The 55,678-nt window shown below is 70.3% G+C and carries 51 protein-coding genes and 2 pseudogenes (1 of these 53 cut by a window edge); 22 read left to right on the forward strand and 31 right to left on the reverse strand.

Going from position 1 to position 55,678, the window contains the following annotated elements; all coding sequences use genetic code 11:
- Nucleotides 1-268 precede the first annotated feature (268 nt).
- From ACVCAH_RS21645 to ACVCAH_RS21675, 7 genes and pseudogenes are all read right to left on the reverse strand, one after another.
- A pseudogene (locus tag ACVCAH_RS21645) lies at nt 269-364 on the reverse strand (GntR family transcriptional regulator); the annotation flags it as partial.
- Between the two features lie 116 nt (nt 365-480).
- Nucleotides 481-723, reverse strand: coding sequence for a hypothetical protein (locus ACVCAH_RS21650; protein ID WP_447137997.1), 243 nt, complete (start codon nt 721-723; stop codon nt 481-483).
- A 353-nt stretch (nt 724-1,076) separates the two neighbouring features.
- Nucleotides 1,077-1,283, reverse strand: a complete 207-nt coding sequence (locus ACVCAH_RS21655; RefSeq protein ID WP_447137998.1) for a hypothetical protein — start codon at nt 1,281-1,283, stop codon at nt 1,077-1,079.
- Between the two features lie 56 nt (nt 1,284-1,339).
- Nucleotides 1,340-2,815, reverse strand: a complete 1,476-nt coding sequence (locus ACVCAH_RS21660; RefSeq protein WP_447137999.1) for a hypothetical protein — start codon at nt 2,813-2,815, stop codon at nt 1,340-1,342.
- Nucleotides 2,816-2,991: 176 nt separating this feature from the next.
- Entirely contained in the window at nt 2,992-3,873 is an 882-nt protein-coding gene (locus ACVCAH_RS21665) for a fructosamine kinase family protein (protein WP_447138000.1), read from the reverse strand.
- Nucleotides 3,874-4,093: 220 nt separating this feature from the next.
- A complete protein-coding gene (locus tag ACVCAH_RS21670) occupies nt 4,094-4,771 on the reverse strand; it encodes a response regulator (protein WP_447138001.1) in 678 nt (225 codons plus the stop codon).
- The gene (locus ACVCAH_RS21675; protein WP_447138002.1) at nt 4,768-5,757 is read right to left on the reverse strand and encodes a sensor histidine kinase; all 990 of its coding nucleotides are present in this window, start codon (nt 5,755-5,757) and stop codon (nt 4,768-4,770) included. Before ACVCAH_RS21675 ends, ACVCAH_RS21670 begins: the two co-directional genes overlap by 4 nt.
- Nucleotides 5,758-5,895: 138 nt before the next feature.
- On the opposite strand from ACVCAH_RS21675, the gene ACVCAH_RS21680 reads away from it, so the two are divergent.
- From ACVCAH_RS21680 to ACVCAH_RS21690, 3 genes are all read left to right on the forward strand, one after another.
- The gene (locus tag ACVCAH_RS21680) at nt 5,896-6,819 is read left to right on the forward strand and encodes an ABC transporter ATP-binding protein (RefSeq protein WP_447138003.1); all 924 of its coding nucleotides are present in this window, start codon (nt 5,896-5,898) and stop codon (nt 6,817-6,819) included.
- Entirely contained in the window at nt 6,816-8,240 is a 1,425-nt protein-coding gene (locus tag ACVCAH_RS21685; RefSeq protein WP_447138004.1) for an ABC transporter permease subunit, read from the forward strand. Before ACVCAH_RS21680 ends, ACVCAH_RS21685 begins: the two co-directional genes overlap by 4 nt.
- A gap of 68 nt (nt 8,241-8,308) precedes the next feature.
- Entirely contained in the window at nt 8,309-9,004 is a 696-nt protein-coding gene (locus tag ACVCAH_RS21690; protein WP_447138005.1) for an ABC transporter permease, read from the forward strand.
- Nucleotides 9,005-9,025: 21 nt separating this feature from the next.
- Here ACVCAH_RS21690 and sigJ read toward each other — a convergent pair whose 3' ends face one another.
- On the reverse strand, nt 9,026-9,961 hold the full coding sequence (gene sigJ, locus ACVCAH_RS21695; protein WP_447138006.1) for an RNA polymerase sigma factor SigJ: 936 nt from the start codon (nt 9,959-9,961) through the stop codon (nt 9,026-9,028).
- Between the two features lie 137 nt (nt 9,962-10,098).
- On the opposite strand from sigJ, the gene wrbA reads away from it, so the two are divergent.
- Nucleotides 10,099-10,710, forward strand: coding sequence for an NAD(P)H:quinone oxidoreductase (wrbA, locus tag ACVCAH_RS21700; protein WP_447138107.1), 612 nt, complete (start codon nt 10,099-10,101; stop codon nt 10,708-10,710).
- Between the two features lie 179 nt (nt 10,711-10,889).
- Here wrbA and ACVCAH_RS21705 read toward each other — a convergent pair whose 3' ends face one another.
- Nucleotides 10,890-12,056 carry an NAD(P)/FAD-dependent oxidoreductase gene (locus ACVCAH_RS21705; protein WP_447138007.1) on the reverse strand — a complete coding sequence of 389 codons (1,167 nt, stop codon included), beginning with the start codon at nt 12,054-12,056 and terminating at the stop codon, nt 10,890-10,892.
- Nucleotides 12,057-12,239: 183 nt separating this feature from the next.
- Nucleotides 12,240-12,656 (reverse strand): DUF4259 domain-containing protein, encoded by a 417-nt coding sequence (locus ACVCAH_RS21710; RefSeq protein WP_447138008.1) that lies wholly within the window; start codon nt 12,654-12,656, stop codon nt 12,240-12,242.
- A gap of 87 nt (nt 12,657-12,743) precedes the next feature.
- Here ACVCAH_RS21710 and ACVCAH_RS21715 point away from each other — a divergent pair, with 87 nt between their 5' ends.
- Together ACVCAH_RS21715 and ACVCAH_RS21720 are read left to right on the forward strand one after the other, a co-directional pair.
- Nucleotides 12,744-13,181 (forward strand): hypothetical protein, encoded by a 438-nt coding sequence (locus ACVCAH_RS21715; RefSeq protein ID WP_447138009.1) that lies wholly within the window; start codon nt 12,744-12,746, stop codon nt 13,179-13,181.
- Nucleotides 13,182-13,193: 12 nt separating this feature from the next.
- Entirely contained in the window at nt 13,194-13,739 is a 546-nt protein-coding gene (locus ACVCAH_RS21720) for a CbrC family protein (RefSeq protein ID WP_447138010.1), read from the forward strand.
- Between the two features lie 124 nt (nt 13,740-13,863).
- Here ACVCAH_RS21720 and ACVCAH_RS21725 read toward each other — a convergent pair whose 3' ends face one another.
- Nucleotides 13,864-14,427, reverse strand: coding sequence for a TetR/AcrR family transcriptional regulator (locus ACVCAH_RS21725; RefSeq protein ID WP_447138011.1), 564 nt, complete (start codon nt 14,425-14,427; stop codon nt 13,864-13,866).
- 396 nt (nt 14,428-14,823) lie between these two features.
- Here ACVCAH_RS21725 and ACVCAH_RS21730 point away from each other — a divergent pair, with 396 nt between their 5' ends.
- On the forward strand, nt 14,824-15,381 hold the full coding sequence (locus ACVCAH_RS21730; RefSeq protein WP_447138012.1) for a DUF2269 domain-containing protein: 558 nt from the start codon (nt 14,824-14,826) through the stop codon (nt 15,379-15,381).
- Between the two features lie 439 nt (nt 15,382-15,820).
- Nucleotides 15,821-16,516, forward strand: coding sequence for a C39 family peptidase (locus ACVCAH_RS21735; RefSeq protein WP_447138013.1), 696 nt, complete (start codon nt 15,821-15,823; stop codon nt 16,514-16,516).
- A gap of 214 nt (nt 16,517-16,730) precedes the next feature.
- On the opposite strand, the gene ACVCAH_RS21740 is transcribed toward ACVCAH_RS21735, so the two are convergent.
- The gene (locus ACVCAH_RS21740; protein WP_447138014.1) at nt 16,731-17,687 is read right to left on the reverse strand and encodes a helix-turn-helix domain-containing protein; all 957 of its coding nucleotides are present in this window, start codon (nt 17,685-17,687) and stop codon (nt 16,731-16,733) included.
- On the opposite strand from ACVCAH_RS21740, the gene ACVCAH_RS21745 reads away from it, so the two are divergent.
- Nucleotides 17,662-18,846 carry a saccharopine dehydrogenase family protein gene (locus ACVCAH_RS21745; RefSeq protein WP_447138015.1) on the forward strand — a complete coding sequence of 395 codons (1,185 nt, stop codon included), beginning with the start codon at nt 17,662-17,664 and terminating at the stop codon, nt 18,844-18,846. The genes ACVCAH_RS21740 and ACVCAH_RS21745 overlap by 26 nt on opposite strands.
- A gap of 572 nt (nt 18,847-19,418) precedes the next feature.
- Here ACVCAH_RS21745 and ACVCAH_RS21750 read toward each other — a convergent pair.
- The gene (locus ACVCAH_RS21750) at nt 19,419-20,174 is read right to left on the reverse strand and encodes a PIG-L deacetylase family protein (RefSeq protein ID WP_447138016.1); all 756 of its coding nucleotides are present in this window, start codon (nt 20,172-20,174) and stop codon (nt 19,419-19,421) included.
- Between the two features lie 85 nt (nt 20,175-20,259).
- Here ACVCAH_RS21750 and ACVCAH_RS21755 point away from each other — a divergent pair, with 85 nt between their 5' ends.
- Together ACVCAH_RS21755 and ACVCAH_RS21760 are read left to right on the forward strand one after the other, a co-directional pair.
- Complete coding sequence (locus tag ACVCAH_RS21755) at nt 20,260-21,159, forward strand: alpha/beta hydrolase (RefSeq protein WP_447138017.1); 900 nt, start codon at nt 20,260-20,262, stop codon at nt 21,157-21,159.
- 62 nt (nt 21,160-21,221) lie between these two features.
- Nucleotides 21,222-21,989 carry a class I SAM-dependent methyltransferase gene (locus tag ACVCAH_RS21760; RefSeq protein ID WP_447138018.1) on the forward strand — a complete coding sequence of 256 codons (768 nt, stop codon included), beginning with the start codon at nt 21,222-21,224 and terminating at the stop codon, nt 21,987-21,989.
- 83 nt (nt 21,990-22,072) lie between these two features.
- Here the strand turns inward: ACVCAH_RS21760 and ACVCAH_RS21765 are convergent, their stop codons facing one another.
- Nucleotides 22,073-22,993, reverse strand: a complete 921-nt coding sequence (locus tag ACVCAH_RS21765) for a DUF5937 family protein (RefSeq protein ID WP_447138019.1) — start codon at nt 22,991-22,993, stop codon at nt 22,073-22,075.
- Between ACVCAH_RS21765 and ACVCAH_RS21770 the strand changes: the two genes are divergently transcribed.
- Nucleotides 22,959-23,633 (forward strand): tetratricopeptide repeat protein, encoded by a 675-nt coding sequence (locus tag ACVCAH_RS21770; RefSeq protein ID WP_447138020.1) that lies wholly within the window; start codon nt 22,959-22,961, stop codon nt 23,631-23,633. The two genes, ACVCAH_RS21765 and ACVCAH_RS21770, sit on opposite strands and share 35 nt — an antisense overlap.
- A gap of 158 nt (nt 23,634-23,791) precedes the next feature.
- On the opposite strand, the gene ACVCAH_RS21775 is transcribed toward ACVCAH_RS21770, so the two are convergent.
- From ACVCAH_RS21775 to ACVCAH_RS21795, 5 genes and pseudogenes are all read right to left on the reverse strand, one after another.
- Nucleotides 23,792-24,382 carry a TIGR03086 family metal-binding protein gene (locus ACVCAH_RS21775; protein ID WP_447138021.1) on the reverse strand — a complete coding sequence of 197 codons (591 nt, stop codon included), beginning with the start codon at nt 24,380-24,382 and terminating at the stop codon, nt 23,792-23,794.
- Nucleotides 24,383-24,516: 134 nt separating this feature from the next.
- Nucleotides 24,517-24,647, reverse strand: a pseudogene (locus ACVCAH_RS21780) (FAD-dependent monooxygenase); the annotation flags it as partial.
- Between the two features lie 228 nt (nt 24,648-24,875).
- The gene (locus ACVCAH_RS21785; protein WP_447138022.1) at nt 24,876-27,035 is read right to left on the reverse strand and encodes an amylo-alpha-1,6-glucosidase; all 2,160 of its coding nucleotides are present in this window, start codon (nt 27,033-27,035) and stop codon (nt 24,876-24,878) included.
- Nucleotides 27,036-27,368: 333 nt separating this feature from the next.
- Nucleotides 27,369-28,103 (reverse strand): SDR family oxidoreductase, encoded by a 735-nt coding sequence (locus ACVCAH_RS21790; protein WP_447138023.1) that lies wholly within the window; start codon nt 28,101-28,103, stop codon nt 27,369-27,371.
- A gap of 252 nt (nt 28,104-28,355) precedes the next feature.
- Nucleotides 28,356-29,570, reverse strand: a complete 1,215-nt coding sequence (locus tag ACVCAH_RS21795) for an epoxide hydrolase family protein (RefSeq protein ID WP_447138024.1) — start codon at nt 29,568-29,570, stop codon at nt 28,356-28,358.
- A gap of 425 nt (nt 29,571-29,995) precedes the next feature.
- Here ACVCAH_RS21795 and ACVCAH_RS21800 point away from each other — a divergent pair, with 425 nt between their 5' ends.
- Entirely contained in the window at nt 29,996-32,785 is a 2,790-nt protein-coding gene (locus ACVCAH_RS21800; RefSeq protein WP_447138025.1) for an ATP-binding protein, read from the forward strand.
- 64 nt (nt 32,786-32,849) lie between these two features.
- On the opposite strand, the gene ACVCAH_RS21805 is transcribed toward ACVCAH_RS21800, so the two are convergent.
- The 3 genes from ACVCAH_RS21805 to ACVCAH_RS21815 form a co-directional block, all read right to left on the reverse strand.
- Nucleotides 32,850-38,312 carry an ATP-binding protein gene (locus ACVCAH_RS21805; protein WP_447138026.1) on the reverse strand — a complete coding sequence of 1,821 codons (5,463 nt, stop codon included), beginning with the start codon at nt 38,310-38,312 and terminating at the stop codon, nt 32,850-32,852.
- Between the two features lie 435 nt (nt 38,313-38,747).
- Nucleotides 38,748-38,924 (reverse strand): hypothetical protein, encoded by a 177-nt coding sequence (locus ACVCAH_RS21810; RefSeq protein WP_447138027.1) that lies wholly within the window; start codon nt 38,922-38,924, stop codon nt 38,748-38,750.
- A gap of 68 nt (nt 38,925-38,992) precedes the next feature.
- Nucleotides 38,993-40,042: a hypothetical protein gene (locus ACVCAH_RS21815; protein ID WP_447138028.1), complete on the reverse strand. Its 1,050-nt coding sequence runs from the start codon at nt 40,040-40,042 to the stop codon at nt 38,993-38,995.
- An 8-nt stretch (nt 40,043-40,050) separates the two neighbouring features.
- Between ACVCAH_RS21815 and ACVCAH_RS21820 the strand changes: the two genes are divergently transcribed.
- Entirely contained in the window at nt 40,051-40,695 is a 645-nt protein-coding gene (locus tag ACVCAH_RS21820) for a MarR family winged helix-turn-helix transcriptional regulator (RefSeq protein WP_447138029.1), read from the forward strand.
- 52 nt (nt 40,696-40,747) lie between these two features.
- Here ACVCAH_RS21820 and ACVCAH_RS21825 read toward each other — a convergent pair whose 3' ends face one another.
- Nucleotides 40,748-41,500 (reverse strand): GAF and ANTAR domain-containing protein, encoded by a 753-nt coding sequence (locus ACVCAH_RS21825; protein ID WP_447138030.1) that lies wholly within the window; start codon nt 41,498-41,500, stop codon nt 40,748-40,750.
- Between the two features lie 255 nt (nt 41,501-41,755).
- On the opposite strand from ACVCAH_RS21825, the gene ACVCAH_RS21830 reads away from it, so the two are divergent.
- Entirely contained in the window at nt 41,756-42,118 is a 363-nt protein-coding gene (locus tag ACVCAH_RS21830; protein ID WP_447138031.1) for an STAS domain-containing protein, read from the forward strand.
- A gap of 193 nt (nt 42,119-42,311) precedes the next feature.
- A complete protein-coding gene (locus ACVCAH_RS21835) occupies nt 42,312-43,553 on the forward strand; it encodes a phospholipase D-like domain-containing protein (protein WP_447138032.1) in 1,242 nt (413 codons plus the stop codon).
- 39 nt (nt 43,554-43,592) lie between these two features.
- On the opposite strand, the gene ACVCAH_RS21840 is transcribed toward ACVCAH_RS21835, so the two are convergent.
- The 5 genes from ACVCAH_RS21840 to ACVCAH_RS21860 form a co-directional block, all read right to left on the reverse strand.
- The gene (locus tag ACVCAH_RS21840; RefSeq protein ID WP_447138033.1) at nt 43,593-44,060 is read right to left on the reverse strand and encodes a hypothetical protein; all 468 of its coding nucleotides are present in this window, start codon (nt 44,058-44,060) and stop codon (nt 43,593-43,595) included.
- A 332-nt stretch (nt 44,061-44,392) separates the two neighbouring features.
- Nucleotides 44,393-45,163, reverse strand: coding sequence for a DUF1223 domain-containing protein (locus tag ACVCAH_RS21845; protein ID WP_447138034.1), 771 nt, complete (start codon nt 45,161-45,163; stop codon nt 44,393-44,395).
- A 125-nt stretch (nt 45,164-45,288) separates the two neighbouring features.
- The gene (locus tag ACVCAH_RS21850) at nt 45,289-46,653 is read right to left on the reverse strand and encodes a permease prefix domain 1-containing protein (protein WP_447138035.1); all 1,365 of its coding nucleotides are present in this window, start codon (nt 46,651-46,653) and stop codon (nt 45,289-45,291) included.
- Nucleotides 46,650-47,024 carry a PadR family transcriptional regulator gene (locus ACVCAH_RS21855; RefSeq protein WP_447138036.1) on the reverse strand — a complete coding sequence of 125 codons (375 nt, stop codon included), beginning with the start codon at nt 47,022-47,024 and terminating at the stop codon, nt 46,650-46,652. Before ACVCAH_RS21855 ends, ACVCAH_RS21850 begins: the two co-directional genes overlap by 4 nt.
- Before the next feature lie 84 nt (nt 47,025-47,108).
- On the reverse strand, nt 47,109-47,612 hold the full coding sequence (locus ACVCAH_RS21860; protein WP_447138037.1) for a MarR family winged helix-turn-helix transcriptional regulator: 504 nt from the start codon (nt 47,610-47,612) through the stop codon (nt 47,109-47,111).
- A gap of 100 nt (nt 47,613-47,712) precedes the next feature.
- Here ACVCAH_RS21860 and ACVCAH_RS21865 point away from each other — a divergent pair, with 100 nt between their 5' ends.
- The 3 genes from ACVCAH_RS21865 (at nt 47,713) to ACVCAH_RS21875 (ending at nt 49,574) form a co-directional block, all read left to right on the forward strand.
- Nucleotides 47,713-48,273: an NADPH-dependent FMN reductase gene (locus ACVCAH_RS21865; RefSeq protein WP_447138038.1), complete on the forward strand. Its 561-nt coding sequence runs from the start codon at nt 47,713-47,715 to the stop codon at nt 48,271-48,273.
- Nucleotides 48,274-48,317: 44 nt separating this feature from the next.
- Entirely contained in the window at nt 48,318-49,088 is a 771-nt protein-coding gene (locus ACVCAH_RS21870) for an SDR family NAD(P)-dependent oxidoreductase (protein ID WP_447138039.1), read from the forward strand.
- Between the two features lie 69 nt (nt 49,089-49,157).
- Entirely contained in the window at nt 49,158-49,574 is a 417-nt protein-coding gene (locus tag ACVCAH_RS21875; RefSeq protein ID WP_447138040.1) for a nuclear transport factor 2 family protein, read from the forward strand.
- Nucleotides 49,575-49,661: 87 nt separating this feature from the next.
- Here ACVCAH_RS21875 and ACVCAH_RS21880 read toward each other — a convergent pair whose 3' ends face one another.
- On the reverse strand, nt 49,662-50,852 hold the full coding sequence (locus ACVCAH_RS21880; RefSeq protein WP_447138041.1) for an MFS transporter: 1,191 nt from the start codon (nt 50,850-50,852) through the stop codon (nt 49,662-49,664).
- A gap of 235 nt (nt 50,853-51,087) precedes the next feature.
- Between ACVCAH_RS21880 and ACVCAH_RS21885 the strand changes: the two genes are divergently transcribed.
- Nucleotides 51,088-52,734 (forward strand): glycoside hydrolase family 10 protein, encoded by a 1,647-nt coding sequence (locus tag ACVCAH_RS21885; RefSeq protein ID WP_447138042.1) that lies wholly within the window; start codon nt 51,088-51,090, stop codon nt 52,732-52,734.
- A 79-nt stretch (nt 52,735-52,813) separates the two neighbouring features.
- On the opposite strand, the gene ACVCAH_RS21890 is transcribed toward ACVCAH_RS21885, so the two are convergent.
- Both ACVCAH_RS21890 and ACVCAH_RS21895 read right to left on the reverse strand, forming a co-directional pair.
- Complete coding sequence (locus ACVCAH_RS21890; protein WP_447138043.1) at nt 52,814-53,047, reverse strand: tautomerase family protein; 234 nt, start codon at nt 53,045-53,047, stop codon at nt 52,814-52,816.
- Nucleotides 53,048-53,078: 31 nt separating this feature from the next.
- Nucleotides 53,079-53,795 (reverse strand): SDR family NAD(P)-dependent oxidoreductase, encoded by a 717-nt coding sequence (locus ACVCAH_RS21895; protein ID WP_447138044.1) that lies wholly within the window; start codon nt 53,793-53,795, stop codon nt 53,079-53,081.
- Nucleotides 53,796-53,889: 94 nt separating this feature from the next.
- On the opposite strand from ACVCAH_RS21895, the gene ACVCAH_RS21900 reads away from it, so the two are divergent.
- Together ACVCAH_RS21900 and ACVCAH_RS21905 are read left to right on the forward strand one after the other, a co-directional pair.
- Nucleotides 53,890-54,510 (forward strand): TetR family transcriptional regulator C-terminal domain-containing protein, encoded by a 621-nt coding sequence (locus tag ACVCAH_RS21900; protein WP_447138045.1) that lies wholly within the window; start codon nt 53,890-53,892, stop codon nt 54,508-54,510.
- A gap of 132 nt (nt 54,511-54,642) precedes the next feature.
- On the forward strand, nt 54,643-55,678 hold the 5' portion of the coding sequence (locus ACVCAH_RS21905) for an LLM class flavin-dependent oxidoreductase (protein WP_447138046.1). It continues 62 nt past the right edge of the window; the window shows 1,036 of its 1,098 coding nt (coding positions 1-1,036); its start codon is at nt 54,643-54,645; its stop codon lies beyond the right edge, outside the window.

Below are 55,678 nucleotides of genomic sequence, written 5' to 3' on the forward strand. Positions count from 1 at the left end.
TGCAGCGACTCCCATGGGACGTCGTCGAGCCCGGCCAGCGGGTCGGTCACTTGATCCATCCAGCGGTTCTACCAGCAGCGGGCAGGGAGCCGGAAGTTGCTGCTGACATCAGTCGTTGACATCAACGGTGGTGGCCGAAGCCGGATGAGTGCGAACGGATGTCGACTCCGACCCGAACCCAGTGGACGTCAGCGGACACTACGACTCTCGCCGAAAGCGCCTTACAAGCGAGGGGTCGAGGTCCCGGCGGGCTGGCCTTCAGTGGGATCTACTCGGCGACGAAAACGCCCACGCCTGGCAGCGTCTCGGTCATCCCTTTGATCCGCAGGACCTGCATAGCCCGGTCGATCACCGGCTCGGTGACCGGTTCGAGACTCGGCGAGACGCCGGCCGCTGGCGGGTGTGGGCAGCCGAGCTGCCACCGTGGTGCGGGGTGCATGTCCGAGCAGACGCCTGCCGTTAACGAATGGCTATGCCTGATCACCGAGTCAGGAACCAGCCGCGAGCAAGCGCACGAGCAACCTCGTCCGATGTCATCTCGGGGAACCGCTCCTTGATGGCGGCGCGAGCCTGCTCTTCCGTCATCTTCCGATCTCGAACGAGATCGGCTTGCTCGGAGGCGAAATCATCCACGAGCCGTTGCCGGGCGTGGGACGTTTGAGTCTCGACCAGGCCCTGCGCGCGTCCGAAGATCACACGCCAGAGGTACGCGAGCAGGCTCACAGCTCGATCGTCTCAGCCAGCATCCGGCGTGACAGTGCCGCCGAGCCCTCGTCTGCTGCGGCTACTTGGCATGCCTCCGGTCGGCCTCGCGCCATACAGCCTCCGTGATGTCCCGCCACGTACCGGCTGAGGTCTTCATCACGGGCCGGCCATCGACCGGGCGGACGCTTCATCGGTGAAGTCGTACGAGACCTCCTGCCCTCCGTCACCGCCGAAGCCCGGTGCCCTCACCCCACCCCAGCCCGGTGCCACCAGCGAGCGCGACCAGGGCGCGATACCGGTCCGGAACAGCCGGCAGGAGCCGATTGACCAGATCCGCGCGGGACAGGACATCCTCGTCAGTGTCCTCTGAGCTAAGGACACTCGATGCCGAACACGTTCGCGGCCCGGCGGTAAGCGGCGAGCCCAGCCCGTAGGATCCGTGCGAGGACATCATCGGCGGGCCGGGGGCTGTCGAGCCCGAGTCGGAACCAGCCGCTGTCACCCGCATCGGCATAGAGGACGGCGGCCTCGGCGTCCAGGATCCCGTAGATCCAGCCGTCGAAGTCGTTCCAATCCACACCGTACGTCCAGGCCTCGTGCTAGATGGCCCGGTACTGCGTTGGCAGTCGGGCGGTCAGCCGGCGTAGCGGGGTTCGCTGAGCCGACGGCGGAATTCCGCGTGAGCGGTCTGGAAGACGCCGTTGAGCCGCTCGAGCTCGGAGTCGGTCGGTTCTCGCCGCAGCCCGACTTCGATCTGGAAGTCGCCGTCTACGATCGCCACGTCGAGGCGGTCGAGCAGGTCCGCGGGAACCCTGGTAATCACGAACTCGCGGAACGCGTCGGCGATCGTGCCCGCCATGTCGCCGCACCCGCAGGTGCGGCCATCCAGGGCCGCACCGAGGTGGCTGCGGCCGATGATCGCGTCCGGGTGTACGGGATCGATGACGGCCAAGCCCTCCTCCAGGACCGTGCGGGCCTCAGACAGCCGTGCCTCATGCTGGAGGAACAGACCGAGCGCGATACCGGCCCGCCCGAGCGTGTCATAGTCGGTGCCGCGGCGCGCCTGTTTCACGGCCTCGGTCAGCCGTTGCTCCGCCAGGCCCGCCTGGCCGGCCTCCTTCAGCGCGAGACCCCAGTTGCGCAGCACCTGACTCCGCAGCTCCGGACGACCGATGCGCTCCGCCCTCGCGTGCGCCGACGCGTACGTGCCCAGCGCCGCCTCGGCATCGCCGGCTTCGTCCTGGGCCATCGCCAAGCCGAGCGTTGCCATCAGCGCCTCCTCCTGCCGGTCCTGGCGGTCGTACGAAGCGAGCACGCGCTCGATCGCATCAATCCGCCCCGCCTGGTCACCGAGATCACGGCCGAGGTTCGCCAGCGCGGACAAGGCGTTGAGCGTCGCCTGGTGGTCGATGCCGAATCGCTCCTCCAAGGCGGCGACCAGGGAGGTGAGCAGAGGCTTGGACGCCGGATCGTCGTGGTCCAGCATCTGAATGACGATCTGCCCGACCTGCTCGACGACCTCGTCCGGCAGTTGGTGCAGGCCGACGAAGAGCGGCTCGCGGGTGCCACCGGCGTGCACAATCGCTGCTCGCAGCGCCAACGCCGAGGCCACCCGCTCGTGCCCGTTGCGCCACAGGTTGGCCACCGCCTCCTCGACGACCTGCCGGGCACCTACCACGTCGCCACGCTGCCGCAGCAGGTCCGCCAGCGGTTCGAGGCCGAACGCGTACCCGGCATGGCCGCGACCGTAGAAGGCGAGCCGCTCCTGCACGCCCTGGCGTAACTCCGCCTCGGCCTCGTCGAGTCGTCCTGCCATGCGCAGCGCCAAGCCCAGATTGAGTCGGTAGGTCAAGTGGTCCTTGCGGGACTCGTGATCGCGCGGCGTCGCGGAGACGGCGTGGCGGTAACACTCGATCGCGCGGTCGCGTTGATCGGCGTTGAGCAGCACATTGCCGAGGTCGCACTGGGCCGAGGCCCATTCCGGGCTGCCGTGGCCGTGTTTGTCCGCGGTGGCCTGCAGCTCGCGCGCCATGAGGTTCTCGGCGTCGCCCATGCGGCCCTCCCGCAACAGCGCGAAGGCCACCTCGACCGGAGTGAGGGGTGTCGTCACGAACCGCGAGTTTAGGGCCAACCTACTGAAGTTCGCGCACCCCCGGTGAGTGAGACTGATCTAGCGAATGCCGGCTCAGGGTTGCGTCGAGGCGGCGGAAGGGCCGCGCCTATCGCCGGACATCAGTCCGAAGCCAACCCTCGTGAGGTAGCCGCGGTCAACCGTCGGGCCGATGGTCAGGTTCGTGTCCGGAACGGGGCAAGGGTGGCACGGATCTGGTCGCCCGCGCCCCAGTCGTCGTCGAACTGGGCCAGCACGGCGAGGTGTTGTCGCAGCTGGACAATCGGCATGCGGGTCCGCCAGTCGCTATCGAGGGAGGCCAGCTCTGCATAGACCTCGAAGAACCGTTGCGCCTCGGGCGGGGGCGAGGTGGACCACACATGGGCGAGGTCGACCTCAGCCCACATATAGGACACCGCCGGGTCGATCAGCGCGGGCTGCCCATCCGGAGTGGCCAGGACGTTCTGTGCCCACAGGTCGCCGTGCGTCAGGCACGCCGGCCGGTCCGGCAGCAGGTCGGGCAGCCGGTGACACAGCCGCTCCAGCGCCGCCCGGTCTCCGCGGTCGAGTGCCGCCTCAACGCGGGGCTGCCCGAGCCACCGAAGCAGCCGGTGCTGTGCGAAGAATGCAAAGCCGTCGTCATCCCAAGTATTGATCTGCCGGCGGCGGCTCAGCCAGTTGTCGCGGTGCCATCCGAAGCGAGGATGGGTCGTGCTCATATGCAGGCGGGCGAGCGCATGCGCGAACTGCTCCCAGAAGGTCTCGCTGCGCGGCCTCGGCCGCAGCACCGACAACACAAGCAGTTCCCGGTCCGCCAGGATCACCTCGGGTGTCGCCACGCCGCCGAGCTCGCGCAGGGCGGCCAGCCCTTCGGCCTCCGCGACGAAGACATCGTCGGCCGGCGCGTCGACGAAGGCCTTGACGAACACCGACGGCGCGTCCCGGCGGGTGGCTATCCCCGCGAGCGCCGCGACCCCACCCGTCGCCGGCTCCACCGCGACGACATCGCGCATCCCGGCCCGGAGCAAGCACTCCAGCACGATCGTTGCCGAACGCACGCAGGCTCCTCCTTGGCCGGCTGCTTGTTCGCAAGATCTTATGTGATGCGTCCTGCTTCACACCGAAGCGGTCACAGGCGCTCCGGCCTGGACCGTGGGTATGCGTCGTCCAGCGACGAGGCCGCTAGCGGATACTCGCTGGCCGCCCGCAGCACTCGGCTCGCTCTACACCGCCCTGCGGAAGGACGGTGACCGTCACCGGCCTGCGGCTGGGCTGAACTCATCGGCGACCGCGCGGAACGACCAAGCCCGACTCGTACGCCGCCACGACGGCCTGCGTCCGGTCGCGCAGGCCGAGCTTCGCCAATATCCGGCTCACGTGGGTCTTCACGGTCTCCTCGCCGAGCACCAGCCGGGCGGCGATCTCCGGGTTGGACAGGCCCTCGGCGATCAGCCGGAGCACCTCGGTCTCGCGGGGCGTCAGCGCCGGGAACGCCGGCGCGGACGCGTCGTGCGGCCGGGGGCGCTGGCGAGCGAACTCGGCGATCAGCCGGCGGGTGACGCTCGGTGCAAGCAGCGCCTGGCCCTCGGCGACCACCCGCACCGCGTCGAAGAGGTGCTCGGCGGTGGTGTCCTTGAGTAGGAAGCCACTCGCGCCCGCGCCCAGCGCGTCGTAGACGTGCTCGTCGAGGTCGAAGGTCGTGAGCATCACGATCCGCGGGCACGCCTCTGGCTCGAACGAGGCGACGATCCGCCGGGTCGCCTCGATCCCGTCCATCGCCGGCATCCGCACGTCCATGAGGACGACGTCCGGCCGTACCCGGCGGCACAGCTCGACCGCCGCCACGCCGTCGGCCGCCGCGCCGACGACCGCGAAGTCGGGCTGGGTGGCGAGCAGCGCGCCGAATGCCACGCGGACGACCTCCTGGTCGTCCACCACCGCCACCCGGATGGTCACGGCGCGCCGCCGCCGTCGCGCGGCAGGACCCCATCGACCACGAACCCGCCCGCGGGTCCGACGCCCGTGGTGACCTTGCCGCCGACCGCGGCGGCCCGCTCCCGCATGCCGGCCAGGCCGTGGCCGCCGTCCGGCGCGCCGGACGGCCCCGGCCCGTTGTCGCGGACGCGCACGTGCAGGGCGTCCTCGCGGTAGTCCAGCTGGACGTCCACCGCCGCGCCGGGCGCGTGCCGGCGGGCGTTGGTGAGCGCCTCCTGGACGATCCGGTACGCGGTCAGCTCGACGCCGGGATCCAGCGGCGCCACCCGGCCGCGCACGATCAGCCGGGTGCTCACCCCGGCCAGCCCGCGGGCCTCGTCGAGCAGCTCGGCGAGCTGCCCCAGGCCGGGTTGCGGCCGGCGCGGGTCGTCGTCGCCGGCGTCCTCGCGCAACACGCCCAGCAGCCGCCGCATCTCGGTCAGCGCCGCCCGGGCGGTGTCGCCGATGCCGACCAGCCGCTTCGCGCCCTCCGGCGGCATGCCGGGCACGGTCAGCCGGGCCGCCTCCGCCTGCACCGCGATCATCGAGATGTGGTGGGCGACGACGTCGTGCAGCTCGTGGGCGATGCGGGCGCGCTCGCCTCGCGCCACGTGGTCCAGCAGCGACGCCCGGAGCTGCCGGTCCTCCACGTCACGCCGGACCGCCCGGTCCCGCGCACCGCGCACGAGCCGGACGGTCAGGTAGGCGAGCATGACGGCCACGGTGACCACGCCGGTGAACGTCGGCCGGACGCCGGTCATCCACCCGAACGTGAGAGCCAGGACCGGCAGCGCGAGCGCCGCGACCGGCTGCACCCGCATCAGCGCCACGGGCAGCGTCGCGCCGAGCGCGACCAGCATCGCCAACGGCACGGGTGCCGGTTGTTCCGGCCGCGACGCGATCTCGCCCAGGCCGCCGAGAGCGAGCACGACCGCCAGCGCGGACGGCCACGCCGCCCGCCCGGTCACGCCTGCACCACGCCACACGTAGGCCATTGTCGGCCAGGCCCCGGAACCTGGCGTCCCTCACGTCGGGGATCCCGGGACCGCCGGAACCGCACGCCAGGGTGACGACCGTGGACCGGCCGGACCGTAGCGTCGAGCACCATGAACGCCTCTATCGAGGTACGCGACCTCCGCAAACGGTACGGAACCACCACCGCTGTCGACGGCCTCTCCTTCACGGTCGCGCCCGGCGAGGTCACCGGCTTCGTCGGCCCCAACGGCGCCGGCAAGTCGACCACCATGCGGGTGATCCTCGGACTGGACGCCCCGGACGCCGGCCACGCGCACGTCGGGGGCCGGCCGTACCGGGCGTTGCGCCGGCCGCTCAACGAGGTCGGCGCCCTGCTCGACGCCGGGGCGATGCACCCCGGCCGGCGCGCCAAGGACCACCTGCTCTGGATGGCACACAGCAACGGCATCCCGGCGCGCCGGGTCGGCGAGGTGCTCGAGCAGGTCGGGCTCGCCTCGGTCGCACGCCGGCGCGCGGGCGGCTTCTCGCTGGGCATGCGTCAGCGCCTGGGCATCGCGGCCGCGCTGCTCGGCGATCCCCCGGTGCTGATGTTCGACGAGCCGGTCAACGGCCTCGACCCCGAGGGCATCGTGTGGATCCGCGGCCTGCTGCGCGGGCTCGCCGCCGAGGGCAGGGCCGTTCTGGTGTCCAGCCACCTCATGGGTGAGCTCGAGGGCACGGCCGATCATCTCGTCGTCGTCGGCCGCGGACGGCTGGTCGTCGACACGACGGTGAGCGACCTGCTCGCCGCCGCGTCGGGCGGACGGGTCGAGGTTCGCACCACCCGGCGCACCGAGGCGATGACCGTCCTCGCCAACGCCGGCGGCACCGTGACGCTCACCGACGCCGACGCGCTGACCGTGACCGAGTTGGCCGCCGAGGACATCGCGGCGGCGCTCACCGCGGCCGGGGTGCCGTTTTCGCAGCTAAGCCCGCACCGTGCGACCCTCGAGGCCGCCTACATGGAGCTGACCCGCGAATCGGTCGAGTTCGGCGTGGCGCAGGTGAACCCATGAGCTTCCGCCACCTGCTGCGAGCCGAGTGGACCAAGCTGCTCTCGGTAAGCCGATGGCTGCTCTCGCTCGCCGCGGCCGCCGTCTTCACCGTGGCCTTCAGCGTGCTCGCCGCCTCCGGCGGTTCCACCGACCGCTCGTCGGACGTCGCCGTCGGCCCGGGCGGCAAGCCGGTCGCCGACGATTTCCACTTCGTGCACAGGACGCTCACCGGCGACGGCTCGATCGTGGTCCGCGTCACCGACCAGCAGAACAGCCACCCGCAGTCGATGGCCGGGGTCATGATCAAGAACGGCGTGACGCGGGGATCGTCGTACGTCTCGCTCGCCGTGACGCCCGACGGGAGCGTCCGCATGATGGCGGACTTCCGGGACGTCGAGAAGCGTGCCGGCGCCGCACCGCGCTGGCTGCGGCTGACCAGGACGGGCGCGCACGTTGCGACGTACGACTCGACGGACGGGTCGACCTGGCGCGAGATCGGGGCGGTCGACCTGCGGGCGCTGCCGGCGACGGCGGAGATCGGCATGTACGTCAGCTCGCCCGGCGAGATCCGTCTGGAGCGGTCGGCCGGGGCCACGTCGGTCGGCCAGCGGCCGACGACCGGGCAGGCGACGTTCGCGGATGTGCGCGTCGACGGCTCCACCGGATCGTCCTGGAAGAGTGAGGATCTGATCCAGCCGGGCCTGGAGAGGAAGGGCGGGCCCGCACCGGGCGGCACGACCGAGGGCGCCGGGACGTTCACCCTGACCGGAGCCGGCGACATCGGGGTCAACGAGCCGCCGGACGACACCGTCCAGATCGGACTGTTCGGGACGCTGGCCGGCCTGCTGGTGCTGGTACCGCTCGGCGTGGTGTTCGTCACCTCCGAGTACCGGCGCGGGATGATCCGTACCACCTTCGCGGCGGCGCCGGCCCGGGCGCCGGTGCTGGCCGCCAAGGCGGTCGTGCTGGCCGGCGTGACGTTCGCGGTCGGACTCGCGGCGGCGCTCGTGGCATTCTTCGTCACCCAGCCGATCCTGCGCGACCACGGGTTCGCGCCGCCGATGTTCCCGACACCGTCGCTCACCGAGCCGCGGGTGCTGCGCGCCGTGATCGGCGCCGCCGTCTTCCTCACCCTGCTGGCCCTGCTCGGCCTCGGCGCCGGCGCAATCATGCGTCGCGGGGCGCCGGCCATCGCCACCGTCATCACGCTGACGCTCGTGCCGATGTTCGTGGGCACCGTCGTGCCGGTCGCCGCCGCGCGGACACTGATGCTGATCACCCCGGCCGGCGGGTTCGCGATGCAGCGGGCGAAGCCGGCCACCGACTGGCTGGTGGAGCCCTGGTCGATGATCGGGCCGTGGGCCGGGCTGGCCGTGCTCGGGACGTACGCCGTGGCCGCGCTGGTGGCGGGTGGCTGGCTGATGCGTCGGCGGGACGTGTGAACGTCGTGCGAGCCGAGTGGACCAAGGCGCGGACGCTGCCGAGCACGCCGTGGCTGCTGGTGGGGCTAATGGCGCTCACCGTCGGGGTGGCCGCGCTGGCCGCCGGGACGCTGCACGTTCGCGAGTGCGCCGACCCGGCCAACTGTGGCGAGGACTTCGCGAAGCTGTCGCTTTCCGGTCTGTGGCTGAGCCAGGCCGTCGCGGCGGTGCTCGGGGTGCTGGCGCTCGGCAACGAGTACGGCACCCGGATGATCACTGTGACGGTCGCCGCGGTACCCGGCCGGCTGCGCGTGCTGGCCGGCAAGGCCGGCGTCGTCCTGGCGCTGGTGCTGATCCCGGCCGTGCCGGGCGTCGTCGCGGCATTCGCGCTCGCGCGAATGATCTTCGCGCACAGCGGTTTTGCGCTGCCCGATGCGGTCACCGGCGCCTCGTTGCGCGCGGCCGGCGGGACGGTTCTCTACCTGGGGCTGATCGCGCTGATCGCCCTTGGTGTGACGGCTGTCGTGCGGGATACGGCGGGTTCGCTCAGTGTCGTGCTGGTCCTGCTCTACGCAACGCCCGCGCTGGCCCTGGTCGTGAGCGATCCGATCTGGCACGCGCGGCTGCAGAAGTTCTCCCCGCTCACGTCCGGGATGGCGATCCAAGCGACGACCAACCTCGACGCGCTGCCGATCGGCCCGTGGCACGGGCTCGGCGTCCTCGCCTCCTGGACGGCGGCCGCTCTCATCGCCGGCGCCGTCTCGTTCCTGGTCCGCGACGCATGACCGACCCTCGGCGGCCTACCGTCAGCCGGTCGTCCAGGAGCGGAGCTTGTCCGGGTTGAGTACTGCCCAGATGTGATCGATCCGGTTGTCGGTGATGTCGAACGCCATCACCGATACGGTGACGCCGTCCAGCTGGGCCACCAGGCCCGGGTGGCCGTTGACCGTACGCTCCAGGAGCGTCACGTCGGGCGCCGCACCGGGTCGGTCAGCGAAGAAGCGTGCGACCTGCTCGGCGCCTTCGAGCGGGTGGAGCGCGGCTGTGACGAACCCGCCGCCGTCGCCGGTCGCCGTGGCGTCGGGCGCCAGCAGGCCGACGAGGGCGTCGATGTCCTTGGCCTCCCATGCCTGCTTGAAGGCTCTGACGACGTCGGCGCGGTGGGCTGCCGAGACCGCGTCAGGCCGCGGGGCGCGAATGCGCCGGCGGGCGGAAGAGGCCAGCTGGCGGCATGCCGCCGGGGTCCGGCCGACGATCGCGGCCACTTCGGCGAAGGGGTAGCGGAAGACGTCGTGCAGGATGAATGCGACGCGCTCGGCCGGCGTCATCGCCTCGAGCACGACGAGGAAGGCCATGCTGACCGACTCGTCGAGGGTGACCCGGTCGGCCGGGTCGACGACGCCGGCGTCTGGCCGCCCGCTGATCCACTCCGCACGGTCGGGCAGCGGCTCCGGTAGCCATTCGCCCACGTAACGCTCGCGCCTGGCCCGCGCCGAGCCGAGCAGGTCGAGGCAGATACGGCTGGCGACGGTCGTCAGCCAGGCACCGGGGGAGTGGATGCCGTTCTGCTGCTGGGGAGACATGGCGTACCAGCGGGCGTAGGTCTCCTGTACGACATCCTCTGCATCGGCCAGGGAGCCCAGCAGCCGGTACGCGAGGTTGGTCAGCTGACGCCGCTCGCTCATGATCGCGCTCAGGCCCGGATCGGGCCGGCCGTGTCCCGGCTCGGACGGATTGGTCATGGTGTCACCGGCTTCCTTGGACGACCTGCTCACCCCTTACGACGAGCCGTCGTATCGAACTGTGAGGTCGGCGCGTCGCCTCACATCCAGCAGGGCTGTCTCGTCGGACGGATCAGACCCGTACAGGAAGGAAACCGATCGTGGAACCTGTGAACGTCGCGATCATCTACTACAGCGCCACCGGCACGATACATACCTTGGCGCAAGCCGCCGTCGAGGGTGCTGAGAAGGCCGGCGCCAACGTGCGACTGCGCAAGGTTGCCGAGACGGCCCCACCGGAGGCGGTCCGCGCCAGGCCCGAGTGGGACCGGCACCTGAAGGACACCGCCGACGTCGCCGAGGCCGGCCACGACGACCTGGAGTGGGCCGACGCGGTGCTGTTCGGCACTCCCACCCGCTACGGCAACCCGGCCAGCCAGCTCAGGGCGTTCATCGACACCACCGGACCCCTGTGGTTCCACGGCAAGCTCGCGGACAAGGTGTACTCGGCCTTCACCGCCTCCAACACCGCCCACGGCGGGCAGGAGTCCACCCTGCTGGCGCTGGCGAACACGTTCTACCACTGGGGCGGCATCATCGTGCCCCCCGGCTACACCGACCCCATCCAGTTCCAGTCGGGCAACCCCTACGGCACCTCCCACATCGCCGGCGACGGCCCGCCCGATGAGGTGACCCTGCAGGCGGCCCGCTACCAGGCCCGCCGCGTCGTCGACACTACGGCCGCCCTCAAGGCCGGCCGCGCCGCCTGATCCGGCGGGAACTCAGAAGCCAGCTCTACGTCTTCACGTGCAGAGGCCGCCGCCTCCACCTGCCTCCGGCGGGCGGAGACGGCGGCCTCATTTCGTTCGAGGGCGACGAGATGCTCGCCGTAGTGCGGTCCAAGGCGCTACCGCTGGGCCGGAACCACGCGCGCGCCAGGCCTGCCCGTTCAGCGGTGGACCACGGCCGGCCCGTGTTGGGCCTGCAGCAGTTGCTGCCGATGGTCGTTCTTGAGCCACTTGTGCGAACCGGGCTTGCGTGCCTCGTTCGCCAGGTGCTTGACGCTGAAGTTGCAGGAAAGCTCCTTGAGCTTCGCGCCGGGGCGGCTGCCGACGTACAGCCTCATCGCGGTGTCGTCCTTGTGGGCGAGCTGGTAGATCCCGGCGTGACGGCCCAGGCTGATGCACATGGCGGTGAAGAGCACACTGACGGGCGCGGGCTGCTCACCCGCGATCCGGTTGAGCACCGTGTCGGCGGCGTGTGCGCCCAGACAACTCGAGGCGTAGGCGCTCATCCGGAACGGCAGGTCCGACGGTGCCGTCGAATCTCCGGCCGCGACGATGCGCTCGTTGTCGATGCTGGTCAGCGTCTCGTCCGTGAGCAGGCGCCCCACCGCGTCGGTGCGCAGCCCGCTGCGCGCGGCAAGATCGGGCACAGCGAAGCCGGCGGCCCAGATGGTGACCTCGCTGGGGAGTTCGCGGCCGTCACCGAGGTGCACGGCGTCGCGTGTCACCGCCGTGGCCTTCGTGTCGGGGCCGTCGAGCACGGTCACCCCGAGCTTGGCGAGCCGCTTGGAAGCCGTACGTCGAGCCCGAGGGTGCAGGTACGGACCAAGCATGCCTCCGCAGACCAGCGTCACCCGGCGGCCCTGCTCCGCCAGCTCCGCGGCGGTCTCGATGCCGGTCGGACCGGCTCCGACGACCGTCAGTGGCGCCGTTGCCGGCTTGGCGTCGATGACCGACCGCAGCCGCTGCGCCGCCTCCAGGGTGGCGATCGGGTAGGCGAAATCGGCCGCGCCTGGCACCCGCAGGTCAATGTCTCCGCTGCCCACCGCGTAGATCAGGTAGTCGTAACCGACCGTGCCGCCCTCGACCAGCGCCACGCTGCGATCGGCCGCGTCAATCCGGGCCACGGTGTCGACGACCAGCCGGACACGCTCGGCCAGGATCTCCCGGTAGTCGACGACCGCCGCGTGGGACCCGCCCACCAGCTGGTGCAGGCGAAGACGCGCGACGAACGTCGGACGTGGATTGATCAAGGTCACGGTCACGTCGTCGCGCTGCATCAGACGGTTGGCCGCCATCACGCCGGCGTAACCGCCGCCGATCACGACCACCTCGGTGTTTCCCGCCATGGTGTCTCCTCCGGTGCAGGGGGTTCGGCCACAAGACACCGCGTGATGGATCGCTGTGACATACGTGAGTCAGCTCACCCCCTGCATGGGGTCGGCATGAGCCGCACGGTCGGGCTGATGCATCCGCGGATGCGTGTCGGATGGCCGTCGCGGAGGTGACCCCCATTACGCCGTCAGGACCCCGCGTAGGCTGCGGACGGCGTCGAAGGCCGGGTTGACGTTCCCGGCGGCGTCCTGCCACAGGTCGTGCCATTCGGAGTCCGTGGCCATGATCCGGTCGAGGGCCCTCACCGCCAGCACCGCCAGGTTGTCGGGTACATCGAGCCGGCCGCCGTCGCGCAGGAAGTCCGGTGCGTACGGAGAGGTGATCGGCTGTCCGCCGGGCAGCTGCGCGGCCACGATCGCGGCGGCGGCGATCGCCTCGCAGGCGATGTCGGCGTCGAGGTAGCCGTCCTCGCCGGCGGCCCGGGTCAGCGCCTCGCGGACCAGCGCCGGACGCTGGGCTGTGTCGGCGTCGTCGAGGTCACCACACCAGTCGGCGGCGGTGTCGTTGTCGAACGGCCCGCTGTCCCAGCTCCCCACTGCGCCTCCCATGGTCGGTTGCGCGGGCATTCTCGCAGCGGACACCGACAGGACCCCGCCGATCACGAAGGCGGCTATGGTGCCCGGATGGCGATCGACGGGCCAGGACGGTGGCGGGCGGGGACGGCATCGGCCGAGCTCGACACGTACCTGCGCCAGTTTGCGGCGGGCGGCTATCCGGTGGCCCGGGTCGTCCACGCGGCGTGCGTCCGGTGCGGCGGGTCGGATTTCGGGGTGCGGGTCGACGACGACCCTGGCTATGCCGAACGCACCTGCCACGCGTGCGGTGACCGATCGCTCCTGCTCGATGCCGCCGACGTCGCCGAGGACGCCGATCCCGGTGACGCCGCCTGCCCCTGCGGCGGTGAGCGGTTCGACGTTGCAGTCGGGTTCGCGCTGCGCGAAGACGGTGAGGTCCGGTGGGTGTCGGTGGGGTTGCGCTGCACCGCAGACGGCGTGCTCGGTGTCTACGCCGACTGGAAGATCGACTACTCGCCCAGCGGCCACCTCCTGGCACGGGTCTGACAGGGCGATCGGGTGACGCCGCCGCAATTTCGTTACCACCCGGATCCGGTCGCGACCGGATCGGCCGTTCCCACCGTCGAGGCGTGCGTTCTGTGCGGGGTTCCGCGCGGCTGGCGGTACGCCGGGCCGATCTACGGCCGCCAGATCGATGTGCTGTGCCTGCACTGCATCGCCTCAGGTGAGGCATCGCGGATGTTGACCGGCGCCGCCGAGTGGCCCTGCATGTTCACCGACGCGAGCGACGTGCCGCAGGACGTTCCGATCGCCGTCGTTGAGGAGGTCACCCAGCGCACGCCGGGGTTCAACTCCTGGCAGCAGCCGAGCTGGCTGTATCACTGCGGCGACGGCGGCGCGTTTCTCGGCACTGCCGGGTACGAGCAGCTGCGCGCCCACCCTGACGCGCTGGAGATGATCCGGGACGATCTACACCGGCTCGGATGGCCGACGGATCAGGCCGACCAGATGCTGCGGCGGATGGACGGCACCGGTGAGCCGACGGCGTACCTGTTCCGGTGCCTGCACTGCGGCGTGCACCTGGCCTCCTGGGACATCGGATGATCGTGGCTGTTCAACGCCAACGCCTACGCGGTCGCCTTCGGCGGCCTGCTGCTGCTCGGCGGCCGACTGTCTGTTTTGTTCGGCGCCCGCAAGCAATCAACGCCACGTCCGGTAGGCGACAGACCTAGGGTCGCAACCCGGAGGTCGTGGTGGCGACAAGCCGTTCGACAGCGGCTTTGGTCGACAGTTCGGTGGCCGCATCCAGGGCGTGCAGACAGTAAGCCGCCAGCTCGGTAGGCGGGGCGTCGTCGCGGACATGGCCTGCCGCGGCGGCTTCGGTCAGCAAGTCCGCGAGGAAACCGCGCAGGTGCTGCCGCGCGTCAGCCACATGAGAGCCGTGATGCAGGAGCGCCGAGAGCGGGTGGTCACGGTGCTCGTACTGGATCGCGGCATAGGCATGCAGAACGGCGTGCAGGCGCTGCTCGGGGCCATCGGCATTGAGGCCGACAGTGGCCAGCTGGTGAAGGTGGCGGGTGACTTGACGCTCGTGCCACGCCATCATGATCGCCTGGACGTCCGGGAAGTACTTGTACAGCGTGGCTCGCCCAATCCCTGCGGCCTGCGCAATCTGCGTCATCGTCACCGAGGCCAGTCCATGTTGTGCCACAAGGCGGGCCGCCGCGTCGAGGATGGCGGCGTGCACCGTCCGGCGGTGCTCCTCGATCGTGTCGTTCCACAACTTCGGCACCGCTCCAGCATACGAGGCGATCGCAGCGCGTCATGTTGTCTTGACGCTATACGGTCTGTCTTGCAAAATCTCGAGCATAGGCGGTGCTGGTGAGACGCGAGGAGGTTCAATGACCGAAGAGACGCCCAGCGATGGTCACAAGCCCGACGGCCCCTCACGCAGGCCGTCGGATGTGGCGGCAGACGGCCGGGCCGCCACGGGGCCGGGGGCGGCGATCAGTGGGGCACCGCGCTGGTTCAAGGTGATGGCAGTCGTCGGTGCGGTGTTCCTGTTGCTGGTCGCAGTGCTGCTACTCAGTGGTCACGGGCCGAGTCGGCACATGCACGGTGGTGCCGCTGCCAGCGCAGTCGAGGGCATGCCAACAGTCCCGGACAGCGAGCGCAGGGAATGTTGGACATGCGGATGAGTCCGCTTGGGCGCAAGGTCGGTCTGGTGGCCCACGTCGGGTGTTCGGTTGGCTGGCTGGGCGCGATCTTGACGTCTATGGTCCTGGGCCTGGTGGGGCTGACTACTCGTGACACGGATACGGCCAGGGCTGCTTACATCCTTCTGGAGGTGGTCGGCTGGTTTGCCCTTGTCCCACTGGGCCTTGCCTCGCTGCTGACTGGGCTCGTCCAGGCACTGGGCACGAGGTGGGGGTTGTTCCGGCACCACTGGATCATCGCGAAGGTTGCGATGAACCTCGTCGCGGTCGGTGTGCTGTTGCTGTACATGCAGACCCTGGCCTATCTGGCGGACCGCGCCCGCGCTCCCGCCTTCCCCGCAGACCTCGACCGGATGAACGGCCTGTCTCCGGTCGTGCACGCCGCAGCGGCGGTGGCGTTTCTGCTCACGGCGCTGGTCCTGTCCGTGCTCAAGCCGAAAGGGCTCACGCCGTACGGGCGGCGCAAGAACGCTTCAATGCCCCGCAGCGACGGCGCCTTGAGGACGAGGCGGGTCAGCATCCTGCCGTAGGGAGATGAGCCTGAGCCGCCGCCACTTCTCTGAGGACCGGTTACCCAGCCCATAGGTCATCTACGGCTCAGCACTGTCGTCTCATCCGGCGTCCCGTGCCGGACTCAGATGGCGACCTGGTGCGCGTGTGCGTGTTGGCGAGCAAACACTCCGCCACGCACGCGGAGAGGTCGTCCCGGCGATTTTCCACCAATGCGACGGATGGCGGATGCGGCCGGATGGGGCCGCCCGGAGGGCGGTGATTCTCCTCCTACTCCGCGAGGTTCGCAGTGTTTTCACGAAACTGCGCCGGGTAATCGTTGGCCGAGAGCCCGGCAAGCCGGTCGTGAGGCCAGGAAGCCGGGAGTGTCCGAGGCACCGACGGCGTACCGCGGGCGTTCTCTCCCCGCGGTGCCGCGCCTCCGACTTCCGGAGGCGTCAACCCGATGGGAGCTTGACGATGAAATCACGTTTCCGAAAGAGCACGCTGTCCGTTGCTCTCATGGTCACCGGTGGCGCTGTTGCCGCTCCGGCGATGGCCGCTCACGCCAGTCCGGTAGTGGACAGGCCGGCCGTTACGGTGCAGCTATCGCACGAGTCGCAGCCGCCGCCGGAGCCGCCTAAACCGCCCCAGCCGCAGCCGCCTCCGGACGAAGACAATAGGGTGCTGGAGCACGACTACCAGAAGCAGCCGAACGGCTACTACTGCGCCCCGGCGGCGACCCGGATCGCCCTGTCCACGCAGGGCAAGGTCCTGAGTCAGAAGGAGGTCGCCCAGAAGTTGGGCACGACCGAGGCCGGCACGAACTCTGCCAATGACACCACCCGGGTACTGAACGAGGTGACCGGTGGCGGCTACGAGACCACGGAGATCGGCGGAGTCAACGCCACGCCGGAGCAGGTCGACAAGCTAAGTGCCGACGTGGTTGAGGCGGTCGACGCCAAGCGGGGCGTAGTGGCCAACACCATGGGAACCGGGGTCGACACCGATGGTGAGCAGCATGTGTTCCCCGGCGGGCACTACGTGACCATCGTCGGATATGACGACGACGGTGACAGGCTGAAGGTCGCCGACCCGTACGACCCGGAGAAGCACTACTGGATGACCGACCAGAAGATGGCCAACTGGATCGCCGCCCGCGGCTACTCCAGCTAATACCCCTCGCGACACGGCCGCAGTCCGGCCTCCAACACTCGGGGTCCCGGACTGCGGCCCTACGCACGCTCTGTTCGGCGTCGGCACGGACGCCGCCGCCCAACTGCTCACCACCGCCGGCGACAACCCCGACCGGCTGCACTCTGAAGCCACACTGGCCCGCCTCTGCGGCGCAGCAGCCATCGCCGCCAGGCTCGGGGTGCGCCGTCACCCCTCACGGTCCAGAAGGGGGTCGGGCGCTGCGGAAGGTGCGACGGTAGGCGTCCGGAGGCACCCCGACCGTGCGGTGGAAGTGTCGGCGCAGCGTCGTGGCGGTTCCCATGCCAGCAGCCTGCGCGATGGCGTCGATGCTGTTGTCGGTGTTCTCCAGCAGTTCCTGGGCCCGGCGGATCCGCTGCGTTGACAGCCACTGCAACGGGGTGGTGCCTGTTACCGACTTGAAGTGGCGGGCCAGGTTGCGCGAGCTCATGTTCGCCTGGCGAGCCAGCTCCTCCACGCTGAGCGGACGGTCCAGCCGCTCCATCGCCCAGGGGAACAGGTTGGCGAGGGGATGGTCGTCACGGGCGGGCACCGGCGTGGTGACGAACTGGGCCTGGCCGCCGGCGCGATGCGGCGGCACGACCAGGCGGCGGGCGACGGAGTTGGCGACGGTCGAGCCGTGGTCGCGGCGGATCAGGTGCAGGCACAGGTCGATCGCGGCGGCCTTGCCGGCAGAGGCGAGGACGTTGCCGTTGTCGACGTAGAGCACGTCCGGGTCGACCTTCACCCGGGGATAGCGGGCGGCCAGCGCCTCGGTGTGGGCCCAGTGTGTGGTCGCGCGCAGCCCGTCCAGCACCCCGGCGGCGGCCAGCACGAACGCGCCGGTGCACAGCGAGACGATCCGAGCGCCCGCCTCTTGGGCTGCGCGGACGGCGTCGAGCAGGTCGGGTGGCACGTCCGCGTCGATGTCTTCGACGGCGGGGATGATCACGGTGTCGGCGCGGGCGAGTCGGTCCAGCCCGTCGTCAGGTTCCATCCGGAATCTGCCGATCCCGACCGGGCCCGGGCCGCAGACCACGAGGTCGTACCACGGGTCTGCCAGACCGGAAGGGTCGCGGACGAAGACCTCGCAGGCCATGGCGAGCTCGAAGTGCAGCATCCCGTCGGTGGCGGCGAGCGCGACAGTGGCCATGTCCGAAAGTGTATGGGGCATGGCGTTCCAGACACTCGTCCGGGCCGGCCGCTGCGGAGAGGATCTCCTCAGTCGATCTTTCGGGAGCACGGAGGAACTGCAGATGGTGGCTCAGACGGTGGCGGTGTTCGGGGCGTACGGACACACCGGGCGGTTCGTGGTGACGGAGTTGCGCGACCGCGGGTTCGTCCCGCTTCTCCTCGGTCGCGACCCGAGCAAGCTCCAGGCGCTGGCGGCGTCGCATCCGGGGCTCGAATACCGGGTGGCGTCGGTCGACGATCCGGCCTCGCTCGACCAGGCATTGAAGGGCGCAGCCGCGGTCGTCAACTGCGCCGGCCCGTTCGCCTCGACCGCGGCCCCCGTGATCGAGGCCGCCCTGCGCACCGGGATTCCGTACGTGGATGTAGCGGCCGAGATCGAGGCCAACCTCGACACCTTCACGCACTTCACCGACCGCGCTCGGACCGCAGGCGTCGCGGTGGTCCCGGCGATGGCCTTCTTCGGCGGACTTGGCGATCTGCTGGTCACGACGGCGATGGGCGATTGGACGGCGGCCGACGAGGCGCACGTCGCGTACGGACTGAGCAGCTGGCACCCCACGGCCGGGACCCTCTCCTCCGGCACCGTCTCCCGGGAACGGCGCGACGGCCAACGTGTCCGCTACACCCGTGGCCGGCTGGAGTATTACGTCGACGAGAGCGACCTGCCCGCCCTGGAATGGGACTTTCCCGCTCCGATGGGCCCCCGGACCGTCCTCGGCGGGTTCACGATGGCCGACGTCGTCACCGTTCCCAGCCACCTGTCCATCCCCGAGGTGCGCACGTACATGACCACCGACGCGGCCAAGGACCTGGCCGCCGCAGACACACCACCGACCGCGGTCGACGAGCGCGGGCGGTCCGCGCAGACGTTCACCGTCGACGTCATCGTGCGCTCGGGCGACACGCAACGACGCGTCGTCGCCAGCGGCCAGGACATCTACGCCATCAGCGCACCGCTGGCGGTCGAAGCAGTCCGTCGCATTCTCGACGGTCAGACGAGGACGAGCGGCGTCGCCTCCGCCGGCGAGATCTTCGACGCGCCCGACTTCCTCCGCGCGCTGTCCCCGCACATCTCGCTCGAACCGCGCCACGAGTCTCGCGCGCCCCAGCTCGCCTGATCGGCCAGGACCTACCGGCCGCCAAGGAGATCGCGGCAAGCTTGCGGGTGACGACCAAGTCGGTCTTCCAGTGGCGGCGCCGCTGGCGCGCAGACGGCGCCGGAGTCCGAGGGTCGGGCGGGTCGGCCTGCCGGTTGCCGCCGGCGCAGCTGCAGTGGCTGGCCGTGAGGCAAGATGCTCGCTCGACCTGCCTGCTAGAGAGGCTCGCCGGCCAACTGTCGTTGCGCCTCCTCGAAGAGTAGAGAACGGAGGCGGTCGAGCTGCCGCTGCTCAGGCAACGCCGTGCCGTCTCGCTGCAGGACGATGTCCTGGAAGCCGCCCATTCCTTGCCGGTAGAGGCCGAGGACGTCCCGGACAACCCGCTGTCGACCGTCACGATCCGTGTCCGGTTCAGTCAACCGCTGGCCGAGTCACGCCATTGCGCTGCTCCACGCGGGCTCATCGGTTCGCAGCACATCGGCCACCTCCAGGAGGAGGTCATGAAGTCTGTCCGTGTTGTCCTCCACGGCCAGCAGCTTCCCATGGCCGCTCGGCGGCTGGAAGTCCCCTGCATGCAAAGATCAACACCGTGCTCAGAGCCAGGGTGGTGGGCCCTCGAAGGTGAGGGTGTGCACGTCGAACAGGACCGCCGCCTCCACGCCCAGCGCCGGCCCGCTCTGGCGGGCAGCCCAGGTGAGTAACGGCCCGGGCTCAGGGCCGGCCACGCCCAGGCCACTGGTGTACTCGGCGTGCGCGGCCAGCGAGGCGATACCGCGCTGCAGCGGCTCGCCGGTGACGTCCACGCCGTGCGTGGGGCGCTCGGCGCCCGCGAAGCAGACGTAGCGCACGCCGCCCCAGGGCGGCAGCCCCTCGTCCACCAGTTCCGGGAAGATCCACCGGTTGCCCGCGTCGCGGGCGGCGTCCAGTGTGGCCAGCCCCACCGCCCGGTGGTCGGCCTGGTTGGTCATGCCGCCCACCATGCGTACGGTGAATGCGCCCGAGACGATGACCTCGGGCCGGTGCCGACGGATCGCCCGCACGATGTCGCGGCGCAGGTCTGGACCGTACTCGACGACCCCGTCGCGGTGGTCGAGGAACTCCACGACATCCACGCCGACCTCCCGGGCCCCGGCGCGCTGCTCCTCCTCGCGCAACGGCGCGGCCTGGTCCGGGTGCATGCCGTCGATCCCGGCTTCGCCCCGGGTTGCCAGCAGGTAGGTGACCTGCTTGCCCTGTGCGGTCCAGCGGGCGATCGCCGAGGCCGCGCCGTACTCGATGTCGTCCGGGTGTGCGGCCACCGCAAGGCACCGCTCCCAGTCCTCGGGCAGGGCCGGTAGAAGCTCATCCACAGCCCACACCGTAGCCGCCTCTCCGCCGATCCGACACCGCCGCGTCGGCAACGTGGACAACCGCCGAGCAAGCGATACTGAGCGGGTGGATCCCAGCCGGCTGCACCCGCAGGCACGGGCGGCGATGCAGGTCCAGCAGCGCGTCCCGCTCACCCGGGCGACCCTGCCGGCGGCGCGGCTCAGCATGGTGCAGGCGACCCCGGCCGAGGTGGGCAGCGCACCGGCGATCCGGTCCGTGGTCACCGTCGACGCCGGCGGCGTGCCCGCCCGCCTCTACCGCGACGGCGATGACGACGCGATGCCGGTGGTCCTCTACGCCCACGGCGGGGGCTGGGTGATGGGCGGCGTGGACACCCACGACGGGCTGTGCCGGCACCTGGCGGCCGCGTCCGGCTGGGCCGTGCTCTCGGTGGACTACCGGCTCGCGCCCGAGCATCCGTACCCGGCCGCGGTGGACGACATGGCGCGCGCGCTCGCCTGGCTGCGCGGGCCCGGGGCGGCTCGGCACGGCCTCGACCCGGGCCGGATAGCGGTGGCCGGTGACTCCGCGGGAGGGCACCTTGCGGCAGTGACCGCTCGGCGCGCCCGGGATGCGGGAGTCCGTCTTGCGGGTCAGCTCCTCATCTGCCCGGTCATCGACCCCGCGGCCGACTATCCGGACCTGGACGAGTACGGCCTGGACCGGGAGGAGATGCGGTTCTTCTGGGATGCGTTCGCCCCACCCGGCGTGGACCGAACACAGCCGGATCTGGACCCACTGCGGGCCGACCTCACCGGCCTGCCTCCCGCCGTGGTCATCACCGCCGAGCTCGACCTGTTGTCCGCCGAGGGCGAACGGTACGCGGCCACGCTGCTGGCGGCCGGCGTTCCCGTCACGGCGACCCGGTACCAGGGGCTCATCCACAACTTCCCGCGGAAACTGGCCCTGTTCGACGCCGCCCATATCGCCCTGGCCCAGTTGGCCGCCGCGCTGAACCGTTGGTGACAGGTTCGACCAGACCCGGCGGCGGGGCTCGACCAGCGCGCACATCTGTCAGGATGCTCGGCATGTCTGGTCGCGCCCTGAGCTTCGGAGTCGTGGCGGAAGCATACGAACGGTTCCGGCCGGGGTATCCCGCGGAGCTTTTCGACATGGTGATGACGTACGCGGGTCGGCCGGTGCCGACTGCCCTTGAGATTGGCGCTGGGACCGGCAAAGCAACTCGTCTGTTCGCTCGACAAGGGGTCACCGTCACCGCGACCGAGCCCGATGGGGCCATGCTCGCCGAGCTGCGTAAGCACGTGCCAGCAGACGTCAAGACTGTGCAAGGTGCGTTCGAGGACCTGCGATCGGGCGAGAGCTACAGGCTGGTGTATGCGGCGGCGGCGTTGCACTGGACGAACCCGGAGGGTCGCTGGTCGCGCATGGCCGGGCTCATTGAGCCGGGTGGCGTGTTTGCCTCGTTCGGTGGACCAGTCCAGCTGGCTGACCCGGCGGTGGAGGAAGCTGTGCGCGCCGCCCGGGCACCGTTCATGGAGAGCGACGAGGTTCCGTCGCCAGACGGAACGCCTCCGGGACATGACATGCAGTGGCCGGGTACGGAACTCCAACGGTCTGAGTGGTTCGCCGATGTTCAGCAGTCCACGATTGAGCGCCGCTTCACGATGAGCGCTCGCGACTACGTCGGCCTGCTCTCCACCATCTCGGCCTATCTCGAATTGCCGACCTCGGAGCAAGAGCAGGTATATAGCCGGATCATGCAAGTCCTGCCTGAGACGGTCGAGATTGCCGCCGACATCACCGTCCATGTCGCGCGTCGTCGCTGCGAGCAGTAGTGCCTCGGTAATCCGATATCTGCCCCTGTCGCGGCCATCGGACATGCCGCTGCCCGGTGCCGGCGTTTGCCGCACGTCGCTTGTCAGGCGGTCTGGTTGAGTAGGGCGGTGCCCAAGGGCGTACGGCGGTAACGGATTTCGTGCCCGTGGCGCTCGCCCACCACCATGCCGGCGTCGCGGAGAACCATCAGGTGCTGCGATACGGTCCCGGCCGCGAGGGCGTGCCTGTGGGCTAGCACGGTGGTGGTGGCGGGCTCGCCCAGCCCGGCCAGCAGGGTCGCCCGGCTCCGCCCGATCAGGCGCCCTACCGCCGCCAGCTCTTTGACCTTGGTTGACTGCCACAAGGTACCGAGGCCGCGAGCGGGATAGATCACGGCGGGTTGCCACGGCGGGTCGAGGATCACCAAGACCTGATCAAACTTGAACGCGCTCGGGACGAGCAGCAGGCCTTCACCGGCGAGGTGGCGGTGTTCGTCGTCGCCGCCGGCGCGGGTGAGCGCACCGTTGTGCCAACGTAGCTGTGGATGCAGCTCCGCGAAGAGGCGATCCAGGCCACCGTCGGCGAGCCGGCGGCTCTGGTAGGCCACGTCGGCGTCGAGCAAGGCGCGGACCCTCGGCCACACCGGCTGGATCACCTCCTCCCATACGTCCCGGATCACTCCGGTGAGCAGGCGCAGCGCGTCGGCCGGGTCGGCCAGCAGATGGCGCCCAACCTCGGTACGCGCCGCGCCGCGCGTCTCCCGAAGTGACCGGGCGATCTCTTCGGCCACGCGGTCAAGCGGTGTCGCCTCGATACGCGCCAGCTCGTCCTCGAAGCGGGGGTGTGCGGTGGTCGGCGGCGGGGACAGGAAATCCGGGCTGTAACCGCGGCGGGGTTGCAGCAGCGTGATCGGGCGGAGGTCCAGGGCGGCCAGACGATGCCTTATCGAATCGAGGAAGCCCTGGTGGTACCCCGGAGAATCCTCGGGTGTGGTCAGGCGGATCGCGGCGATCGTCTCCAGCACCGGCGACACCGCGAACCGGCAGCGCATCAAGTCGGCGGGGCTGAACCACAGGGTGATCGCGATGGTCGCCCTCCCGGGGTTCGCGATGATTCGGCGGTCGCCGAAACACTGGTGGGGAGCCTATCGCCCCGCTCATGATCCGACCATGACGACACCACCTGACTGGGAACGGCGTAGCGCCGAACTGTGGGCCACCATCGACGACCACGACCCCGAGAGCTTCCGCGAGCGCGTCGAAGCGCTCGCCGCTGAGCTGCCGGAAGGCCACCCGGTGGCGGCTTTCGAACGAGCCTGCGCCTTCGACTCCACCGGCCACTCCGACAGGGCCGTGCCGTTGTATCGGGCGGCATTGGCCGGCGGTATCTCCGGTGTCCGCCGCCGTCGCTCGGTGATCCAACTGGCCAGTTCGTTGCGCAACCTCGGACACGCCGATGAATCCGTCAAGCTGCTGATGGCGGAGCGGCAGCAACCCTCCGACGAACTTGACGACGCGGTCAGTGCCACGCTGGCGCTGGCATTGACCAGTGTGGGCCGCGAGCGGGAGGCCGTCTCCATCGCCGTCGCCGCTCTCGCCCCACACCTGCCCCGCTATCAGCGCTCCATGGCCAACTACGCCCGGCTGCTACTGGAACAGGATTGATGGTTGTACCTGACCCTCGGATGACGGAAGGCGGCACTTCACGATGCCGCCGCCTGTGCCGGCGTCCGCGACCGTGCCATCGTGGCCAAGGGCTTGCTCCAGGAGCCCTCCGTCACCGGAGGCCCTCGCCGGCTGCCGTCACTCGCCCGGTGTGGATGCTAGGACTTCCAGCCGGGATCGCGCCCGGTGAGGCCGAGGACCCGGTCGAGCAGGGGAGCGTCGGCGGGCTGGGTAATCGACGGCCCGAACAGGCCGGGGGTGCCGTCGCTGCTCGCCTGCTGGGACACGAGGCGGTAGACCGTCTCGACGGTCGGGTTATCGGCGTCGTATGGCTGCCCGGTCGCGATGGCGAGATCCCATCCGTGGACGACCAGCTCGTTCAGCGCGACGATGCCCATGATCTCGGCCGGCAGCACCACCCCGCCCGCCGCTGTTTCGCCCGTCCAGGCGGCCGGTTCACGCCACGCCGCAACCAACTCATCGAGCTGCACCGGCAGGCGCGTGCGACACTCCGGGTCGAGCTTCGCCATCGAGGGGTTGCCCGGGCCGGCCGGCGCGGCTTCGGCTCCCTTCTCAGCAGCTATCCGGAACGCGACCGTCAGCCCCATGATGTGGTCGAGCAAATCACCGACCGTCCACCTCTCGCAGGGGGTGGGACCGGTGAGCTGGTCGTCGGTCACTCCACGCAGCAGCGTTCCCAGCGCGCGGGCCGCGGGCTCGAAATCCGAGGTGCCGTTACTACCGATCATCTCTCTCCTCCGTCCTGAACACATCTGGACGCTACGCGCCTGGACCGACAAGACAGTCCACTTGCGCATGATCATGCTGATCCGGACCGACACACCACCGTCGGCATGGTGCCCAGCCGTGACCGCTCTACGTTCCGGGTGTTGTCCAGCACGTCGGCGGCCACCGGGTGCCGTTCGGTGTGATAGCTGTCCAGCAGCCCTCCCGGCGGCGCCCAGCCGTTGACCTCGGCGGCCAGTTTCAGCCGAGGTTGGACGCGTCCTGGAGTGCTCGGCCAGCAGGCGATCGGTGATGGCCTGCGGGAGGCCGAGGACGTACGAATGTGCGCTGGCCAGCCGGTCACGTTGCGGCTTGGGGTGCCGGCGATCGACCCCGCGCGAGGAACCGCTCCAGCAGACCGCGCTAAAGTGGCAGGGCTCTCCCTGCCTTCTGCGTCCGGTGCGGACGAACAGGCTCCTTTCGAAGCTGATGGCGGTCGCCCAGCCAGACGTACCCCTAGTCGGCTGGGGAGACGGTGGCCTCGGACCCTGCAGCTTCGATGTTCCACCGTCGTCCGAGCGCCGCCACCTGGTGCAGGCGGATCGAGCCGAGTTCGTCGGGGACGTGGGGGTCGGCGACGAGTCGGCCCTCGCGTGGTTCGATGCCGAGCATCGTGCGGAGGAACAGCAGGGGTGCCCCGCTGGCCCAGGCCTGGGGATTGCAGGCGGTCGGGTACGGCACGGGCTGGCGGCCGAAGGACCGGTCGTAGCCGGAGAACGCCTCGGGCAGCCGGTGGTCGGAGTAGCGGGAGCCTTCCAGCATCGCCATCGCGATCCGGTTGGCCTCGTCGCGGTAGCCGTAGCGCGTCAGCCCGGCAGCGATGATCGAGTTGTCGTGTGGCCAGACCGTGCCGACGTGGTAGCCGATCGGGTTGTAGCCGACATCGGCGGTGGAAAGGGTACGTACACCCCATCCGGAGAACATCTCGGGTGACATCAGGTGTCGCGCGACCTGTCCGGCGCGGTCGTCGGGGACTATGCCGCTCCACAGCAGATGGCCCATGTTGGAGGTCATCGAGTCGATGGGCCGTTTGTCACCGTCGAGACCGACGGCGTAGTACCCACCCCGCTCGGGGATCCAGTAGTCCCGGTTGAACCGCTCGCGGAGTCGCGCGGCGTCGGCCCGTAGGCGCCGGGCCATGGTGGGGTCCTGCCACGGGCCGCCGGCGAGTTCGGCCATTCGCAGTTTCGCGTCGTACGTGTAGCCCTGCGTCTCGCAGGTGGCGATCGGTAGGACAGGGATCGTCCCGTCGGCGTACTGCACGCCGTCGGGGGAGTCCCGCCAGCACTGGTTGCCCAGGCCCTGGGTCGAGCGGGTGGCGTATTCGACGTAACCGTCGCCGTCGCGGTCGCCGTACCGGTCGATCCACCGCAGCGCGGCTTCGGCGTTGTCCCGCAGCCGGTGTAGGAGGTCGGCGTCCCCGGTCCACCGCCAGTACTCCGACAGAAGGATCAGCCACAGCGCGGTGGTGTCCGCCCCGCCGTAGTAGGGGTGGTAGGGCTTGAGTCCGAGCTGGGTGAGCTCGCCCGAGCGGTACTCGTGGAAGATCTTTCCCGGCTCCTGGTCCGTGAAGTCGTCGTACGTCTTCGCCTGATGGGTGGCCAGCACGATCAGGGTGCCCCGGGCGACCTCCGAGCCACAGGCCATGGTCTGGTACGCGGTGATCAGCGTGTCGCGACCGAAGGCGGTGAGAAACCACGGCAGGCCCGCGGCGAGCAGAACAACCGGTTCCCCGGCGACGGTCTTCTCGATCCGCATCGACACGAGATCAACCGCCGACTTGTGGTAGACGTCGCGGAGCAGGTCAGCATCCGCGTGCAGATGCGGTTTCTCCGCCGCCCATCGGGTCGCCGGGTCGTGCGGCCCGTGATCGAACGCCTCGCCGAACCCGCGCACCACCGGCCGATAGTTCTCTTCGCCGCAGCGCAGCGGAACGCTCAGGTCGCAGCTCCACCGCTGTCCCCGCTCGAGGCGTACGGACCAGACGAGGGTGTCGCCGTCGATCAGGTCGGCCGGCGGGTCGGCCTCGACGCGTAACGACGCCGTGTAGCTGCCGTTGCGGTACCGGAAGGCGAGTGCCGAGCCGTCCGGTTCGTGCTGGCGGGTGATGTCCGGGGCGCGGTCGCGGCCGGACTCCTTGATCTCGAAAAGGTCCGCGAAATCCGTCCCGACGGCCAGGCGCAGTCGGATGGTCACCGGCTCGATCCCGAAGTACCGCAGCTCGACCCGTTCGTAGAGGCCGTCACCGACGAAGCGCTGCCGTCGCACCCCGACCCGATTGGCGGGCAGGTTGGGCAGGCCGGAGTTGGCCAGGAAGAACGCCGCCGAGTAGGCGTCGACGGTCCCCGACGAGAGCACGAGCAGCGCGGCGTCGTCGATCGTCAAATCCCAGTGGTTGAGGAACCGGGTGTCGTCGTGCACCAGGCCGCCGATGGAGCCACTCGGAACGTTTCCGGAGGCGTCGGAGAACATGAAGGTGCGGCCCTCGAGCACGCCGACCGCGTCGGGCCCCAGTTCCGGCGGCAGGTCCCGGCAGGCGCCGCTGGGAACCCCCGGCCCGGTCGGTGCGTCCGGCATCGGGTCGGCAGGGGTCGGCCGCCGTGATGTCGCGGTCACCACACCTCCTCGATCGTCGACACGGTTCGCCCACTGCCGGGCCTCGCCTCGAAGCGGGAGATCCCCGGCTGAGCCGCTGTCAGGACGACCCGTGGGTTCCCGGCTACGCGCAAGTCATCCCGCGCCATCCGTTGCCGACCCGAATCGGTGGGGACCTCGGCGTCCGGACATCTCCGCCCATGACGCCCGGTCGACGCGCTCCATCACAGCGAGCCGCGAGGAGGTTCGCGGGGGAGGGTAGCTACAGCGCCGAACCCACCGAACCGGGCTTGAACTCCGCTTTCGGCCCAGGTGTGCGGTTCGACATCCCCACACCGGCGGGCGCTCAGCCGATCAGATGGCGCCGCCGTTGGCGAACAGCACCTGGCCGTTGACCCAGCGGCCCGGGCCGGCGAGGAACGCCACGACCTCGGCGACGTCCTCCGGGGTGCCGATCCGTTCCAGCGGTGGCTCGGCGGCGATCCGGGCGATGGTCTCCTCGTCCTTGCCGCGCAGGAACAGTTGGGTGGCGACCGGGCCGGGGGCGACCGTGTTGACCGTGATGTCGCGGCCGCGCAGTTCGCGGGCGAGGATCAGGGTGATCGCCTCCACTCCGCCCTTGGTGGCGGCGTACGCGGCGTACCCGGGCCGGCTGAACCTGGTGATCGAGCTGGAGATGTTGATGATGGCGCCACCGGCGCGCAGCCGGCGGGCGGCCTGCTGGGTGACCACGAGGGCACCGCGCAGGTTGGTGCGGATCACCCGGTCGATGGTCTCGAGGTCGAGATCGACCAGCCGGCCCATCGGCATGATGCCGGCCATGTTCACCACCACGTCGATCCCGCCGAACTCCCGCTCCGCGGCGTCGAACAGGGCGCTGACCGCGTTCTCGTCGGCGACGTCGGCCTGGACCGCGATCGCCCTGGCGCCGGCGCCGGTCAGGGTCGCCATGGTCGCGTCCGCGTCGGCCTTGTTGCCGGCGTAGTTGACGACGACCGCGCAGCCGTCCTCGGCCAGCCGCTGTACGACCTGCCGGCCGATGCCACGGGATCCTCCCGTGACGATCGCGACGCGCTGTGCCGTGCTCATGGTGAACCCCCTTGACCCGTGCCTGCTGTCGAAACTAGGCGTCGCGCCGTGCCAGCACCGGATAAACGAATCATCAGCTCGCGGAAGAACGCAGCGAGTACCGCCACGCTGACCTGCCCGAGCCCGAGACGATCCGCGCCGACGCGTCGGGACGTCGACCAGCGCGACGCGGCTCGGGGCGGCCGAGGGACTCGCGATGGAGCCACTCGGCCGCCCCGCCGAGCTAGAGCCGGTTCAGACGGCCACGGTCATCTAGCGCAGCGACCGGAAGCCCGCGCGGACCTCCTCCACGAGGGCCTTCGGCTGCTCCCAAGCCGCGAAGTGCCCGCCCTTGTCGAGCTTGTTGTAGTGGACGAGCTTGGGGTACGCCTTTTCTGCCCAGCTCTTCGGAGCCTGATACATCTCGTCCGGGAAGACGCTCACCGCAACCGGGATCTTGGTGCCCTTGACGCCCCAGAACGAGAACGTGTTCTCCGCGTAAAGCCGCGCTGCGGAGACGCCCGAGTTCGTCAGCCAGAAGTGGGTGATGTTGTCGAGGACGTCGTCGCGCGTCAGGCCCTCGGGCACCCCGGCGAACGACCGAGAGATCAGCGCCAGGCTCGCCGCGTCATGGTCGCACATCCAAGCTGCCAGAAAGACCGGCGAATCCGCCAACCCGGTCAGCGTCTGCGGGCGAGCCGCCATCTGCAGGGCGTAGGTGACGTGCTTCCACGCGAAGTCCAGCTGCTCGCACGTCTGCCGCTCCTCGTCGGAGAGGCCGGCTGGCAGATTCTCGAGCGCGTTGGCGGCGCCGATGATGTTCTTCTGGAACAGGTTGTCGATCTCGGCCGGGACCGTGCCGGCCATGTTGGTGTGGATACCGAGCAGCCCCTCGGGCGCCTCCGCGGCCATCAGGTCCACGACGATCGCGCCCCAGTCGCCGCCCTGCGCCACGAACTGGTCGTAGCCGAGGCGCTTCATCAGCTGCACCCAGGCACGACCGATGCGGTCCGGGCCCCAGCCGGTCTCCGTCGGCTTGCCCGAGTACCCGTAACCGGGCATCGACGGAATCACGACGTGGAAGGCGTCCTCTGCGCTGCCGCCGTGTGCCGTCGGGTCGGTCAGCGGCTCGATGATCTTCAGCTGCTCGATGATCGAACCCGGCCAGCCGTGCGAGACGATGAGCGGCAGGGCGTTCTCGTGCTTCGAGCGAACGTGGACGAAGTGAATGTCCACGCCGTCGATCTCGGTGATGAACTGCGGCAGGGAGTTCAGCCGCGCCTCGACCTTGCGCCAGTCGTACTCCGTGGCCCAGTAGCGCGCGAGTTCCTGCATCATGGCGAGCTGCGGGCCCTGCGACTGGTCGTCAACGGTCTCCTTCTCCGGCCAGCGCGTGGCCAGGATGCGCTCGCGCAGCGCCTTGAGCTCCGCCTCGGGGACCTCGACCGTGAACGGCCGGATCGCTGGCGTTTCCGGGGTGGCAGACATGTGTGTTCCTTTGCTGTGTTGGATTGCCTTACCGCGACAAAAACGGCGTGCGCCGACTTCTTTCTCGGACGGGCATCCTGGGTGAAGACGCCGCCCGGACTCGTGCTAATTCCGCATAAATCGGTCCTCCTGGTGCCGGATTCATGGCTCGTCAGCGACCCTGTGTCGCTGGCCCGTCCACGATCGCGCCGGCGGACGTCCATCGCCCCAGGGAAACCCCCGGGTGTGGGCCCGTGGCTGAAACCCCGGGTGCGTTCGGCGCCGGAACCCGCGAGGTTTCGCCAGGCACGTACGGTCTGCGGCCACCGCTACCTGCGGCGGCGGAGTGGAGGTTTGCCCAGGCAGGCAGACCCGATCTGAGTAAAATGACCGTATTGGCCGCACGACCTACCCAGCCGCGGACTAGGAAGATCGACTCATGGGGGGTGCCCGCCATCGATACGCGGGTCGAACTGCGGGGCCGGGGCCCGGAGTTGGCCGCGCTGGAGCGGGTGCTGGCCACCGCGCGGTCGGGCAACAGCGCGGTCCTGGTCCTTCGCGGTGAGGCAGGGATCGGCAAGACCGCGTTGCTGGAGTACGCGGCCAGCCGGGCCGTCGGGTTCCGTACGGCTGGCGTCGCGGGCATCGAGTCGGAGATGGGGCTTCCGTTCGCGGGCCTTCATCAGCTCTGCGCGCCCATGCTGGGTCAGCTTCATGAGCTGCCCGGACCGCAGCGCGATGCGTTGTCCGTCGCGTTCGGACTACGCGAGGGCGAGGCGCCCAACCGGTTCCTGGTAGGCCTGGCGGTGCTCACTCTGCTGGCCTGCGCCGCCGAGGATCGGCCGCTGGCCTGCCTCGTCGATGACGCGCAGTGGCTGGATGACGGGTCCATGCAGGTGCTGGCGTTCGTCGCCAGGCGGTTGATGGCCGAGTCGGTGGCGTTGGTCTTCGCCGTGCGGAAGCCTGATGACGATCGTGAGCTGGCCGGTCTGCCGGAGTTGATCGTCGAGGGCCTCAGCGAGCCCGACGCGCGTGCCCTGCTGGCTTCGGCCGTCCGCGCGCCGCTCGACCCGCTGGTGCGGGATCGGATCGTCGCCGAGGCGCACGGCAATCCGATGGCCCTGCTGCATCTGCCGCAGGCGCTCGCACCCGCTGAGCTGGCGGGCGGATACGGGCTGCCCGGCAGGCACGCCCTGGCGAGCCACGTCGAGAGTGCCTGTTATCAGCAGTTCCGGTCACTGCCTCCGGACAGTCAGCGGCTTCTGGTGACCGCCGCGGCCGAGCCGACCGGAGACGGCGGCCTGCTGTGGCGCGCAGCCGGTCTGCAGGAGATCCCGGTGGACGCCGCGGTGCCAGCCGAGAGCGCAGGGCTGGTGGAGTTCGGCGCCAGGGTGCGCTTCCGCCATCCGCTGGTGCGCTCCGCCGTCTACCGACGGACGCCTCCGCCCGACCGCCGGTCGGCGCACCGAGCGTTGGCACAGGCCACCGATCCCCACCGTGATCCCGACCGCAGGGCGTGGCATCGCGCTCAGGCCGCCACCGGGCCCGATGAGAACATCGCCGTCGACCTGGAGCGGTCGGCTGACCGGGCTCAAGGCCGGGGCGGAGCCGCTGCCGCCGCCTCGTTCCTGCGGCGGGCGGCGGAGCTGACGCCCGATCCCGCGCGACGCGTCGCCCGGGCGCTGGCCGCCGCTGAGCTCGACATCGACGCCGGCGGGACGGAACAGGCCGACAGCCTGTTGGCGGCCGCGGAGGCCGGTCCCCTCGACGACCTGCAGCGGGCCCGACTCGAGCGGTTGCGAGCCCGGCTGGTGTTCTCCCAGCTACGCTGCGCCAACGCACCGCGGCTTCTGCTCGACGCCGCACACCGGCTCGCGCCTCTCGATGGGGCCCTTGCGCGTGACACCCTGCTGGAAGCGGTGGGCGCGGCGATCTTCGCCGGCCGGCTGAGTGAAGGAGCCGGGCAGCGGGAGGTGGCCGAGGCAGTCCGCGCCGGACCGTCCCCGCCGACCCCGCCGCGGACGGTCGACGTCCTGCTGGACAGCATGGCCGGCTTGATCATCGATCGGTGCGCGTCCACTGTCGACGCTCTCCGGCGGGCACTGGACATCGTCCGGCAGGAGCAGAGATCTGGCGCGACGGATGCGGACCGGCGCTGGCTGTGGCTGGCGTTCCGGGTGATACCCGAGCCTCTCGCACCGGAGATGTGGGACGACGACGCGTGGCACGAGATGGCGAGCGCCGCGGTCCGCATCGCCCGCGAAACGGGTGCGCTCTCCGTCCTCCCGATGGCGCTGACCTACAAGGCGGGCTTCCACGTGCACGCCGGCGAATTCGATACCGCGGCGGTTCTGATCGACGAAGCGACAGCGATCTCGGAGGCGGCGGGCGGCGTGCCCATGATGTACACGTCGCTGGTGCTCAGCGCCTGGCGTGCACAGGAACCCCAGGCACGTGACCTCATCCAGACCACCATCGACGAGGTGGGCGCCCGGGGCGAGGGACGCGTTCTCAGCCTCGCCGATTACGCAACCGCGGTGCTGTACAACGGCCTCGGCCGCTACGACACCGCGCTGGCGGCCGCGACACGCGCGTGCCAGTACGAGGATCTGGGATTCTTCGGGTGGGCACTGGCCGAACTGATCGAGGCGGCCGCCCGCAGCGGGCAGCCAGCGGCCGCCGTGGCGGCGCTGGACAAGCTCACCGAACGCACCCGCGCGGGCGGCACCGAGTGGGCCCTGGGCGTGGAGGCCTGCTCGCGCGCGCTGCTGAGCGACGACCAGGAGGCCGACGCGCTCTACCGGGAGGCGATCGAGCATCTCGGACGCTGCCGGATCGTCGTCCAGCTGGCCCGCGCCCGTCTGCTCTACGGCGAGTGGCTGCGTCGCCACCACCGCCGCCAGGAAAGCCGTACCCAGCTACGCACCGCCTACGAGGCCTTCAGCCGGCTCGGAGCCGACGGGTTCGCCGAGCGCGCCCGCAGGGAGCTGCTGGCCACCGGCGAGACCGTACGCAAGCGGACGGCCGGAACTCTCACCGAACTCACCAGCCAGGAGGCCCAGATCGCCAGGCTGGCCAGAGACGGGCACACCAACTCGGAGATCGCCGCCCAGCTGTTCATCAGTCCACGCACGGTCGAGTGGCACCTCGGCAAGGTGTTCACCAAGCTCGGAGTCAGCTCACGCCGGCAGCTCCGCACGTTGCCCTCCACGCCGGGAGCGCCGCCGACGGGGTGATGGCGATCAACGAGGCCGGGTCGCGTTCCCGACGCCACCCGGCCCCACGATCGCCCCCGGCGGGTCAACCCAGATGCGCGTCGATGGCCTCGATGATGCGGGGACGGAGTTCGGCTGCCCGGATGACCGCGTCGACCGAGCCGACCTCGACCGCACGCTGGATGTTGTGCACGCGGTCGAACTCCGTGGCCACCTCGCCGAGCTTCTCCGCGCGGACCGAGGCGCGGAGCTCGTCGAGTTCCGCGGTCAACGCGGCGCGGTCGGCGCCGGCGGCCGCCGCGACGCGGGCCTCCAGATCGCGTACGCGCGGGTCGGCGGCGGTGCGGGCGTCGACGTCGCCGGAGAACACCACCGCGGCGGCGGGTGCGCCGCCGAGCACCGACGCGAACGAGCCTTCCAGGGCCAGCACGGTCATGTTGGGGTTCAGCGCCTTCGAGAACACCACGAACGCGCCGCCGTGGTACCGGGAGATCACGCAGAACACGATGGGCCCGCGGAAGTTCACGATCGCGCGGCCGATCTCGGCGCCGTACTCCAGTTGCAGCTTTCGCATCGACTCGGGCGAGCCGTCGAAGCCCGACAGGTTCGCCAGCACCACCAGCGGTCGGTTGCCGCTGGCCGCGTTGATCGCCCGGGCGGCCTTCTTCGACGACCGCGGGAACAGCGTGCCCGCGGTGTAGGTGTCCGGGCCGTCGGTGGGCGGGAAGCCACGGCGGGGCACCGCCCGTGACTCGATGCCGAGCAGGCACACCGGGATGCCGCCGAGGTGTACGTCCTGCACGACCGCGGTCTCCGCGTCGGCCATGCCCGCCCAACGTTCCAGCACCGGGTGGTCCTGGTCGGAGAGCGCCCGCATCACCGTCCGGATGTCGAACGGCTTCTTGCGTTCCGGGTTGGCCGCGGCGGAGAAGATCTCGCCGACGGTGGTGAAGTCGCTGCTGGCCACGGCATGCGGGAAGTCGGAGATGTCCCGGTCGGTGGGGTCGGTGGTGTCCGCCCGCCGCGGCGCGTCCTCGCCGGGTGCGACGTACGTGTGGTCGTAGTGCGCCATCAGCACGTCCCGCGCGGCCGGGAGGTTTGGCGCCCAGTACTGCGCCTGCCCGTTGGGGCCCATCACCCGGTCGTAGCCGCCGATGCCGAAGTTGTCCTCCGCGGACACGCCACCGGAGAAGTCGAGCGACTGCTTGCCGGTGAGCACCATCGCCGAGTCCGGCGTCATCACCAGGACGCCCTTGGTGTGCATGAGCATCGTCGCCTCGGCGTTCCAGTACGGCTGCGCGCCGACGTTGATGCCCGCGACCACGATGTTGATCTCACCGCCGTCCTGGGTGAACTCGACGATCCGCTTGAGCGCCGCGGCCACCCAGTCCATGTTCTCCGTGCCCGACGTCATGGAGATCCGGGCGCCGGCGGAGAGCGCGTACCACTCCAGCGGCACCCGCATCCGCTCGGCCAGGTCCAGCGCGGCGATCACCCGGCGGCACTCCGGTTCCGACAGCGCACCCAGCGACTTCGTCGGGTCGCCGAGCAGCACCACCCGGGTGACACCCTGCGGGTGCCGTGGGGTCGGCGTGGTGACCAGGCCGGCGACGATCGCCGCGCTGTTGCGCCCCTTCGGCCGGTCGACCGGCACCAGCGCATGGTCGTCGTCGAGGTCGTGCTCGACGAAGTCGCCGAGCAGGCCGGTCAGCTCGTACGGGTACACCGTGTTGCGGCTGCTCGCCCGCAGCACCTTCAGCCGGTAGTCGTCGAGCGGCTCGACCGGCTCGACCGGCGGCTCGCCGATGGTCAGCTCGGCGCCGCCCGTGGCGCCGAAGGAGATCCGTACGGCGATCTTGGTCAGTTCGCCGGTCGTGCGGTCACGCTGCCGCGCGATGAACAGGATCTCCTCCAGCCCGGCGCCTGCGGTCGTCGGCCGCACTCGCCCGGCGATCATCTCCATCTCCTCGCGGGTGAGCTCGCTCGGCGGCCACACGTAGACCACGATCCGGTTGGTGTTGAACCGAGTCTTCGACGAACGCCGCGACTGCGCGCGGCGGATGGAGTCGAGGCACGCGGCGACGGTGTCCTCGGCGGTGGGCAGCGCGACCAGCCGGCCGTCGTGCTCGCGCAGTTCGGTCAGGTCGCGCAGCTGCGCGAACGCGACGAGACGCTCGTCGGACGGGTTCTCCCGCGCCACGCATCGGAAGAGGTAGACCTCCTCGTCCGCCGACGGCAGCCGGGTCAGGTCGAACTTGCGCAGCCGCTCCAGCTGCATCCGCTGCGCGATGTACGGGTGCAGGCCGCGGATCAGCCGCTCCTCGGCCATCCCGGCGCTCGACGGGCGGAACGTGAAGTGGTGGTGCATCACCGCTCCGCCTCGACCGGCGACGGTGGTGGTGACCCTGCGGACCTGGGGCGGCAGCGGGTGCGCGTTGACGACCTCGAGCAGCGCGGCCACCATCGCGTCGAAGTCCTCCGGCTGGCTCTCCCAGGCGAGGTAGATGTCGGCGTCGACGGCGTCCTCGCCGCTTGCCAGCTCGGCCAGCCCACGCAGCGCGCCGCCCAGCGCGTCGAAGCTCACCGCGGCCGAGACCACGCTCGAGTCCGCGCGCTCGGCGACCACGAACCGGCAACCCGCGACGTCGTGGGTGCCGACGCTGGTGAGCCCCTTGTTGCCGTAGTACCGCCGGGTCAGGACTTCCAGCATGACCGCGTTGTCGAGGTGGTCGCGCCCGAGCCGCTGGCCGAGCAGCCGAACCAACGGCTCGGTGCTGCGTACCATCTCGGCGATCCGCTCGGCGCGGTCCGGCGCGTCCGGCTGCGCGTCCAGCTGGCGCAGGTGCCTGCGGACCTGGGCGTAGACGCGGGCGCGGTTGCGGCGCAGCAGTGGCTGGGCGAACCAGGCGAACACCACGCCGCGGGCGAGGTCGGCGACCACGGGGAAGCGGACCTGCGTCGCGGCCACCAGCCGCTCCAGCGCGAGGCCCGCCGGCTCGCGCAGCGTCTCGTCCGGCGGCGACTCCCGCAGCCACGTGCGCAGCAGCGTCGCGACGACCGTGGCGTCGGCGGACGCGCGTTGCTGGGCGAGGAAGATCCGGAACACGGCGGCTTCGAGTTCGGGGGAGCGCTCCAGGTCGGTGACACCGTAGTGCCCGAGCGCCTTGGCGAGCTTCGCCTGGAACGAACTCGGCAGGCCGGCCCGCTCGACGTCGAGGCTCTGCAGGTAGGTGTGGAAGTACTCGCGGGCGCTGTGCACGTGGGCGTCGCCGCCGTCCTCGCCGGTCGGCCGGTTGCGGCTCAGCTCGGCGAGGTCGGCGAACACGTTGACGAGGTCGAGTTCCTCGGCCAGCGGCCGGTACCCGTCCTCGGTGGCCGCCCGGCGTGCGGCCAGGTAGTCGTCGAGCACCCGGCCGTCGTCGTGCGGGTCGACGTCGAAACCGAGCAGCAGACCGCGCAGGTCCTCCTGGCCGCGCGTGGCGCGCTTGCGCGCCGGGATCTCGGCGGGCGCGGCGGGCAGGTCCAGCTCGACGGCCGCGGCGGCCGGGCCGGCCGCGGCCTCGTCGGCCTGGTCGGCCAGCGGCTCCAGCCGCAGCAACGGCGCGCCGGCCTCCACCTGGCTGCCCACGGAGACGGCGCATTCCTTCAGCCGCGCCTTGAACGGCGCCCGCAGCACCGTCTCCATCTTCATGGCCTCCAGCACCAGCACCGGCGCGCCGGCCTCGACTTCGGCGCCGACCTCTAGTGGCGTGGCGACGACCAGCGCGGGCATGGGTGAGCGGACGACACCGCCCTCGTCGCGGCTGACCCGGTGCGTCACCCCGTCCACCTCGACTAGGTGGATCGGCCCGTGCGTCCCGGTGAGCAGGCGGTACCGGGCGCCGTTGACGACGATCTGCCCGGTGTGCCGGTCGAAGCGGTCAAGCTCGACGTCGGCGGCGCGGACGGCCCCGCCCGCTTCGATGCCGACCCGGAATCGGTGCGCGCCGACCCGTGCCACGCGCAGGCGGTAGCTGACGCCACGCAGCTTGAGGTCCAGCGGTCGGCCGCCGGCGTGCTGCACCTGCGGGCGCCCGCCGGACGCCGTCGACAGCAGCCGCCGCCGCTCGGCGCGTTCCTCCTCCTCGTACGCCTCGATGGCGGCGGCCGCCAGCGCGACGGCGGAGTGCCGGTGCGCGATGAGCCGGCCCGCGCCGCGGACGCGGTCGATCCAACCGGTGTCCGCGCTCGCGTCGATGACCTCGGGCTGGTCGAGCAGGTCGAGCACGAAACTCTTGTTCGTCGCGCCGCCCTCGATGATCACCGTGGTGTTCGCCATCGCCCGGCGCAGCCTGCCGAGCGCCTCGTCGCGGTCGCGACCGTAGGCGATGATCTTCGCGATCATCGAGTCGAAGTCGGCGGGGATGGTGTCACCCTCGCTGACGCCGGTGTCCACCCGGATGCCCGGCCCGGCGGGCAGGTCCAGCCGCGCGATCCGGCCTGGGGAGGGCGCGAAGTCGCGGTCCGGGTCCTCGGCGTTCAGCCGGGCCTCGATGGCGTGCCCGCGTTCCACCGGCGGCTCGCCTTCGAGCCGCCCGCCCGCGGCGACGTGCAGCTGCGCCTTGACCAGGTCGAACCCGGTCGTCGACTCGGTGATCGGGTGCTCGACCTGCAGGCGGGTGTTGACCTCGAGGAACGCGAACAGCCGGTCGCCAGGGTGGTAGAGGAACTCGACGGTCGCCGCGCCCCGGTAACCGACCGCGACGGCCAGCCGTTCGGCCGACGCCTTGAGCTCGGCGGCCTGTGCCGGGCTGAGCACCGGCGACGCCGACTCCTCGATGACCTTCTGGTTGCGCCGCTGCACCGAACAGTCGCGGACACCGAGCGCCCACGCCGTGCCCTGGCCGTCGGCGATCACCTGGACCTCGACGTGCCGGGCACCGGTGACCAGGCGCTCCAGGAACACGACGCCGCTGCCGAACGCGCGCGCCGCCTCCTGGCTGGTGCGCTCGTACGCGTCGGCGAGCTCGGCGGAGTTCGTGACCACGCGGATACCGCGTCCGCCGCCGCCGGCGGTCGCCTTCAGCATCAGCGGGTAACCGATCTCGGTCGCCGCCGCCAGCGCGGCGTCCAGGGTCTCGACCGCGCCGCGGCTCCACGGCGCGACCGGCACGCCGACCTCTTCGGCGATCAGCTTCGCGCCGATCTTGTCGCCGAGCTGGCGCATGGCCTCCGCGTTCGGCCCGACGAAGGTGACCCCGACCTTCTCGCACAGCTCCGCGAACGCCGGGTCCTCGGCGACGAAGCCCCAGCCGACCCACGCGGCGTCGGCCCCGGTCTCGACCAACGCGCGCTCCAGCTTCGTCAGGTCAAGGTACGGGCGCGCGGACGCGGGACCGAGGTCGTAGGCGATGTCCGCCTCGCGCACGAACGTGGCGGTGCGGTCGACGTCGGTGTACAGGGCGACGGTCTCGATCCGCATCCCGGTCTTCGCGGCCAGCTCTCGGACCGCGTGGATGAGCCGCATCGCGGCCTCACCACGGTTGACGATGGCGATACGGCTGAACACCCGACCGACCCCTCCGGTAGACCCACGATGTACGCGCCGCGAGACCCCGGCCTCCGGCAGCGCTCACCTTTCCGCCTGCCGGCTGGCAGCGCCATGCCGTAACCACCGAACCCTGCGCGGCACCAGTTGTAGGAACCGAACAAAACTTTTTATCCGCCCAGCCCGCGGCCGGGGCGGATGCGAGCCTCGGCCAGCCGGGCAGGTGTCGGCCGCCTCTCACTCACCCGGACCGCGAGGACTGACCGCTGGGAAACCGTGCCTGCCGCCGCTGAAGCATTCGTCAGCGTCGGCAGGCGACAGCGACCGGTGCCGGGGTGGTCAGACGGCCTGAGCGAAGCAACCGATCGCGACGGCCAGCGAGAGCACCGCCATCGACACCGTCATGAGGGGTTTGCGAAGGCGCATCGGAATCCTCCATTGCCTGGTCGGGGTGGCTCACCAGCTGTGCCGGATGAGCCACTCGTCGGAGTTGTAGGTGTCCCGCGCCGGGTCCGGCAGCGTGGCTGCTCGTTCCTCGACCATGTCCTCGGGACGGATTCGCCGGGGCAGCTTGCCGAACCGGGCGCGGCGTGTCGCTTCGGCGCGGTCAGGGCCGTGGGGTGCTGGTCGCATCGCATCCTCTCCTCAGTGGCCGGGTGATGCTCGGGTGGCGGCCGACGAGGCCCGCCACGGGCGGGCGGTCAGGCGGCGGCTGCGGCGGGCCGCCGCCGCGTCAGGCGGGGACGCAGGCCGACCAGGAGCGCGGCGAGGACGGCCCACAGCGCGAGCGTGAGCACAGGGCCTACGGCGTGCGCGCCGTGGAAGTAGCTCAGGTCGGTGATGGCGCGCACGGCCGCCCCCGGGGGCAGCAGTGGGGAAACGGCTCGGGCCGCGGCGGGCAGGAGGTCGACACCTGTGGTGGCGCCGCTGGTGGCGTTGCCGAGGGTGAGCAGCAGCAGGGTGGCAACCGGGACTCCGACCGGGCCGAAGTAGGTGCCGAGCAGTTTGGTGGTGAGCGCGGCCGCGGCTGCCAGCAGGGCGAGCGTGAACACCAGCGGGAGAACCGGGGCCGGCACGGCTTCCAGAATCGGGCCGGCGATGATCGCCGCGAGGGTGCCGATGGCCAGGGAAGCGCCGGACAGCAGCCAGAACCGGTGGCGCAGGCGCATGAGGCCGGCCAGGCCGAGGGCGTTCGAGCCGAGGACGAAACCGGCCAGGGTCACGCCGAACGCCATGTAGAAGCCGGCCAGTCCCCGGGCGTCGAAGTGGCTCAGGGGAACGACGTCCTCGACGGTGACGTGCGTGCCGGCACTGTTGGCGTAGGCGCCGACGAGGTTCTTCACCGCCGTCGTGGTGGACGGGCCGTCCGCGCCCGCGATCTGCAGGCGCAGTTGGCCCGGGCCGTCGGTGCTGAGCGTGGCGACCACCTCGTGGCGTTCCAGGGCGTGGCGCGCGGCTGCGGCGTCGGCGGCCGGGTGGACCTCGACGCTGTCGCCGAGGGCCTGACGTATCTGGCCCGGCAGCTCCGGTCCGGTCACCGCGATCGGCACCTGGTGGGGCTGGGGGTCGCGCTGCAGACCGATGTAGCAGCCGATGAAGGCCGCCACGACGATCATGGCGATCAGGGTCGGCTGAAGCCAGGCCCGCACCGGCGGCAGGCCGCCGGTGGCCTGACCCGGCTGGCGGGAGGGCGCGGCCGCTGCGGAGGGTGTCCGCTCGCGCTCGGGGGTGTGTCCGTTGGGCGTTTCCATGACTCTCCGTGGAAGGGGCGGGCAAGGGCGAGGAGGACCAGGCGGAGGCAGACGCCCGGCAGGCCCTCCTGGAGAGCGGGTACCTCCAGCTCGAACCGGATAGGAGCATATGCTCGTATCTGGGGAGCGGCAAGGTGGCGCCGGCGGCCCTTCGCATTGGGCGCATATGCGCCTATCATAGGAGGGAAGGCCCGGAGGAGATCATGAGTGCTCACCTGACGAACCTCGACCCGTGCAACTGCCTCGCACTGCGCAAGGCCACCCGCTACCTCACGGCGACCTACGACAAGGCCCTCAGCCCGGTCGGCCTTCGTGCGACGCAGTTCACCATCCTGCGGAAACTCAGCGCTCGCGGAGAGATGACGATCACCAGCCTCGCTGACATGATCTCCATGGACCGCACGACGATGGCCACAAACCTCAAGCCGCTCACGCGGGAGGGCCTGGTGACCGTCGAGCCGTCGACCGGCGACCGCCGCGCGAGGATCGTGGCGATCACGCCCGCGGGTCTCGCCCGTATGAATGCCGCCCTGCCGCTGTGGCAAGCCGCGCAGGCCCGATTCGAGGAGCGGTTCGGAGCCGACGAGGCGGTCCGACTGCGGGCATTCCTGGACGCCGTCCTCCAGACCGGCTTCCAGCCCTGGGCCGAGTGAGGCCCGGCCCGCCCGGCGGGTCGCTTGCCGGGCGGGTGGCCGTTACCCGTGGTCAGGTGTGTTGGCGTGGCGCCACGAAATCGGGAGCCGGCTGCGGGGACGTGCCGGTCACCTGCGTGATGATCTCCGCGGCGACGTCGCGGAGCTTGCGGTTGCGGTGCTGGGACGCCTGCCGGAGCAGGGCGAACGCCTCCGTGGCGGTGCATCGCTGCTGACCCATCAGCACGCCGAGGGCCTGGTCGATGACGCTGCGGGAGGCCATCGCGTCGGTGAGCTGCTGGTGCAGGAGGGCCTGGTCGGCCTGGCGGAGGATGACGGTCAGCGCCGCCGTCCCCTGGTCGGCGAACGCCACGGCGTGCTGGCGGGCTCGCTCGGTGAACGCGGCGGGGTGGGTGGCGTACAGGTTCAAGGCGCCCACGGTCTCCCCGTCGACCGTCATCGGCAGCGACAGCGAGCTGGCGATGCCGAGCCGGAGCGCGTGTTCCCGGTAGCGGCACCAGCGTCCGTCCTCGCGCAGATCGACGACCTCGACGACCCGTCCACTGCGCAGCGCCTGGAGGCAGGGACCCTCGTCGGCGCCGTACTGGATCTCGTCGGCCCGGGCGGCGAGGTCGCCGCTGGCGGCGACGGTGAAGGCACCGCCGTCCCGGCGCACCGTCAGTCCGCAGGCCACGGCGGGGGAGACCATCTCGGCCGCGACCTCGACGACCTGGCCGAGGAACACATCGATGTGGGGTGAGTCGGCGAGCAGGGTCAGCAGTCGGCCGTACGCGGAGGCCAGGTGCGATTCAGCAGCATCGGACACCACTGCTACCTCCTGAAATCCATGTGTCCGTTCGGTTCCACTGAAGGTGACGTGACCGTCCTGGCTTACTTCCCGGGGAAGCGCCGGCCGGTGCGTCTGAGCGCCCAGGAGCCCACGCTCCGCAGGAGCGGGGTGCGGATCGGGCGCGACGCGGCTAGGGTCGAGGTGGGTTCGGACATGAGCCCAGGACCAGTGCCGCCCACCCACGGTGGGCCGATCGACCCGGTCCAGACGTCCTCACCGAGGAGCAGTCTCATGTCCGTCCATCAGGCGCCGCACCCGGCACCGCCGGAAATCACCCGCCAGTCCATCCTGTCCCTCGCGGTCGCCGCGGAGGGACCGGCGGTGGTGGTGGAGGTCCGGGGGCCACTCGACATGGACACGGTCGACCTGCTCGTCGACCTGGTCGACAAGGTGATGGCCGGCCCACCGCTCGCGGTGCTGGTGCTCGACCTGAGCGGAGTGAGCTTCTTCTGCGCCGCCGGGATCACCGCACTGCTGACCGTACGCCGGCGCGTCGCCGCGGAGGGCTGTGCGCTGGTGCTGCGCAAGCCGTCCCGGATCACCACCACCGTCCTCAACCTGGTCCGCCTCAGGGACGAATTCACCACTGAGTGACCTGCCTTTCGCTCCATATCCAGCGTCTTACCCTGGTCCGGGCTGTCTGCCGGACCTGTCGCTACGGGAGACGTACCCGGAGTTGATCAACCTGAAACCTCGGCCGAGGCGCGCCGGACGGCCGTTGCCGTTCATGGGGAATTCCGCCGGGTGACGTTGACGTACGGAAAATTCCCGACAATCATCCCTGTCTATGACTTTGGGCCGGGTGGGCGTGACGATCCGCCGTACGCTGGTGTGCTCTTTCGTCGCGTTGTGCTCGGTGCTCGCGCCAACGGCAGCGGCACCAGCCGCGCCCGAGGCGTCGAGCGTCTCCGCCGCGTCGGCCACCCTGGCCGGCTACCCGGTGTGGGCGCACTTCACCGATCCGACCGCGGGACGCGACTACACCATCATCACCGAGCTGCAACGGCTGATCGACGCGGCGCCCGCCGGCTCCACCGTCCGCGGGGCGATCCACTCCCTCAGCGTGGACTCCGTCGCCGACGCGCTGCTGCGTGCCCAGAGCCGCGGCGTCACCGTGATGGTGATCCTCGACGGCAAGAACGCCACCTCGACCGACTCCGCCATCGCGAAGATCAAGCAGCTGACCAACCACCGGTTCTGCCTGAACAGCAGTGGCGGCAACGGCTGCATCAGCACCAGCGCCGCGGGCGACATGCACACCAAGCTGATCACCTTCACCAGCACCACCGATCCCAACGGGGTCGCCCGCGGCAACGTCGTCTGGTTCGGGTCGAGCAACCTCACCTACGCCACCGGCCCGGACGCGTTCAACAACACCCTCACGGTCTACGGCGACGCGACGCTCGCCGCCGGGCTCAACGCCAACTTCGCCGACATGTGGAACCGCCGGCACTACAGCGGCAACGACTACTACGACTCCGCCTCCGGGCGGGGCTACTACCAGGCGGCCGCGGCCGACGTGTACGCGTCCCCGGAAGGCGCGGGGCAGACCGACACCATCGTGACCCGGCTCAACGACCTGACCCCCGACGCCGACTGCCGGCTGCGCGTCGGCATGGCGGCGGTGACCACGGGCCGGCCGCAGATCGTCGGTCTCGTCACCCGGTTCCGCTCCGCCGGGTGCAGGGTCTGGATGGCGATCGGCACGAACGCCGAGGGCGGCATCGCCATGAGCCAGTCGGTCTACAACGAGCTGCTCGACGCCGGGGTCGCCATCCGTCGCAAGGACAAGGTGCACGACAAGTTCTTCGTGGCGTACGGCAGGTACGGCAGCGCCTACCAGTACCGCATCTACACCGGGTCCCAGAACTGGACCCAGGACGCCCTCAACGAGAACGACGAGATCTTCGTCAAGATGGCACCGGAGACGGGCACCGCCCACCCGCTCTACGACGCCTACTACACACACTTCAACGATGCGTACAACGCCGGGGTGACCTGCTCCAAGAGCAACTTCCCGTGCCGCTGAGCCCGCCCGCGACGAGGCGGACGGGCTCTCACGCGGACATCAGCCGCACCAACCCGCCTTGTTGTTGCCGGCGTTGGAGTCGGTGGGCGGGTAGTAGATGTTGCCGATCACCCAGATGCATTTTCCGGCGGCGTAGGCGGTCACCGGTCCGGCGTAGTACCGGTAGGTGCCGTGGTCCCGGTCGTCCGCCGCGAGCAACCGGCAGTTGCTGGTGCCGGACGAACAGACCCACAGCTCGACGGACATGACCTTGCTGACGCCCCAGGTGTTCGAACTCGACACCGTTCGTGCGCAGTTGTACCCGCCGCTGTAGTAGACCTCGACATACCCGTACCTCGTCGAGCCGTTGATGGCCACGTCCCCGTACAGGTCGAACCCACCGACCCTGGAGCCCGAGCAGGTACCGGTCGCGGCCTGCGCCGGCGGGTTGGCGAGGAACGCGGTTCCGGTTGTGAGGAGGACGAGCGCGGCGAGCATCGCCAGGACTCGCGATCGCGAGGTGGTCAAAGGTGCCTCCGTGTCTCTCGGCGTGCCACGCCGCGGCGAGCGGCGGGACCTGACCGCCCGCGGCACCTCGGCGGGCGGCACGGCCGCGTACGTCGACATCCGGGGCGGTTCAACAGGGGCACAGTCAACAGGCGTCGCACCCGGCGGCCGAGTGTTTCGAACCAGTTCGAATCACTCAGCCGGTGACCCGCGGTCGACCCGGACCGCGGATCTCCTCCTGCCCCGGCCGACCCGGATCCAGCCTGTCGGAACGGCCGGCGAGGTGCGCAAACCGCAGTGACCGCGACGGGCGACGTCGACTCTGCCGTCGCCGGCCGACTACACCGCAGCTCTCAAGCCGGCTGGGCGGACAGGTCGACGGCTGCGGCGCCGACGATCGCCGTGTGGCCGTCGTTCTGCACGTAGCCGACCACCGAGGCGTGTCGCGGATCGAGATCCGGCGGCAGGTCCAGTTCCACCCGCCCAGGCCCGGCGTCCAGACCCCCCGACGCGAAGGCGCGCACCACGTTGTCCTGCCGCAGCGTCCGCCCGGCGTTCTCGCCCCGGGCGACCTCGCTTTCCAGGCCCCGCTCCACGATCGCCACGTTCAACACCGCCCGCGCCGGCGGCCGCTCGGTCCGGTAGTTCACCACCACCCGGCGCCCGTCGTCCGCGCCGTCCTCGACCGACAGGGTGAGCGGCGTAACGGCCGCAGCCGTCAGGGCGGACGCGATCGCGTCCGCCGCCGCTCGACGATCGGAACCGACGAACTCGACGGTGCCGTTGACGACCATCTGCGGGGTGTACAACCGCCCGGTGCCGAAGGCGCGCGCGTACGCCTCCTGCCGCGCGGTGTACGCCGCGTCGGCCAACGGATCGGCCCAGCCCAGGTAGTCCCAGTAGTCGACGTGGAATCCGAGGGCGAAGACCGGCTGTCCCCGCTTCCGGGCGTCACGCTCGATCTCGCTCAACAGTTCCTCGGCTGGTGGGCAGCTGTTGCAGCCCTGGGAGGTGAACACTTCCACGACGGCGAAGCCCGCGCCGGCCGACGCGACGTCCCCGGCCGGCTGCGGCGACGCTGACGGGCGGGCACGATCCGACCCGGTGCGCGATGGGTCCGTCATGGCGCGTCTCCTCCGTCACGGCTGCTCGCGGCCCTCCGATTCCCGTTATGGCCGCGACCATGCCTGGTAACGCGCGATGGGTCACTCGGGTCTCCGGAAGCGGCGCAGGTCCGGAAACTGGTCGGTCAGAGGTAGTTGAACAGCGGGGGAAAGACCAGGACCACGACCCAGGCCCACGCGCCGTACACCGGTAGGTAGCCGGTCTGCCAGCGCTCCAGCGCCGCGAACCGGGTGCGCCGGCGGACGAACCCCAGCACCAGCCACGCCGACCAGGCGAGATTGGCCAGCAGGATGACGTTCTCCCCGAGCGCCGCCGCCTTGTTGGGTGTGGTGCCGTACTCGGTGATCCGCCCGGTGATCTCCACCAGCACCAGCAGGTCGATGAGGAGGGCGCTGACCACGAGGGCGAGCTGCAGCTTGTCGAACAGGCCGGGCGGGGCCAGCGGATCGCGGGCGGAGATCGAGTAGAGCAGCAGCCCCAGCACCACGACCAGCAGGAGGTCGAACAGGATCAGCGCTTCCCGCTCGACGTTGATGCCGGCGGTGGTCCAGCCGAGGGCAACGAGGAAGGCCAGCAGCACGGCGGTGAACAGCGGGGTGAACAGCCGCGTGAGCACGGGGGCGATGTTCTCGACGACACTCTGCTTGGCCTCGACGAGCCACCCGGCCACCACCACCGCAGCGGCTGCGCCGCAGGGCAGCAGCCACTTCGAGACGAAGTCTTCCGGGGAGATCCCGATCGCCTCGAAGGTCCCGAACATGAACGCGGTCAGCACCCCGCCACCCAGGGCGATGAGGACGTAGTAGATGAAGCATTCGCCGGTGAAGCGGATGAAGTCCATGCGCCGGCGTGACGAGCGCAGATCGTCGGCCACGTAGGCCAGACCGACCACGAGCCACAGGGCGATCGGGAGATGGATGCTGGTGAGGACCACCGACTGGGAGTCCTCCGCGAGCGGGTAGGCGTTGGCCGCCAGGGCGCCGAGTGCGAACAACGCCAGCAGTGCCCCGATCAGCGCCCTGCTGGCATGACGGCGCCAGGCCAGGAAGGCCGCCAGCCAGGGCAGCGCGAACAGGCTGGCGTTGGTCGCATAGCGCGCGCCATCTTCTTCGAAGGTCATCCCGAACAGTTCCGGCACCTTGACGGACGCTGCCGCGCCCGTCGCGCAGATGACCATCGCCAGCAGGTCACGCCGTGATCGGGTGTCCACCACCGGGCCGCCAGGCTCGCCGGTCAGCACCAGTTGCTTCCAGAGCCGTTCCGAGTGTTCCCGGGCGAACTCGCGGGACAGATCGTTCAGGCTGCCCATGCGTTTGATCGCGACCAGGAACGCCTCGTCGGCGCGGAGGCCGACGGCGATGAGCTCGTCGACGGAACCCCGGAGGTGGTCCTCGAGCTCTTCGGCGTCGGACTGGCGTAGCTCCGGGCGGCGCTGCACGTGTTGCCGCCATTGAGTGAACTGGGCCTCCAGCTCGTCCGGCGCGGTCATGCCCGGCCCTCCAGCGGGATCGCGGTCAACGGCCTGAAGTCGCCGGAGCCGAGCCAGATCTGCCTGAGGGCGTCCACGACGGTGTCCCACTGGCGGCGTTGTTCGGCGAGCTCGGCCCGGCCGCTGTCGGTGATGCGGTAGTACTTGCGCCGTCGCTCTCCGGCGACCGACTGCCAGCTCGACTCCACATGCCCGAGGCGCTCGAGCCGGTGCAGCAACGGGTAGAGCAGTCCCTCGGTCCAGTCCAGCTCACCGCCGGACATCTGGTTGATCCGCCTGAGGATGGCGTAGCCGTAGCTCTCGCCCTCGACGAGGATGCCCAGCACCATCGGCGTCGCCGAGGCGGCCACGAGATCCTTGGTGACCCGCACGAGACCTCCCTGCACCCGTACCTAGAGCCTTGATGCATAGTAGTTCTAGGTATCGTCAGGGCACAAGGAGCCGGACACGGGCTGTCACCCGCTTGTGGGTGGCGCGCCGGCTGAGGTGGCCACGTTCTGCAGGGCCTTGGCGAGCGCCTTGAGGTCCAGGCCCGCCAGGTGATCGAGGAAGTGTCTGCGCACGGCGGCCAGGTTGGTGGGCCAGGCGCGTTGTAGGCGGGCGAGGCCGGCGTCGGTGAGGACGGCGTTCCAGCCCCGGGCGTCCTCCGCGCACCTGACCCGCTGGATGAGCCCCTGGCTCTCCAGTCGGTGCAGGACGCGGCTCATGCCACTGAGCGACATTTCGCAGGCGGCGGCGACCTCGCTCACCCGCAGCCGCCGGTCAGGGGCCTCGGAGAGGTGCATCAGCGCCAGGTAGTCGATGGTGGGGAGCCGCTGCTCGCGGAGCAGGTCGGCGTCGATGGCGCGGGGGAGGGCGTACATCACGCGATTGAGGGACCGGACCACGGCCTCTTCGTCCGGATCGAGCGGTTGCAGCCCTTCGGGGACGGGCGTCGGATTCGATGTGACGGTGGACATAGGCGCACTCTACTTGCTTGACGAAGCAACTTGCAAGAGTACGGTTGCTTCGCCAAGCAAGGACATCCGTCGGGGTGTCCGGTACGAGGAGGAAGCGCAGATGACCAGGATCGGAATCATCATCGGCAGCACCCGGCCGGGACGGAACGGCGCCGCCGTGGGGCAGTGGGTGTACGAGGTCGCCAAGCAGCGCGCGGACGTCGAGGTCGAACTCGTCGACCTGCTCGACTACAAGCTGCCGCACCTGGACGAGGTGTACCCGCCGGCGATGGGCCAGTACCAGCAGCCCCACACGCTGGAGTGGGCCAACACGATCGCGTCGTTCGACGGGTTCGTGATGGTGACGCCGGAGTACAACCACTCCACCTCCGGCGCGCTGAAGAACGCGATCGACTTCCTCTACAGCGAGTGGAACAACAAGGCCGTGGGCTTCGTCAGCTACGGCTCCGCCGGCGGCACCCGGGCGGTGGAGCACCTGCGGCTGATCGCCGGCGAGCTGCAGATGGCCGACGTGCGGTCCCAGGTGGCGCTGTCGCTCTTCACCGACTTCGAGAACTTCAGCGTCTTCAAGCCCAGCGACTTCCAGCGGGACTCGCTGAACGCCACCCTCGACCAGGTCGTGGCCTGGAGCCGGGCCCTCGCACCGCTGCGGGCCAAGTGATCCAGCGGTTCTCCCGCGTCACGACAAGCGAAAGGGATAGGACAATGCGTGGACTCAAGGGCAAGGTCGCCCTCGTCGCCGGTGCGGCGCCGGGCAACATCGGTGGAGCGACAGCTGTCCGCCTCGCGGAGGAAGGCATGCTGGTCGTCGCGGCGGACCTGAACCAGGCCGCCGCCCAGACCGTCGTCGACGAGATCACCGCCGCCGGCGGAACAGCCGTGGCGCGAGGCTTCGACATCACCGACGAGCAGTCCTACCGGGACCTGGTCACCTTCACCGTCGACCGGTTCGGCGGCCTGCACGGCCTGTTCAACGTGGCCGCGGATCTCTCGCCGCGGAACATCGGACGGGACACCGACGTCACCTCGGTGCCGGTCGATGTCTGGAAGCACACCATCGACGTCACCCTCACCGGCTACATGTACGGCATCCGCTACGGGCTGCCGATCATGATGAAGCAGGGCGGCGGCTCGATCGTCAACACCATGTCGAGCGCGGTATGGCTGGGCGAGCCCGAACGCGTCGCCTACCAGGCGGCCAAGAGCGGGCTGGTCGGTCTGACCCGGCACACCGCGACGCTCGGCGGCAAGCACGGCGTTCGCAGCAACCTCGTGTCGCCGGGTGTGATCCTGACCGGCGCCGCGCTCGAGACCACCACCGAGGAGTTCCGCGAGCAGATGCTCGCGACCGTACGCTCGCCGCGGCTGGGAAGGCCGGAGGACCTCGCCGCCATGGTGGCCTTCCTCTTCTCCGACGACGGCGCCTACCTCAACGGGCAGTCGCTGCTCGTCGACGGCGGCGCCAGCTTCACCTGATCCTCACCGGGCGCGTGCTCGCTCCGAGCGCGCGCCCCCGCGTCCCCGCGTTCGGACGAAAGTTGAGCTATGGACGAGACCGTGGCCCGGGCGATGATCGAAGCCCACTTCGAGGCCTCCAACGTCAGCGCACCCGGCGGCGGGCCGGGCGACGAGATCGCCCGCGCTTCCGAGATCTACGCCGACAACGCGGTGCTGGAGTGGCCGCAGGGCGGCGAACGCGTCCGCGGCAAGGCCAACATCACCGCCGTCAGGTCCAGCTACCCCGCCCGCCAGGAGTTCCACCTGCACCGGACCGTCGGCTGCGGGGACCTGTGGGTCAACGAATACACCATCCGGTACGACGACCGGCCCATCATGGCCGTGGGGATCATGGAGTTCCGCGACGGCAAGGTCGTCCGGGAGCGCATCTACTTCGGGGAGCACTGGGAACCGCCGGCCTGGCGGGCGCAGTGGGTCGAGCGGATGGACCCCGAGGCCACCTGAGTATCCGCACGATCAGCAGCGCCGGCCGCCCGCGCCGAAACGCCGCGCAACGCCGCACGCCGGTCCTCGGCCGGTTCCTCGCGTGGGTCAGCCGGGTGACGTCCGGCCGGCCCTGCGCAGCCCGAGCAGGGCGACCAGGGCGAGGAGGATGACGGCGACCGAGTACTCGTTCGCGGTCCGGGGCAGGCCGCCGCCGTAGACGACGAGGAAGCCGGCGATGACGGTGGGCAGCCCGAAGCCGACGTAGCAGACGATGTAGAACAGGGAGAGCACGCTGCCGCGTTCGTGCGCCTCCACCAGTGGCAGGATCGTCTTGAGGCTGCCCTGGAAACCGCCACCGAAGCCGACGCCGCCGAGCGCGAGACCGACGAAGAAGCCGGGAACGGATTCGGTGGTGACCGACACCAGCGTGATGGCCATGCCCAGGATGAGAGCGACGATTCCGGCGAGCATCATGGTTCGCGCGGCCGCGTTGCGCAGCAGCACGACGGTGATGGACCCGACGATGCCGAAGACGAAAAGGAGCAGGCCGGCAGTCACGATCGAGGTGTTCATCAGGGCGCGCACGACCGCCGGACCGAGCGCGCCGAAGAAGCCGGCCAGCGCCCAGACGGCGAAGACCACCGGCAGGACGACCGGTACCAGCCCGCGCACGGCGTGCGGCAGGCTGATCTCCGGCCGCAGACTCCGCAGGGCTCCCTTCATCGGCGTGACCGTCTCCGGCATGAGCACGACGCCGACGACCTGGATCAGCAGGATCACCAGCAGGACGACGTAGACCAGTCGGGTCGGCGCGGGCAGGAACTGGATGAGCAGCGCCGAGAGCAGGGCACCGGTACCGGTTCCGATACCGGGAGCGACCGAGTTCGCGAGCGTGCCGCGGGCGCGGCTGATGTCGAGCATGCCGGCACCGACGGCGCCGGTGGCGGCGCCGGCCGCGAGCCCCTGTACGACGCGGGCGGCCAGCAGCGCGGGTACACCGTTGGCGGCGATGAAGACGACCAGCGAGATCATCTGGACCACGATCGCGACGAGCAGGACCGGCCGCCGCCCGACATGGTCGGACAGCTTGCCGAACGTGAGCAGGGACGCCAGGACCGCGACGGCGTAGACGGCGAACACCACGGTCGTGACGATCGGCGAGAAGTTCCAGCGCTCCTGGTAGATGCCGTAGAGGGGAGTCGGCGCTGCCGCCGCGGCCAGGAACGACACGAGGATCGAGGCGAGCAGGATCAGGGAGACGTTCGGCGAGAGCCGCCTCGATTCGGCGATACTCATCAGGCGTTTCCTCCGGTGAGCGGCAAGTGGCGTCCCGGTGAGGTGGATGGACCGGAATCGCTCCTGCTGACAGGCTGCGGCGGAGTACCCGATGCGCCCCCTGACACGCGGCCTGGACCGGCCCCGATGCGTCGGGCCCGGCCGGGTCCGGCCGGTGCGACGGACCGGCTTAGCTGACCGTTAAGTAACCGGGCAACCGGTTCACCCGGTGGGCCGCACTGGGCAGACTGTGGCAATGCCCGACGCCGAGTCACCCGCTTCCGCCACCCGCCGTACCCAAGCTCTCGTCGCGGTGGTCGTCGCGCTCGCCGTGGCGGTCGGGGTCGGCGCGTGGTCGCTGCGGGACCGGATCGTCGGCGACGGCGGCGCACCGGAGCCGGGAGACGCTGCCGTTTTCGGCCCGGCGGGCGGCACGCCCAACTGCGCCGGCCGGCCGGCCCAGGCTCCCCGTGAGCTGCGCGGCATGTGGATCACAACGGTGAACAACATCGACTGGCCGAGCCGGCGTGGGCTGCCCGCCGAGACGGTGCGGGCGGAGTTCCGGAGCTGGCTGGACCTGGCCGTGCGGCACAACCACAACGCGGTCTTCGTGCACGTGCGGCCGAGCGGGGACGCGCTCTGGCCGTCGGCGTACGCGCCGTGGTCGGAGTGGCTGACCGGGCGCCGCGACGGCCGCGACCCGGGCTGGGACCCGATGGAGTTCATGGTCGCCGAGGCGCACGCCCGCAACCTGGAGTTCCACGCCTGGTTCAACCCGTACCGCGGCGGGCAGCCGGCCACGGTGGGCGGGCCCGGCCCCAGGCTGGACCAGCTCGCGCCGAACCACCCGCTGCGGCACCACCGCGACTGGGTGGTCACCTATCCCAGCGCCGACCGGCCCGGCAGCCGCCTCTACTTCAACCCGGGCATTCCGGAGGCGCGCAGGTTCGTCGAGGATTCCATGCTGGAGGCGGTCCAGCGGTACGACGTCGACGGGGTGCACTTCGACGACTTCTTCTACCCGTACCCGGAGGCCGGGCAGGACTTTCCGGACGACGCGGCGTTCGCCCGGTACGGCCGGCGCTTCGCCGACAAGCACGCCTGGCGCCGGGACAACGTGAACACGCTGGTCCGCGAGATGAGCGAGCGGATCAAGGCGATCAAGCCGTGGGTGAAGTTCGGCATCAGCCCGTTCGGCATCTGGCGCAACAAGCGCACCGACCCGGCCGGCTCCGCGACGGCCGGGTTGCAGAGCTACGACGACATCTACGCCGACACCCGGCTCTGGGTGCGGAAGCAGTGGCTGGACTACGTCGTGCCGCAGCTCTACTGGCACGTCGGGTTCGACAAGGCCGACTACGCCAAGCTGCTGCCGTGGTGGGTGGCCACGGTGAAGGGGACCCGGGTGCAGCTCTACATCGGCCAGGCCGACTACCGGGTGGGTGAGCGCGGCGCCTGGCGCGACCCGGCCGAGCTGGACCGGCAGCTCGCCCTCAACCGCCGGCACGGCGTCAGCGGGAGCGTGCACTTCAGCGCCAGACAGGTGCGCGCCGACAAGCTCGGCGCGGTCAGCCGCTACCGCCGGGCGCACTACGCCGGCCCGGCGCTGGTGCCCGTGATGGTGCAGCTCCCGGCGGCGCCGCCGGCCGCACCGGTGGTCACCGAGGCGCGGCGCGCGGACGCCGGCGGGGTCGCGCTGACCTGGCGCGGGGACGGCGCCACCAGCTTCGCCGTCTACCGCGTCGACGGCGACGCGGCCCGGCTCGTCGGCACCGCCCGGGGGACCGGCTGGGTCGACCGCACCGCCCCGGCCGACCGCCCGCTCTCCTACTGCGTGTCCGGACTGGATCGCAGCGGGAACGAGGGCGGACTCAGCGCGCCGATCTCCGTCGCCGCGCCGTGAGGCATCCCCAGGCGTGTCGCCGGGCCGGGGCGGCGTGACTCCGACCGGTCCGATGCGTCGGGTCACGCCGCCTCCGCCGCTATTCCGCGGACTGCTGCTGCTCCCGGAACTGCTCCACCGGAAGGCCGCCTCGGCCCCAGTTCTCGGTCTCGACCTCGTCGATGACGACGAAGGTGGACTCCATCGGCTTGTTCAGCACGTCGAGGAGCACCTTGCTCACGCCGTGGATGAGGGCCGCCTTCTCCTCGGCGGTCGGCGCGGACGCGCCGGGCGTGGTCCCCACGCGGGTGATCTGGATCGTGACGATCGGCATCGTCTGGTCCCTTCTGAAGGTAGCGGTCTCGTCAGTGACCGGCGTTCTGGCCGCCGTCGACGTGCAGGATCTCGCCGGTGACGAACGGAGCGGACTCGAGGTAGAGGACGGCGTCGACGATGTCGCTCGTCTCGCCCATCCGGCCCACCGGGTGCAGGCCGGCGAACGTCTCGTGGAACTCGACCGGGTGCATCGGGGTCTTGATGATCCCCGGGGCGACCGCGTTTACCCGTACTCCGCGGTTCGCATACTCGATGGCCAGGGACTTCGTGGCGGAGTTGAGCCCGCCCTTGGTCAGCGACGCGAGCACGGACGGCACGTTCGAGTTGGGCTGGTCCACGAGGCTCGTCGTGATGGTGACGATGTGGCCTCCGCCGGCCGCGAGCAGGTGCGGCAGCACGCGCCGGGTGAGGTTGAAGAACCCGCCGAGGTTGACCCCGGTGAGCAGGGCGAAGTCCTCATCGGTGTAGTCGGTGAACGGCTTGGCGACGAAGACGCCGGCGTTGTTCACCAGGGTGTCGACGCGGCCGAAGCGGTCCAGCGCCGCCCCGATCACCCGATCCGCGGTGTCGGCGTCCGCGATGTCACCCCGGACGGTGACGATCTCCGGGTCGTCGGCGGCGGTGATCGAACGTGAGGTCGCCACGACGCCGTAGCCGAGCTTGCGGTACGCGGTGACCAGGCCGGCCCCGATGCCCTGGGACGCGCCGGTGACCAGGACGACCTTCTGTCCCTGATTGGTGCCCATGATGAACCTTCCCCCTTGGTTGGCCGAAGCCACGGTGACCACTAGACGACTGGTCGACTAAAAGGTAGCCGACCGGTCATGTATCGTCTGCGGCATGGGACGGACGAGTGACGCGCGGAACAAGCTCCTCGACGCGGCTGCGACGCTGATCGAGCGGCGCGGCTACTCGGCGCTGGGCGTGGCCGAGATCTGCTCGACGGCGGGTGTGCCGAAGGGCAGCTTCTACTACTTCTTCGAGTCGAAGCAGGCGCTCGCGCTCACGGTCATCGACGAGCACTGGGACGCCCAGCGGCGGCAGTGGGTCGAGCTGCTCAGCAGTGACCGCGATCCGCTCCGGCGCCTGCGCGACCTGTTCGAGGCCACCGAGGAGGTGCAGCGCGCCGGGCAGCGGCAGGCCGGGCTGGTCGTCGGTTGCCTCTTCGGCAACCTCGCCGTCGAGCTCAGCAACCAGGACGAGAAGATCCGTGGCCGGCTGCAGCAGATCTTCGAGGCCCAGATCGACCTGATCGAGCAGGTGGTCGTCGAGGCGAAGGACCGCGGCCTGGCCGGCGGGTCGGTCGATGCGCGCGACGCGGCACGGTCCATCGTCGCCCAGATCGAGGGGCGCGCCCTGCTCGCGAAGCTGCTCAATGATCCGGCCCAGCTCGAAGCGCTCTGGCGTAACTGCCTGGACCTGCTGCAGGTGCCGGTGCAGGTGCGATCCGCGACCGACTGATCGACGCGTGCGCCACGGGTGGCAGTCGGCTGCGCCACAAAAGTAGTTGCACGGTCAAGGAATTTGCCTCGCCCGCCACCGGTTGCTGATGGCGTCAAGCGTGATCGGAACGAGCGAGGCAGGCGAGTTGAGATGCAGTTCGGAATCTTCGGTGTGGGGGACCTGGCGCGCGACCCGGTGACCGGGCGGATGCCGTCCGAGCACGAGCGGATCAAGGCCGTGACGGAGTACGCGAAGCTGGCCGAGGAGGTGGGCCTGGACGTCTTCGCCATCGGTGAGCACCACAACCCGCCGTTCGTGCCCTCGTCGCCCACCACCATGCTGGGTTACGTCGCGGCCCGGACGGACAGGATCGTGCTCTCCACCTCGACCACCCTGATCACCACCAACGATCCGGTGAAGATCGCCGAGGACTACGCGATGCTGCAGCACCTGGCCGACGGGCGGGTGGACCTGATGATGGGCCGGGGCAACACCGGCCCGGTCTACCCGTGGTTCGGGCAGGACATCCGCAACGGCATCCCGCTGGCGATCGAGAACTACGACCTGCTGCGCCGGTTGTGGCGGGAGGACGTGGTGGACTGGAAGGGCCGGTTCCGTACCCCGTTGCAGTCGTTCACCGCGACGCCGCGTCCGCTGGACGGGGTGCCCCCGTTCGTGTGGCACGGCTCGATCCGCAGCCCGGAGATCGCCGAGCAGGCCGCGTACTACGGCGACGGGTTCCTGCACAACAACCTGCTCTGGCCCAAGGAGCACGTCCAGCGGATGGTCGGGCTCTACCGCCGGCGGTTCGCCCACTACGGGCACGGCTCCGCGGACCAGGCCATCGTGGGCCTGGGCGCGCAGGTGTTCATGCGGCGCAACTCGCAGGACGCGGTGCGCGAGTTCCGCCCGTACTTCGACAACTCCGCGGCCTACGGACACGGGCCGTCGCTGGAGGAGACGATGGAGCGGACGGCGCTCCTGGTCGGCAGCCCGCAGCAGGTGATCGACCGGACCTTGGCCTTCCGGGAGTACGCGGACGGCGACTACCAGCGCCAGCTCTTCAACGTCGACGGGATCGGCGTACCGCGCAAGACGGTGTTCGAGCAGATCGAGATGCTGGGGGAGGTCGTACAGGTGCTGCGCAAGGAGTTCGCGGTGGGCCGTCCCGCCCACGTGCCGGACG

This window comes from Micromonospora sp. LZ34, assembly GCF_052981855.1.

Excerpts from the sequence above, each read along its gene's own strand:
- ACVCAH_RS21735 (WP_447138013.1), top strand. The coding sequence starts at position 15,821 with ATGAAATCACGTTTCCGAAAGAGCACGCTGTCCGTTGCTCTCATGGTC.
- ACVCAH_RS21900 (WP_447138045.1), top strand. The coding sequence starts at position 53,890 with ATGGGACGGACGAGTGACGCGCGGAACAAGCTCCTCGACGCGGCTGCG.
- ACVCAH_RS21690 (WP_447138005.1), top strand. The coding sequence starts at position 8,309 with ATGGCGCTCACCGTCGGGGTGGCCGCGCTGGCCGCCGGGACGCTGCAC.
- ACVCAH_RS21875 (WP_447138040.1), top strand. The coding sequence starts at position 49,158 with ATGGACGAGACCGTGGCCCGGGCGATGATCGAAGCCCACTTCGAGGCC.
- ACVCAH_RS21680 (WP_447138003.1), top strand. The coding sequence starts at position 5,896 with ATGAACGCCTCTATCGAGGTACGCGACCTCCGCAAACGGTACGGAACC.
- ACVCAH_RS21810 (WP_447138027.1), bottom strand. The coding sequence starts at position 38,924 with ATGCGACCAGCACCCCACGGCCCTGACCGCGCCGAAGCGACACGCCGC.
- ACVCAH_RS21815 (WP_447138028.1), bottom strand. The coding sequence starts at position 40,042 with ATGGAAACGCCCAACGGACACACCCCCGAGCGCGAGCGGACACCCTCC.
- ACVCAH_RS21830 (WP_447138031.1), top strand. The coding sequence starts at position 41,756 with ATGTCCGTCCATCAGGCGCCGCACCCGGCACCGCCGGAAATCACCCGC.
- ACVCAH_RS21685 (WP_447138004.1), top strand. The coding sequence starts at position 6,816 with ATGAGCTTCCGCCACCTGCTGCGAGCCGAGTGGACCAAGCTGCTCTCG.
- ACVCAH_RS21890 (WP_447138043.1), bottom strand. The coding sequence starts at position 53,047 with ATGCCGATCGTCACGATCCAGATCACCCGCGTGGGGACCACGCCCGGC.
- sigJ (WP_447138006.1), bottom strand. The coding sequence starts at position 9,961 with ATGACCAATCCGTCCGAGCCGGGACACGGCCGGCCCGATCCGGGCCTG.
- ACVCAH_RS21895 (WP_447138044.1), bottom strand. The coding sequence starts at position 53,795 with ATGGGCACCAATCAGGGACAGAAGGTCGTCCTGGTCACCGGCGCGTCC.
- ACVCAH_RS21885 (WP_447138042.1), top strand. The coding sequence starts at position 51,088 with ATGCCCGACGCCGAGTCACCCGCTTCCGCCACCCGCCGTACCCAAGCT.
- ACVCAH_RS21860 (WP_447138037.1), bottom strand. The coding sequence starts at position 47,612 with ATGTCCACCGTCACATCGAATCCGACGCCCGTCCCCGAAGGGCTGCAA.
- ACVCAH_RS21880 (WP_447138041.1), bottom strand. The coding sequence starts at position 50,852 with ATGAGTATCGCCGAATCGAGGCGGCTCTCGCCGAACGTCTCCCTGATC.
- ACVCAH_RS21845 (WP_447138034.1), bottom strand. The coding sequence starts at position 45,163 with ATGACGGACCCATCGCGCACCGGGTCGGATCGTGCCCGCCCGTCAGCG.
- ACVCAH_RS21715 (WP_447138009.1), top strand. The coding sequence starts at position 12,744 with ATGGCGATCGACGGGCCAGGACGGTGGCGGGCGGGGACGGCATCGGCC.
- ACVCAH_RS21730 (WP_447138012.1), top strand. The coding sequence starts at position 14,824 with ATGCGGATGAGTCCGCTTGGGCGCAAGGTCGGTCTGGTGGCCCACGTC.
- ACVCAH_RS21740 (WP_447138014.1), bottom strand. The coding sequence starts at position 17,687 with ATGGCCACTGTCGCGCTCGCCGCCACCGACGGGATGCTGCACTTCGAG.
- ACVCAH_RS21850 (WP_447138035.1), bottom strand. The coding sequence starts at position 46,653 with ATGACCGCGCCGGACGAGCTGGAGGCCCAGTTCACTCAATGGCGGCAA.
- ACVCAH_RS21865 (WP_447138038.1), top strand. The coding sequence starts at position 47,713 with ATGACCAGGATCGGAATCATCATCGGCAGCACCCGGCCGGGACGGAAC.
- ACVCAH_RS21795 (WP_447138024.1), bottom strand. The coding sequence starts at position 29,570 with ATGTCTGCCACCCCGGAAACGCCAGCGATCCGGCCGTTCACGGTCGAG.
- ACVCAH_RS21870 (WP_447138039.1), top strand. The coding sequence starts at position 48,318 with ATGCGTGGACTCAAGGGCAAGGTCGCCCTCGTCGCCGGTGCGGCGCCG.
- ACVCAH_RS21775 (WP_447138021.1), bottom strand. The coding sequence starts at position 24,382 with ATGATCGGTAGTAACGGCACCTCGGATTTCGAGCCCGCGGCCCGCGCG.
- ACVCAH_RS21790 (WP_447138023.1), bottom strand. The coding sequence starts at position 28,103 with ATGAGCACGGCACAGCGCGTCGCGATCGTCACGGGAGGATCCCGTGGC.
- ACVCAH_RS21835 (WP_447138032.1), top strand. The coding sequence starts at position 42,312 with ATGACTTTGGGCCGGGTGGGCGTGACGATCCGCCGTACGCTGGTGTGC.
- ACVCAH_RS21760 (WP_447138018.1), top strand. The coding sequence starts at position 21,222 with ATGTCTGGTCGCGCCCTGAGCTTCGGAGTCGTGGCGGAAGCATACGAA.